The following is a 50198-nucleotide window of genomic DNA, read 5'->3' on the forward strand; positions in this document are numbered from 1 at the left end:
CGGCGCGCTCGACTCTGTGCAACAGAGCCTGACAAAGCTCAGTGATCTGACCCGTGGTATTCTGAACCGTGTGATACATGTAATGGACCACAGGCTTGCTGAAATGACGTCACTGATTCGCGTATTTTTTGGTTTGTCCGAGGCCAGAATGCTGTCGCCATTCGGGCACGAAGGATTGTTCGGATTTCGCGTGGCTTCACGAAAATGTCACGAAGACCGAGCTGATCCTCAGAAAATTGCCAGCGATAGGTCGTCGGAGATATTTCTGCTTGTGGTTGCCTAAAATTTCATCAAGGCTTTATCCCAGAGCCAAAAGATGTCACGGTTCAACGCAGTGAAAGACAACTTTCGCAACTTCTTTACCGACAGAAACCAAGAAAGCTGCGACGCAGTGTTCCTTGCGAATTGGCAAAACCAAAATCGAAATGGACGAAGTCCCAGCGGGCGTCGGTCTAATCCGGCTGCTGCGTGCGACCCCGATCAAGTGGGGCCGCGCGGCGACGAAAATATGGGAGAGAAATCATGAACAGATACATTCGGAACTCAGTGGCGGGGCTTTTGTCGTCGACCATGATCACAGGTGCCGCGTTTGCCGCTGGCACGCATCCTGAAACCGGCGAAGCGCTGGCGGACGATCAAACCTTTACCTACCGCATTCTGGACGAGCACAGCTCGGTTGATCCGCAGGTTGTCGAAGACGTTTCCGGTGCTGAAATTGTACGCGACTTGTTTGAAGGGCTGATGAACCAGGATGAGGATGGCAATCTGGTTCCGGGCGTTGCCACAGGTTACACCGTCGATGACAGCAAGAAAGTCTATACCTTCACACTGCGCGGCGATGCTAAATGGTCGAATGGCGACCCGGTAACCGCCGGAGATTTCGTTTTCGCATGGAAACGCGCGGTTGATCCGGCACTGTCCTCTCCTTACGCGTGGTTCATGGAACTGATGTCGATCGAAAACGCATCAGCGATCATCGCAGGCGAAAAACCGATTGATGATCTGGGCGTTAAAGCCATCGATGACACGACCCTGGAAGTCACGCTGAGCGCGCCGCTGCCGTATTTCCCGCAGATGACAACGCATTCGACAACCTTCCCGGCACCTCAGAAGGTGATCGCGGAATTTGGCGATGAATGGACCAAACCCGGAAACATCGTGTCCAATGGCGCGTATGTTCTGACCGAGCACCTGCCGCAGGAACGTTCCGTCCGTGAGCGCAACGAGATGTACTGGGACAATGACAACACCATCATCGACAAGGTTGTGGCACTGGTCATCAATGATGAAAACGTAGCCCTGACCCGCTATCTGGCCGGTGAACTGGACCGGACCGAAGTTCCCGCCGGTCAATTCCCGCGTCTGCAGGAAGAGCATCCGGGCGAGGCTATCAGCTTCCCGCGCCTGTGCAACTACTACTACACGTTTAACGTGTCGGACAGCGGCCCTGAAGAATTCAAGGATCCCAAAGTTCGTCAGGCCCTGTCGCTAGCCGTTGACCGGGACATCATCACCAAGAATATCAAGGCCGGTGGCGAGCCGCCCGCGTATACATTCGTGCCAGAAGCAACCGCAGGTTTTACTGTCCCGGTCGTTGAAATGGCATCGATGAGCCAGGCCGAGCGCGATGAGCTGGCCAAGGAACTGCTGGCCGAGGCCGGCTTCGGCGCGGATAACCCTCTGACCTTCTCGATGGTCTACAACACTTCGGAAGCCCACAAGAAAGTTGCCGTCGCGCTGAGCCAGATGTGGAAGCAAAAACTGGGCGCCAATGTTGAACTGGCCAACATGGAATGGAAAGTCTTCCTGGAAGAGCGGGGCAACCAGAACTTTGATCTGGCCCGCGGCGCGTGGTGTGGCGACTATAACGAAGCCTCGACCTTCCTTGACCTGTTGCAGTCGGATTCGGGCTACAACGACGGCAAGTATAACAATGCCCGTGTGGACGAGTTGCTGGCCGAAGCCAAAACTTCGGACGATCCGGCTCCGCTGTACACCGAGGTCGAGCGTATTATCGCTCAGGAAACCCCCGTTATCCCGATCTATCACTATGCTGGTGTCTACATGATGGATAGCGATGTCGGAAACTGGCCAGTCAAAAACGTAGAGCAAAACTGGTACTCCAAGAACCTCTACAAAATCGCCGAGTAATCATCTTCTGACCATGACCTGCCCCGAAGTTTTCTTCGGGGCAGCGCCATCTATTGGGGGCATTGAATGCTTGCCTATGTCATTCGGCGGGTCCTGACCGCCATACCGACGATTCTGCTGCTGATCGTCGCCTGTTTCTTCTTGATGCACTATGCGCCCGGTGGGCCCTTTACCTCAGAACGGACATTGCCGCCGCAGGTTCTGGCCAATATCGAGGCGCGGTACGGTCTGGACCAGCCGTTGTGGAAGCAACTCTGGGATTATCTGTACAATATCGTTGTGCATTTCGACTTTGGCCCGTCTTTCAAGTTCAAGGACCGCGATGTGAACGACATCATCGCGCAGGGCTTTCCGATCTCGCTGACCTATGGGTCGCTGTCCTTTCTGGTCGCTACTGTGGTGGGCATCGGACTGGGGATTGCCGCCGCAATCCGGCACAACAGCTGGATCGACTACTTTGCGGTTGGGCTGGGGATTGCAGCGCAGGCGCTGCCCAACTTTATCATGGGTCCGATCCTGATCCTGACCTTCACCCTGTGGCTGGGATGGTTGCCCGGCGGCGGGTGGAATGGTGGTCAGTGGCCCTATCTGATCATGCCGGTTATCGCCCTTGCGACATCTTACATGGGATCGATTGCACGGATCACCCGGTCTTCAATGCTGGAGGTTCTGAATTCGAACTTCATCAGAACCGCCCGTGCCAAGGGCCTGCCGACAAGAACCGTGATCTGGCGTCATGCGATGAAGCCGACCTTGCTGCCGGTCGTATCTTATCTGGGACCGGTGTTTGTCTATGTGCTGACCGGATCCGTCTTTGTTGACATCTATTTCTCGACCGGTGGTCTGGGGCAGGCTTATGTCGGCTCGGCCTTATCACGCGACTATGCCGTGCTGCTTGGGGTAACGATCCTCTATGGCGTTCTGACCGTTCTGGTAAACCTGCTGACCGATCTGGCCTATGCCTGGTTCGATCCGAAGATCCGCTATTGAGGGGCTGGATATGCTAGGAAAATCACAAAAAGCCGCGCATCTGGCCGAAGAAATCACCGATTATACAGCCGTTCAGGGACGTTCTCTCTGGCAGGATGCGCGTATGCGCTTTGTACGAAACAAAGCGGCAATGGCCAGTGTGTTCATTCTGCTGCTTATCGTGTTGTTCACGATCATAGGCCCGTATTTTGCCGTCTGGAGCAATGAAGAGATCGACTGGAATGTCATGGGCGATGTCCGGGGTATGGGAATGCCGTCGATGGAAACGGGTCACTATTTCGGTGTCGATGATCTTGGGCGCGATTTGTACAGCCGCGTCATTCAGGCAACCACGACGTCCTTGCTTGTTGGGTTGATCGGGGCGGCGACCGCTCTGATCGTTGGAACGTGTTATGGCATTACTGCCGGGTACTTTGGCGGGCGGACGGATGGCGCGATGATGCGTTTCGTCGACATCCTTCTGGCTATCCCGACAACTCTGATCATCATCCTTCTGCTGGTTGTTGCCGGGCGATCCTTCTTCACGCTTTTCATCGCACTGGGCGCGGTTGGATGGCTGACCATGTCACGCATTGTGCGCGGGCAGACGCTTGCCCTGAAGAACCGCGAATTCATCGAGGCTGCTCGCGCCGCAGGCGTCAGTGAATTCACGATCATGTACCGCCATATTTTGCCCAATCTGTTGGGTGTCGTGATCGTCTATGCCTCGCTTCTGGTTCCCGAGATGATCCTGACCGAAAGCTTCATCTCATTCCTGGGTCTGGGGATTTCCGAACCCTACACGTCACTGGGAAGACTGATCGCAGAAGGGGCGGGAACCATGGGCTATGGAACGCTGTGGCAATTGATGTTCCCGCTGACATTCTATGTCGCCATTATCATCACGATGTTCTTCATCGGCGATGGTTTGCGTGACGCTTTGGACCCGAAGGACCGCTGATATGAGTCTGTTTTCAGTAAAGAACCTGAGCGTCCGGTTTGACACCCCCGATGGTGTCGTTGAGGCGGTCAAAGACATCAGTTTTGATATCAATCCGGGCGAATGCCTTGGTATTGTCGGCGAAAGTGGATCTGGCAAAAGCCAGACCTTCATGGCGGCAATGGGTTTGCTGCCCCCCGCCGGACATGCCAGCGGGTCAGCCAAGCTGAACGGTCAGGAGATTTTGAACCTGCCGGTGAACAAGCTGAACCAGATCCGCGGCGACGATGTCGGCATGATCTTTCAGGATCCTCTGACTGCATTAACGCCGCATCTGAAGATTGGGCAACAGATGCGTGAAGTGCTGCAGGTCCACGAGGGCCTGAAGGGGTCAGCCGCGCGCGCGCGCTGTCTGGAGTGGTTGGACAGGGTGCGCATTCCCGAAGCGGGCCGCCGTCTGGACCAGTTCCCGCACGAATTATCCGGTGGAATGCGACAGCGTGTGATGATTGCGATGTCGATGCTGTGCAGTCCCAAACTGCTTATTGCGGACGAGCCGACGACGGCGCTGGATGTCACTGTTCAGGCAGACATCCTTGATCTGATGGTTCATCTGCAGAAGGATGAGGGAACCGCGATTGCACTGATCACGCATGACATGGGCGTTGTTGCGCGCATGTGCGACCGGGTTCAGGTCATGCGCATGGGTCAATTCGTCGAAGCCGGCGAAACACGCGCGCTGTTCCGAAATCCGCAACACGAATACACGCGGGCCCTGCTGGAGGCGATGCCCCGGATTGATGCCGGTGACGCGCCGCGCGCTTTGGAAAAGGCCGAAGAACCCCTTCTCAAGGTCGATGACGTCAAGGTTCATTTCCCCATTCATGTCTCTGGCGGGTTGTTCGGGCGCAAGGTTCCGCTGAAAGCTGTCGATGGTGTCAGCTTTGATATTCGCAAGGGCGAAACTCTGGGTGTCGTGGGCGAATCCGGTTGCGGAAAATCGACACTGGCGCGCGCGGTTTTGCAACTGATCGAACCCAGCGCGGGGGGGGTCAGCTGGTTGGGCCATCCGATCGTCGGCTTGAAGCGATCCGAGCTGAACAAGTACCGCAAGGACCTGCAGATCGTGTTCCAAGACCCGTTGGCCAGTCTTGATCCACGCATGACGATTTCAGCGTCGATTGCTGAGCCGCTGAAAACCTACCGCCCCGATCTGACGGACCGGGAACGCAAGCAGATGGTCGCCGCGATGATGGAACGGGTTGGTCTGCAGGCCAACATGATCAACCGTTACCCGCACGAGCTGTCCGGAGGGCAGAACCAGCGCGTCGGCATTGCGCGGGCGATGATCAACAAGCCCAGGCTGATTATCTGCGACGAGGCCGTTTCAGCGCTCGACGTTTCCATTCAGGCGCAGATTGTCGAGCTGCTAAAGGAACTTCAGCAGGAATTTGGCCTGTCGATGATTTTCATCAGCCATGACTTGTCCGTGGTGCGCGCGGTATCGAACCGGATCATGGTTCTGTATCTCGGGCGAATTGTGGAAATGGGTGATGGTGAGGTGATCTGCTCGGAACCGATCCATCCCTATACCAAATCACTGATCTCGGCCGTGCCGATACCGGACCCGGATGTAGAGCGGACGCGGCAGCGCCTCAAACTGCCGGGTGAGCTGCCATCGCCGCTGGATCCCAAAGCCGCGTTGCGTTTCTTGCCCAGTCGGCTGGTCAACGGTCACAGTGATTATGTTCCAAAGCTGCAAGAAGTCGCACCAGACCATTTTGTAGCGGAACATGACACGCTGGATTCCATCATGGCCAATGGCTGATCGAAAGGTCTGTTGCAGGTTTTCGGGGCTTGATGAATGCCCCGAAAACCTGCGCAGGGCCTGTTCGAAGAAACCGCAGCTTATAGCGGGGCTTAACGTTCTGGAATGAAAGACAATCCTGATACAAGCTGTCGCAGGCCAAGGGCCGCTCCGGCAAAGATCGCCGCAAAGGTTATGGGCGCGCTATAGGCCAGCAGAGAAAAAGCGGAGATGCCTTGTCCGACACTGCATCCAACCGCAATTATTGCTCCGGGCCCCATTATTGCCGCCCCCAGCATCTGCCGCTTAAGCTCACGTGGATCTTCGCAGGCTTCCCAGCGGAAATGACCTTTTGACCATGACCCGAGGAAAGCACCAATCAAAACCCCTGAAACCGAACCGACCGCAAACGAGAGCGTGTTGCCTGAGGCGGTCATGAGATAGAACACGGTATCACCCAAAGGCGCGGCAAACGTGTGTGTTTGCAAGGTCTCACCTTCAAACCCGTGTGTGGCCACCCAATTGGTGCCAAGCCAGCCTGAAACGACTGCCAATCCGACCGCCGCACCCCATAAAACCTGCGCAGGTGATTTGCGAAATCGATCATTTGTCAGGGCAAATACTACTATGGCAGAGCCGACAAGCGTTCCTGTAACCCATGCCGGTATCGACGTCAGCCGTTCGGCTAGGAAGCTGACGCTTTGTGGGTTACCGAGATCTATGGCTTCGGGAAAAAGCCAGATCCTGACATAGGCCAGAGGACCGGACATGACCACATATGCGGAAAGGCCCACGATCAGGACAATGACGAATGACCGAAGATCGCCGCCGCCAAGGCGTGCAAGCGCTCCATAGCCGCAGTTTCCGCTGATGGCCATGCCATATCCAAACATCAATCCGCCAATGACCGATCCGATCGGATTCCATGTCTGCGCAATATAGGTCGTGCCGAGCGGGTCAATCCCACCCAACGCCATCCCCAAATGGCTGCCGACAATCGCAACACCAATCGCAACGGCCCACATACGTAGGCGCCGGTCGTCATTTGCATAAAGATAATCTTCTATTGCACCCAAGGTGCAGAACCGCCCGATGCGCGCAGCAAGACCAAGTACAATGCCGCCGACCAGACCGATCAGCGCAACTGTATTTGCGTCTCCCAGAAGTTCGAACATGGCCAGTCTCCTCCCAAAGCTGGCGGTGTTTCTTTCGGGCTTCTACTTGTCCCGACAGAAAAGATTGTAGACGACTTCCAGGATCTGAGTCGACCGGTCGTCAGCCAATCTGTAATAGATCGTTTTGCCTTCGCGCCGTGTCTTGACCAGCCCCTCAAAGCGCAAGCGGGACAATTGTTGGGAAACGGCAGCCTGCCTGGCCGACAGCATTTCCTCCATCTGCGTGACGGATTTTTCTCCAGATGACAAATAGCACAGAATCATCAGCCGCCCCTCATGGCTGATCGCCTTGAGGAAATTGGACGCCGTCTGGGCGTTATCCATCATCCTGTCCAAGTCCTCGTTGCACATGTCCTTGGTGAACACAGGCAGTTTCGACGGTTTGTCCAACACGATCATCTCGCTTTCGTGGCTTCACGTATTCAAAACAGTATATGTAAATCCCGAGGATTTAACCAGAGCTCTCGATCTTAACTCCGGCGTCGCGTAGCAAAACACCCAATAGCCCCCAGAAAAAGTCTTCGCCAGGATAACCTTCGATCCGGCCGATTTCTTGACCGTCCTCCAGCAATACAAAGGTCGGCGTATAGAAAAGGGGCCGATCCAGGGTAATCCCTTCGGGCGTGGTTGCGTGGATATCCGTTCGTTGCAATGGGGCAGCTTTACCTTCGGCTGTCAGCGGGTAGATCCCGGATATTTCGGCGTCCCAGCGGGCGCACCACATGCACCCGTCTTCTTCGGCCATCAGCAATACCATTTCGGCCCGCGACGCAGCAGGCCAGGCCAGCAGTGTGACTACGAATAATGTCTGCAACACGTGACGCATCAAAAGCTCCGATTGACCTGGGTGACACATCTTTACTATTTTGAATGTGTGAATAGTAACCTGTCTGGACGGATTTGACCATGCTCGACATCACGGTTGCAGGGGCTCTGATCGCGGGACTTTTGTCTTTCCTGTCCCCCTGCATTCTGCCCATTGTCCCGTTCTACCTCAGCTATCTGGCGGGCGTCGGGATGGAGCAGATTTCGTCCGGTTCGACGATCTCCCCGGATGTTCGCCGCCGGGCGACCCTGTCAGCGATAGCTTTTGCCGCCGGGATCATCACGGTCTTCATGGCGCTTGGGGCCACGGCGTCGATCTTCGGTCAGCTGGTTCGTGCGTATTTCGACATTCTGCGATGGATCGCTGCGCTCATCATCATCGCGATGGGACTGCATTTTCTGGGTCTTTTCCGTATCGGCTTCCTGTATCGGCAGTTTCGCGCAGACATCGGTGAGACGACAAATGTAAGCGTGATCGGGGCATATGTTCTGGGGCTGGCTTTTGCCTTTGGCTGGACGCCTTGCGTCGGACCGGTTTTGGCTGCGATCCTGTTCACAGCGGCCGGAACCGAGACCGCCTGGCGCGGTGCCACGCTTTTGTTCGTCTATGGGGTTGGCATGACAGCGCCGTTTGTTCTTGCTGCCTTTCTGGTTCGGCCCTTCATGCAATGGATGGCACGTTTCCGGAAACATCTGGGAATGATTGAAAAGGCGATGGGTGTCTTGCTGATTCTTTTTGGCATCCTGATCGCGACCAATTCCATAAATCTAATCGCACAATGGATGCTGGATCACATGCCTTGGCTGGCGGCCATTGGCTAATTCGGGAGAACACCATGAAACGGATAGTATTGTTCTTGATTGCAGGGCTGTTTGCTGGGGCGGTTTCCGCAGCTGAACTGGGGGATGACGGCCTGCATAAAACGCCGTGGATGCGAGACACGTTCAAAGACCTTCGTGAAGACCTTGAAGAGGCGAGGGGGGAAGGCAAGCGGCTGGTTCTGTTCATTGAACAACAGGGCTGCATCTACTGCAAAAAGATGCATGAAGAGGTTTTCCCGCAACCCGACCTGTCTGCGTATATCGAAGAAAACTTCTTTGTCGTTCAGCTGGACTTACACGGAAGTACGATGGCCACCGATTTTGACGGAGAAGAAGCCGAGCAAAGATCACTGATGCGCAAATGGGGGATTCTGTTCACCCCTACATTGGTTTTCTTACCGGAGGACGTGTCAGAGGATGCCACAGCAATCGAAGCGGCCGTTGCGGTCATGCCCGGGGCGTTCTCGAAGGGAACGACCCTCGATCTTTTTACCTGGGTCAATGAAAAACGGTACGAGCTTGATAACGGGGAAGATTTTCAACGGTATCACGCGCGCCGCATTCAAGAGAGAAACAATGTTTCGCAAGATTGACGTGTTGCAATATAAATAAAAAAATTCATTAAGATGAATTTAATGTTGCGATGAACCCTGCCCGTCGACTACGGTACACAGAGGCTTTGGGTCGCAAAGCGCCATCGGCGCGGTAGCAAATGGGAGGGATCATGAAGCTGAGACACTTGACTTTGGCTTGTATCATAACAGGCAGTGCCGCCATCGCGGCAGAAACAGGACCAAAAGAGGTACAGTTCGACGATTATGGCGCGGTGGAGGCTTCATTGACCGGCGTCGCTGGCGATGCGGCAAACGGTGCGGTCATCGTGGGCGAGAAATCCAAGGGCAACTGTGTGGCCTGTCATCAGGTCACGGCTTTGGCGGATATTCCGTTCCATGGCGAAGTCGGTCCGCTGCTGGATGGGGCCGGGGACCGGTGGTCCGAGGCGGAGCTTCGAGGACTGGTCGCAAATGCCAAGATGACGTTTGACGGAACGGTCATGCCGGCTTTCTACAAGGATGACGGCTATATCCGCCCGGGCGACGCCTATACGGGCAAAGCCCCGTCAGGGCCTTTGACGTCAATCCTGACTGCACAGGAAATCGAGGACGTCGTCGCGTTCCTCGCAACCCTTAAAGAACAATAATCACGCTTTCAGGCGTGAATTCGTGAGGATCCAAAGGAGATTGAAAATGGAATTTTCTCGTCGCGAGACTCTGGCTCTTGGTCTGGGCGCTGCGGTCCTGACCCTGATGCCGTTCCGCGCAAATGCGGCTGCGGAAGACGCGATAGCCGCGTTTACTGGCGGTGCAGACATGGCCGACGGCGGTGTGACACTGACGGCGCCGGAAATTGCCGAGAACGGAAACACCGTTCCGATCGAAGTCAGCGCGCCGGGTGCGGCTGCGATCCTGATCGTAGCGGCCGGAAACCCCGAGCCCGGCGTTGCCACGTTCAACTTTGGCCCGCTGGCTGCTGCGCAGGCGGCTTCGACCCGCATTCGTCTTGCAGGAACGCAAGATGTCATTGCTGTGGCCAAAATGGCTGATGGTAGCTTTGCCAAAGCTTCGGCAACCGTAAAAGTGACAATTGGCGGCTGCGGCGGCTGATCGCCACGCGCCCTGAAGAACAGGAGAACAACCAATGGCATCCGGTGTAAAACCCCGCGTCAAGGTTCCAAAAACAGCCGCTGCTGGCGAAGCAATCACGATCAAAACGCTGATCAGCCACAATATGGAAAGTGGCCAGCGTAAGGATAAGGAAGGCAACGTCATTCCGCGTTCGATCATCAATCGGTTCACCTGCGAATTTAACGGAGAACTGGTGATAGACGTGACGATGGAGCCGGCGATTTCGACAAACCCGTATTTTCAGTTCGATGCAACCGTGCCTGAAGCCGGGGAATTCGTTTTCACCTGGTATGACGATGACGGGTCCGTTTACGACACAAAAAAACCGATCGAGATCGCCTGACGGCTCGACCGTAACGGCAGATCAGCGCCGGTGGTAAAAACCTGCGCTGATCACCCAAGGGAGGAACGCAATGAATAAAAAAGCACTCACGGCGATCGCGGCAGTTCTGGCTTTCCCGGTTTCAGTGGCAGCTGGACCTGACGAAGACAAGCTGGTGATCAACGAAGAACTGGAAATGGTTTCGGTGACCGAGGCCCCGGCCCATGTCGAGAACTTCGATACGATCTACTCGGGGTGGCATTTCAGGACCGATGAAACGCAGGCGTTGCAGATCGACGATTTCGACAACCCGGCTATGATCTTTGTCGACCAGGCCGCTGATCTTTATGAGGCTGTCGATGGCGCGGCTGGCAAAAGTTGCTCTTCGTGCCACGATGATGTGGAAAGCTTCAAAGGGCTGCAAGCGTCCATGCCGAAGGTCGATGCGGAAACCGGCAAGCTGGTTGTGATGGAAGATCTGATCAACAAGTGCCGTACGGAACGCATGGAAGCAGATGCGTGGAAATGGTCTGGTGCCGATATGCAGGGCATGGTCGCGCTGATTGCCTTTCAGTCACGAGGGCTGCCCATGAATGTCGCCATTGACGGCGATGCTGCCCCATATTGGGAGCAAGGCAAGGAAATGTACTACACCCGATATGGTCAGCTGGAGTTGAGCTGCGCCAACTGTCACGAAGACAATTGGGGCAACATGATCCGGGCCGACCATCTGAGCCAGGGGATGATCAACGGTTTCCCGACTTATCGTCTGAAGCAGGCCAAGCTGATCTCGCGTCACAACCGCTTCCGCGGCTGTATTCGTGATACACGCGCTGAAACCTTTGCTGAAGGTTCGGACGAATTCCGAGCGCTGGAGCTTTATGTAGCATCGCGCGGCAACGGCCTTTCGGTCGAAACGCCAGCCGTGCGTCAGTAACAAAGAACCCGCGCCGGGATTTCCGGGCGCGGGTTTTTCATTTCTGCCACATTCACACATTTATATGTGAAATAGGAAAGCCAACAGATGATATCGCGACGTGATTTTCTACAGGTCTCCATGGCGGCCTCAGCGCTGTACGGGGCATCCGGTTTCGGGAACTGGGCAAGGCTGGCAGCCCAGCAAAGCCTGACCCAGGACCAGTTGCTGGAATTTGAGACCTTCGGAAATATCAGCCTGATTCATATCACGGATATCCACGCGCAGCTCAAACCGATTTACTTCCGCGAGCCCGAGGTCAACCTGGGCATCGGAGACGCGCGCGGGCAAATGCCGCATGTGACGGGGGCCGCATTTCGCAAGGCTTACGGGATCGAAGATGGCAGCCCGTCCGCCTATGCGCTGACTTACAATGACTTTGCTGCATTGGCGAAGACCTATGGCCGCGTCGGAGGGCTTGACCGGGTCTCGACCGTTATCAACGCCATCCGTGCCGACCGGCCAGATGCGTTGTTGCTGGATGGGGGCGACACCTGGCATGGCTCGTATACCTGCTATCAGACAGCGGGTCAGGACATGGTCAACGTGATGAATGCACTCAAGCCCGATGCGATGACATTCCATTGGGAGTTCACGTTGGGCAGCGAGCGGGTCAACGAGATCGTTGAGGGTTTGCCTTTTGCGGCGCTGGGTCAGAATATCTTTGACGCGGAATGGGATGAACCTGCGGAGCTTTTCAAGCCCTACAAGTTCTTCGAACGCGGCGGGGCCAAGGTTGCCGTCATCGGACAGGCTTTCCCCTATATGCCAATTGCCAACCCCAGTTGGATGTTCCCGGAGTACTCGTTCGGGATCCGGGATGAGAACATGCAGGCCATGGTGGACGAGGTGCGCGACGCAGGTGCCGATGTGGTCGTCGTCCTCAGCCATAACGGCTTTGACGTGGACAAAAAAATGGCGAGCCGTGTTCAAGGGATTGACGTAATCCTGAGCGGTCACACCCATGACGCTTTGCCTGAACCGGTTCTGGTCGAAAAGACGCATATTATCGCGTCCGGCTCGAACGGCAAATTCGTCAGCCGCGTTGATCTGGACGTGCGGGATGGCCAGATGATGGGGCTGAAGCACAAGCTGATCCCGATCTTTTCAGACGTCATCGCACCTGATCCGGCACTCACGGCCCTGATCAACGAACAGCGTGCACCATATGATGCGGCACTAAGCGAAGTGATCGGCAAGACGGACTCGCTGCTTTATCGGCGCGGAAACTTCAATGGCACGTGGGACGATCTGATCTGCGATGCACTGATCAGCGAGCGCGAGGCAGACATTGCCATGTCGCCGGGTGTGCGCTGGGGTCCGTCGATCCTGCCCGGTCAGGAGATCACGCGTGAGGATATCTGGAACGTCACTTCGATGTCCTATCCGAATGCGTATCGTACGGAAATGACGGGTGAATTCATTCACGTGATCCTCGAGGATGTTGGCGACAACCTGTTCAACCCCGATCCCTATTACCAGCAGGGTGGCGACATGGTGCGTGTCGGCGGCCTTGGGTACCGTATCGATGTTACCAAACCGCAAGGGCAGCGGATCAGCGACATGACCCTGCTCAAGACGGGTGAGGCGATTGATCCGGAGAAATCCTATGTTGTGGCCGGTTGGGCCAGCGTCAACGAGGGCACCGAAGGCCCGCCCATCTGGGATGTCGTCGAAAACCACATTCGTAATCAGGGCACCGTCACCGTCGAGCCGAATACATCGGTCGAGGTGATCGGAGCCTGACAGCGCGAACCGAATGTCAAACATTGAATACAAGATTTGCTGATCGAATGACGGAGGCAAACAAAATGAGCGAGAATCCAAGGGCAAAAGCCCCATCGCGTCGCCAGTTTCTAAGCGGTGCTGCCGCGGTTGGCGTAGGTGCGGTCGGTGCCTCAGCGGCGCGCGCCGCAGGCCCTGACCCGCTGATCACTCAGGTTCAGGAATGGGCACAGGCAACGGGCGAAGGTGTAGATGCAACCCCCTACGGCCTGCCAATCCAATTCGAGAGTGATGTCGTACGGCGCAACGTCGAGTGGTTGACCGCAGACACAATCAGTTCGATCAATTTCACGCCGATCCACGCGCTGGACGGCACGATCACCCCGCAGGGATGCGCATTCGAGCGGCACCATTCGGGTGCGATCGAACTGAGCAAGGCGGACTACCGTCTGATGATCAACGGTCTGGTCGAAACTCCGCTGATTTTCACATATGAAGATCTGGAACGTTTCCCGCGCGAGAACCGTATCTATTTCTGCGAATGCGCTGCCAATACGGGTATGGAATGGGCCGGTGCGCAGCTCAACGGCGCGCAGTTCACGCACGGAATGATCCACAACATGGAATATTCCGGTGTTCCGCTGCGCACTCTGCTGGAAGAGGCCGGGGTAAAGCCCGAAGGCAAATGGGTTTACGTAGAAGGCGCCGATGCTTCCTCGAATGGTCGCTCGATCCCACTGGAAAAGGCAATGGATGACGTACTTGTTGCGTTCAAGGCCAATGGTGAGGCTTTGCGCAAGGAGCACGGATATCCCGTTCGTCTTGTCGTTCCCGGCTGGGAAGGCAACATGTGGGTCAAGTGGTTGCGCCGGGTCGAGGTCACCGAGATGGCTATCGAAAGCCGCGAAGAGACATCCAAGTATACGGATACTCTCGAAGACGGAACATCACGCAAGTGGACATGGGTCATGGACGCCAAATCGGTCGTCACATCGCCCAGCCCGCAAGCGCCGATCACGCATGGGCCGGGGCCGTTGGTGATCACCGGGTTGGCCTGGTCCGGGCGGGGCTCGATTACCGGCGTCGACGTGTCGGTGGATGGTGGCAAGAACTGGGTTCCGGCACGTCTGGCGGCCCCCGGGACAGACAAGGCGCTGACCCGGTTTTATCTGGACTATAACTGGGACGGTTCAGAGATGCTGTTACAGGCCCGCGCGAAGGATTCGACCGGTTACGTCCAACCCAGCAAAGCTCAACTGCGGGACGTGCGGGGCGAGAACTCGATCTACCACAACAATTGTATCCAGACCTGGTGGATCAAGGAAAACGGAGAGGCGGAAAATGTCGAAGTATCGTAAGCTATTGGCCGCCTCGGCCCTTGGGTTGAGCGTGGCGGTTCCAGCCCATGCAGACAAGCTAGGACTTGGGCGCCCTGCGTTGCCCGAAGAAATCGCGGCGTGGGACCACGACATTGCACCTGACGGAACCGGATTGCCCGAAGGTTCTGGCGACGTGTTCACCGGCGAAGAGGTCTTTGCCGAACGGTGCGCGATCTGTCATGGCGATTTTGCTGAAGGTGTGGACAACTGGCCGAAACTGGCGGGCGGCGAGGGCACGCTTGCAGATAAAGACCCGCTGAAAACAGTGGGCTCTTACTGGCCGCACCTTTCGACGGTATGGGATTATGTGAACCGTTCGATGCCGTTTGGAGACGCACAAACGCTGGAGCCTGACGAAGTTTACGCGATTGTCGCTTATATACTGTATTCCAACGACATCGTTGATGATGAGTTCACGCTGTCGCACGAAAATTTCCTTGAAGTGGAAATGCCGAATGCCGGGGGTTTCATCGTGGATGACCGCGAAGCGGCCGAGGCGCATTTCTGGACGGATGAGCCATGCATGACGGATTGCAAAGAAGGCGTGGAAATCACCAAGCGCGCCGCCGTTCTGGATGTAACGCCTGACGAAGCCGGGGCTGACAGTCCGGACCAGGCGGCTGTTTCCGAAGAAGCATCCGTCGAAGTCGATGAACCTGCTGAGGACATAGCGGCACTTGATCCTGAGATGATCGAAAATGGCGAAAAAGTTTTCAAGAAGTGCAAGTCCTGCCATCAGGTCGGGGACGGGGCCAAGCATCGCACCGGTCCGGCACTGAACGGTGTCGCCGGTGCCAATGCGGCTGGTGCCGAAGGCTTTAAGTACTCTCAGGCGATGAAAGCTGCTGCCGAGGATGGGTTGGTTTGGACAGATGAAGAAATGGCTGCATTTCTGACCAAACCCAAAGCCTATATGAAGGGGACACGTATGTCCTTTGCCGGCCTCAAGAAACAGGATGATATCGACGCTGTCATTGTTTACCTTAAGTCGTTCGGAAGCTGATCATGTGGCGGCGGTGGGCAACAGGTGTCATGTTTGCTGCGAGTATCCTGGCAACCGCTGCCGCCGCGACTGAGGACCTTGGCGATGCAGCAGCTGGCAAACTTGTGTTTGCCCAATGCGAAGGATGTCATCAGGTCGGCGCGGGCGCTGAAAACAGGATCGGTCCGCACCTGAATGGTATTTTTGGCCGCCGGGCTGCCGGGCTTGAGGAGTTCACCTATTCCAAAAGCCTGATCCGTGCGGGTACCTCGGGTCTGGAATGGCATGCCGACACATTGTCGGCTTACATTGAAAACCCCCGCGCATTCGCATCCGGCACCAGAATGAGCTTTCGCGGGCTCGAGAACCCGGAAGACCGGGCCAATGTAATTGCCTATTTGCGTGTGTTTTCCGACAACCCGCAAGACATCCCCGAAGCCGACCCAACGGCAAAGGGAACGGACCATTCCGTCAACCCCGAAATCCTCGCGATTCAGGGCGATCCCGAATATGGCGAATACCTGAGCAGCGAATGCACGACGTGCCACCAGATAGAGGGTGGCGATGATGGGATTCCTTCGATCGTTTACTGGCCCGACCAGGATTTTGTTGTCGCCATGCACGCCTACAAGGACAAGCAGCGGCCCCATCCCGTTATGCAGATGATCGCGGGCCGCCTGAGCAGTGATGAGATCGCGGCATTGGCCGCTTACTTCAACAACCCACAGTGACAATGCCTAAGGGGAGGAAACGCGATGACACTCGACAGACGGACATTTCTGGGAACCGCAGGGGTACTTGCTGCCGGGCTGTCGGCCCCGATGGTGCTGGCGCAGGGCAAGCCCCGTGTCGTGGTGATCGGGGGCGGGGCAGGCGGCGCAACCGCGGCGCGCTATATCGCCAAAGACAGCAAGGGTGAGATTGATGTCATTCTGATCGAGCCGTCCAAAACATATTACACCTGTTTTTTCTCGAACCTGTATCTGGGCGGGTTTCAAGAGCTTTCGGACATTGCGCACAGCTATGGCACGCTTGCCGCAAAATACGGTATCAACGTGGTTCACGATTGGGCCGTGGGTGTCGACCGCGACGCCAAAACTGTCTCATTGGCGGGTGGCGGATCTATTCCTTATGACAAATTGATCCTGAGCCCGGGTATCGACTTTGTCGACGGCGCGGTCGAGGGGTGGGATGTAACTGCACAGAACAAGATGCCGCATGCGTATAAGGCGGGCTCTCAAACCGAGCTGTTGAAGGCGCAGGTTCTGGCGATGCCCGAAGGCGGAACCTTTGCGATGGTCGCACCACCGAACCCGTTCCGTTGCCCGCCCGGACCTTATGAGCGGGTTTCGATGGTTGCGCATGTTCTGAAGGCGAACAATCCGACAGCGAAAATCATCATTGCTGATCCGAAAGCCAAATTCTCCAAGATGTCTTTGTTCCAGGAGGGGTGGGCCGACCACTACGAAGGCATGATCGACTGGATCGGAGAGGATTTTGGCGGCGGCAATGTCTCGGTCAATCCGGATGCCATGACGGTGACCATCGACGGTGAAGAAACCAAGGTCGACGTCTGCAACGTGATCCCGGCCATGAAAGCCGGGCGTATTGCGGAAATGGCCGGTGTAACCGATGGCAACTGGGCACCGGTGAACGCGGCGGACATGTCATCGAAAGCTGATCCTGACATCTATGTTCTTGGTGATGCCAGCCAGCAAGGTGACATGCCGAAATCCGGTTTTTCGGCCAACAGCCAGGCGAAAGTCTGTGCCAATGCGGTTCGTGGCGCATTGACCGGATCAAAGATCTTCCCGGCCAAGTTCTCGAACACGTGCTGGTCGCTCATTGATACGGATGACGGGGTCAAGGTCGGTGCGACTTATGAGGCGACGCCTGAAAAGATTGCCAAGGTGGATGGCTTTATCAGCCAAACCGGCGAAGATTCCGACCTGAGAAAAGCAACCTACCAAGAGTCGCTGGGTTGGTATGCTGGTATCACATCGGACATGTTCGGCTAAGAAACGCCAAGGCTTTGACCGGTGTCAAAGTCTTGGCGGTGAAATCTGAAGAAATGTGGTTCAGGAGGAGGAACATCATCATGAAACACTTTATCGCATCAGCCGCACTTTCAGTTGTATTGGCAAACCCGGTTATTGCTGAGGAGGTCATTGCCGTTCCCTTTGACGGGAGCTTTGATGATGCAACCTTTGCCGTTGAATCAGCAATTGTTGGGCAGGGGCTGGTTATCGATTATGTGAGCCATGTTGGTGACATGCTGAACCGGACAGGGGCGGATGTCGGCAGCGACAAGCAGATTTTCACAGCCGCTGAAATATTTATCTTCTGTTCTGCAAAGCTCTCGCGCGAGATGATGGAGGCCGACCCGATGAATATCGGCTATTGCCCCTACGGGATCTTCGTGGCCGAGGACGAAGGCGGTGTCAAAGTGGGTTACCGAAGCTATCCTGACGGACCGATGGAGAAAGTCGAAGCCCTGTTGGCCGGTATTGTAGAAGAAGCCGTTGGAAACTGAAATGAACTACCAACAGTATTTTCGTGACCAGCTGAAGCAATTGCAGAACGAAGGAAACTACCGGGTCTTCGCTGAGCTTGAGCGCCATTGCGGCGCCTTTCCAACTGCACACAATCATGCAGAAAACGGACCTGAGAAAGTTACGGTCTGGTGCCCGAACGATTATCTGGGAATGGGTCAGCATCCAAAGGTCCTGGCGGCCATGCACCGGGCGATTGATGGCTGTGGCGCAGGGGCTGGCGGGACCCGGAATATTTCGGGGACCGCGCATGAGCATGTTCTGCTTGAGCGCGAGCTTGCAGATCTGCATGGCAAGGAAGCAGCGCTGCTATTCACGTCCGGGTATGTTTCAAATTGGGCTGCTTTGGGAACTCTGGCCTCTCGAATTCCCAGTATCACGGTTCTGTCCGACGAATTGAACCACGCGTCGATGATCGAGGGTATCCGCCACAGTCGTTGCGCAAAGCGGGTCTGGAAGCATAACGATTTGAAGGACCTTGAACGACATCTCATGAACCTGCCGTCCAACTCGCCAAAACTGATCGCGTTTGAAAGTGTGTACTCGATGGATGGCGATATCGCACCGATTGCCGAAATCTGCGATCTGGCGGATCGGTACGGCGCGATGACCTATCTGGACGAGGTTCATGCAGTAGGGCTGTATGGGCCGCGTGGTGGTGGCATCGCCGAACGCGAAGGGTTGATGGATCGCCTGACGGTCATCGAAGGCACGTTGGGCAAAGCGTTCGGCGTGGTTGGTGGATACATCGCGGCGTCAAAGGAACTTGTCGACTTTGTCCGTTCTTTTGCCAGCGGATTTATCTTTACCACCGCATTGCCCCCGGCCGTCGCCGCTGGTGCCGCAGCGTCCGTACGGCACCTCAAACAAAGCAATGAGGAGAGGTGTCTGCATCAACAACGCGTATGCGAGGTTCGAGGCAGGCTGGACGCTTTGGGCATACCGCACACGCCCAACCCAAGCCACATAATCCCGGTCATGGTCGGCGATCCGGTTAAGTGCCGCTTTATCTCAGATGTCTTGATGCGCGACTACGGGATTTATATCCAGCCGATAAACTATCCCACTGTCCCAAAAGGCACCGAACGTCTACGGATTACGCCTTCACCTGTACATTCGTCAGAAGATGTAACCCTGTTGGTCGAGGCATTGGGTGCGTTGTGGACACAGTGCCAGCTTGCGCGCAAACCGATGGCCGCACAGTGAGAACTTGACGGAAGGCAAAGACGGACACGTAAAGAGGTGAGAGTTTTTGTCTATGGAACGCCTCATCGATCTGCTGGGAGATTCGGGCACATTGGCTGTCGCCGGTTTGCTTGTTGGCATCCTGTTCGGAGTTACCGCTCAGAAATCTCATTTCTGTTTGCGGGCATCTACTGTTGAAGTCGCCGAGGGCGAACTTGGGCCCCGTCTGGCCGTCTGGCTGATCGCATTCACGTCGGCGTTGATGCTGGTACAGGGGTTCGTCTCGATTGAATGGCTGGATTTGTCCGGGGCGCGTTCAATTGCGTCAACAGGCAGCCTGAGTGGGGCGGTGATCGGCGGTCTGATGTTTGGCGCCGGAATGATTTTGGCGCGCGGATGCGCGTCGCGCCTGTTGGTGCTGGCCTCATGCGGCAACCTGCGGGCAATGGTGACAGGGTTGGTTCTGACGTTGGTCGCGCAAGCGGCTTACACGGGTGTGCTCAGCCCCGCGCGCGAGGCGCTGTCCGGTATTTGGACGATCGCAGGTGGCAATGCGCGCGACCTTTCGGCACTACTTGGGTTTTCGCCCATCGCGTACACAGTCTTTGCCGCAGGGACCTTTGTTCTGGCCGTCGTGTTTGCAGTGCGCCAGCAGGTGACAGTGACAAAGATTGTCACGGCCGCCGGAGTTGGTGTCGCCGTGGCGCTTGGCTGGTTGATGACATTTGCGATTGCACAAGCCTCCTTCGAAGTCGTGCCGGTGTCTTCGGTCACGTTCACCGGCCCGGCAACGGATACATTGATGGCGCTGGTGGCCGAACGGAACATTGCGCTGTCCTTTGGCATTGGTCTGGTTCCGGGCGTTGCAATTGGCGCCGCTGTTTCTGCCGTTCTGTCCGGCGAGTGGAAGATCGAACAGTTCGGCCCGGATACTCCGATGGAGCGTTACCTTGTCGGGGCCGTCTTGATGGGCTTTGGTGCAATGTTGGCAGGTGGCTGCGCCGTTGGTGCCGGATTGTCCGGGGGATCGGCCTTGTCGCTGACTGCGTGGCTTGCCGTCTTCTCGATGTGGGTCGGGGCCGTCGCCACCCATCGGATGATGATGCGAATGCCCGTTCTTCGGCGGTCCTGACTTATTCGAATTCCATCTGTTCGTAGACCCGACCCGCGTTTTTCGTGGCCAGTTCTTCGAACGTGTCCAAATGGGCATAAGGGCTTTGGTCGACGTAATAGGCCTCGGCCAGATCCCCGCCAGCATCCATATGTTCCTGGATCTTTGCGCGCAGGTAGATCAGATAGTCGCGTGTAAACCGGCGCACCTGATCCATGTTCGTAGGATGACCGTGCCCGGGGATCACATATCTGGCTTCCAGTGCCTCGAATTCGTTGTCCCAGGTCTCAAGCCAATCTGCGGTGTAGGTGTCCTGAAAGATCGGCAGCATACGTTCGTGAAATGCCATGTCACCGGCGATGACAAGGCTTTGATTGGGCAACCAGATCGAAATGTCGCCGGGGCTGTGCGCAGGTCCAAGATGTTTGGCCTCGATGCGAAAATCGCCGAGTTCGACAACGTATTCATCGTCAAACGTTTCTGTCGGACCGGCCAAAAACGTTCCTTTTGCCTTGTCCTTGTTATATGCCTGCATCCCTTCAAGGATTTGAGGCCCATATTCTTCGAATTCAGCCGCAGCATCTGAATGAGCGACGATGGGCACCCCAAGTTCCGACCAGTAGGCGTTCCCCAGCATAGCGTGCCCCTGACCGTTTTCGTTGAAGACAAGCATCACGGGCTGATCCGTGAGCGCTTGAATCTCCTTATGAAGCGCTTCGGCAAGCACATAGGCCGCGCCACCGTTGATGACAACAACGCCCTCTCCGGTTACGATAAAGCTGAGGTTATTGTTGTGGCCCGAATTCTCATAAGTCGGGGGTGCGGTTGCACCGATGGCGGAAAAGACGCCGGGAATAAATTCGACAGGTTTCGAGTAAAGAACGCTCTGCGGGTACTGGTCTGCAATATCCTCACTGGCCCAGGTTTGCGTGGCCAGGGTACAGGCAATCAACAAAGCGCGCATCATGCAGGCTCTCCAATAAATCGATAGGTCGAACCAGCCTTTTCGACACGGCCAATTCCGCCATTTGGCAAATGGAAACCAATAATCTTCATTTGGGCATGAGAAATCTGATCCAGCAGCGATTTCCGGGTACTTGCCGCGCCGTCAGGGTCCTGATCTGTACCGCTCAGCCAGTCTGGACGCTCGAACGCGACGTGTGGATTGCCGAGCGCATCGCCCACGACCATCACCGCATCACCGCCTTTGCGAATTTCGAAGGCCATGTGTCCGGGCGTGTGCCCGAAACTAGCGCGTGCTGCGATACCGGGAAGGATTTCCTGCCCGTCATCAAAGAACGCAACCATGTCTTCGATGGCTTCCATGCGCCGCTTTGCGCCCACCGCGAATGCCGTGCGGTCGGCTCCTATCGTGTCAACGGTTGCAGGGTTCCACCAATAGTCCCATTCCTTGCGGCCAAGATGATATCTGGCATTGGGAAAGAGGGGATCTCCGAAGTCGTCCAGCACACCCCAGATGTGATCCGGATGAGCATGGGTGAAGATCACCTGCGTGACCTCATCCGGAGACAACCCGACGGCGTCCAGAGTTTCCGGAAGTTTGCCAGCGGTTTGCATGAAGTCTGGCCCGGCCCCGACGTCGAACAGTATGGTATTCTGGTCATCGCGGTAGAGCACGATGTTGCACTCGGGCTCGTAACTGGTCAGATTTGCCTGATAGCGGTTCAGAAGTTCTGTCAGCTCTGCCTCGGGCATTGCCCCAAAGACCATTTCGGGCGGCAATGACAGATACCCATCTGCCAAAGTTGATATCCTTGCCGATTGGCCAAGTGTCATTTCCGCAACCGCAAAGCTGGGTCGCAGGCAGAGCGCCGCCAGACATGCGCCTTGGGACAGGAAGTTCCGCCGGGAGAAATTTGGGTCTTTGCTCATACAAAATCAATAAGATGAATGTTTATATTTGTAAATGATGAATGGCACGGGCGGCACATTCTCTCTGGGGCTTTTCACCACTTGCGTTGGAACGTTCGCAGCAAGGTGTCGCATATCTGGCCCTTCCCAAAGTACCTTTGACACGTCTTGGCGAAACAGGTTCAGTAAGGACTATCTGGAGCGGCGGTGAAAACCTGAGCATCGCGGCGCAGGACGTCTTGTTGCAGGTGCAGGGCACCCGCCACGACTTGCCGGAGATTTCAACGCCAAATGACCCACCAATTCACTTTAGTTGTGACGTCACCCAGCCAGTGCATGCGGCAGGTGTTCAACCAGTGCCCGTTGCACGACCGCAAATCTTGGCGTGTGTGCGATTTCCTCTAGCGTTGCGACCCAAAGTGGAACCTCGATTCGGGGATCAATGTCGTTCAACCTATGAAGCCGGGGATCAGCGTCGCCTATAAACGCAGGTAAAAAAGCTCTCCCCACACCGGATGCAACCATCTGCTGAAGCACCAGAAAACTGTCTGCTCCGTTTGTCATGTCATCGGCACGAACATGTTCAGCCAACCATTTGGCCGGGAGTGAACGGCTGAGGGCCCCATCAAGCCGCATCCATCTTTGGTTATGGGTACCGTCACTATAAACCCCGAAGCGCAACGTTCCTGCGCGCTCTCCGGTCAACCCTTCACCTAGTTGAACCGAAGGGCGGACAACGATATCCGCAGTTAACCTGGTCAGATCATGGTGGCTGTTACCGCTGAGGATCGTCAGTTCGAGGCTGGGATAGAGGGCGGAAATTGAGTTTAGTATCTGTGGCAGGATAAACTGGCAAAGGCTGTCCGTGGACGCGATACGCACATGACCCGTAGGCGAACGATTTGCGCCCACAACGGCGCGTTCGACCGAAAGCACGGCCTCTTCAACGCTTTCCATTGCGGACAGAATTTTTCTGGCTTCGGGAAGAACCGTATACCCTGACGGGTCTTTCCGAAAAACAACACAGCCATATCGGTGTTCGAAGGCGGCAACTCTGCGCAGGACGGTTGCATGTGCAACGCCCAGGGCTGTCGCCGCCGCATTCAACGAGCCGTGTTTGCTGACGGCTAGGGCATATCGAATATCGTCCCAATTGTCGTTGTTCATAAATGAACAAGTGAGGCCGAATAACAAACAATTACAAGAAAAATCGTTCAAGCTATCATATGGCACATTAAACAGGGAGCCACACCATGATGAAGAAGTCTTCGATCTTTGCGGCAGGTCTTTTGTCCTTGGCCGTAGTTGGAACTGCAATTGCTCAGGATAGCGAAAACCCGGCTGTAAAAGCGCGGACTTCGATTATGCAGCTTTACGCTTTCAACCTTGGAACGCTGGGCGCCATGGCCAAGGGAGAGGCAGAATATGATGCCGAAGCGGCTACACGGGCCGCAAATAATATTGTTGTCGTGTCGCAGATCGACCAGTCTGCGATGTGGCCAGCCGGATCGGATAATGTGTCAGACCCGTCTACCCGTGCCTTGCCTGCAATTTGGGAAAACTTCGCAGATGTTGGGGCCAAAGGGCAGGCACTGGCCGACGCCGCTGTTGCGATGCAGGCTGCGGCAGGTCAGGATGTTGAAGCCCTGAAAGGGGCGATGGGTCAGCTTGGCGGAACCTGCTCTGCCTGTCACAAAGCTTACAGAGCACCGGAAAATTAAAGGAGAATTGATCAGTGCGGCGCATTCTACTTTTCGCCGTTCTGGTCATGCTTATGGTCGGGTTGGCCGGTTTGCTGTTGACCCGGCCGCAAAGGGTTGATCCAGCCCGGTTGGCCGGTCTGACCCCCGACGTGACCAGAGGGGCGTCTGTCTTCTATTCAGCAGGATGCGCCTCATGCCACTCGGCCCCGGATGCCAGCGAGGAAGGAAAGCTTATTCTTTCCGGCGGGCGGCGGTTCGAAACGGATTTTGGTACGTTTGTAGCTCCAAACATCTCCAGTGATCCGGACGCCGGAATTGGAACATGGTCCGCGCTGGATCTGGCCAATGCCCTTAAACACGGAACAGGCCCCAAGGGACAGCATTATTACCCGGCCTTCCCCTATACGTCTTATGCCAAGATGACGGTCGAGGATGTTGCGGCGCTTCATGCGTTTTTGAACACCCTGCCTGCGTCTGACGCGGCAAATATCCCGCATGACATTGGGTTCCCTTTCAATATCCGGCGCGGGCTGGGGTTGTGGAAACTTCTGTTTTCAGACTCGGGCTGGGTGGTTGAAGGTGATCTGACCGACCAGCAAATCCGAGGCCGGTATTTGGTGGAAGCTTTGGGGCACTGCGCAGAATGCCATACACCACGAAACGGACTGGGAGGGTTGAAGCGGGGTCTATGGCTGACCGGAGCGCCAAATCCGAATGGAAAGGGGCGCATCCCCGGTTTGACCACCGCCCAGCTTGACTGGTCCGAGGCTGACATCGCTGAATATCTGAAATCCGGTTTCACACCGGATTATGACAGCGCTGGTGGCGAAATGGTCGAAGTCATCGAGAACACCTCGAAACTAAGCGATGAAGACCGATTGGCCATTGCTGCTTACCTGAAATCCGTTCCCGTTCAGTGAATTGACTAATGGTTGCAGAAACTCAGGATTTTGTCAGCGCAGGTCTTATGACGCTGGTTCAAACCAGCACGTCTACGTTGCTCAGATCTCTGGCAATGCGGATCAGCGGGCATTGTTTTCCTATGGTTAAGCGCCCCGCGTCGGATAATCCCATTACTTCGGCGGGTATACGCGTCGCGGATGCCAATGCGACTTCCAGCGGCACTTCGGCTTGCGTGGTCAGAACACGCAGCGCTGTGGTCAAATCTAGATCAGCCCCTGCCAAAGTACCATCGGCCAGTGTCAAACGCCCGTCTTTGCGGGAAATGCGGCGGCCTTCCAGTTCGAACATGCGCTGGTCCGTGCCAGCCGGCGCCATCGCATCGCTGACCAGAAATATCCGGCCTGGGCCCCGCTTGGCGGCCCAGGCTGTGCGCATGGCTTCAGGGTGAACGTGAATACCGTCGGCGATTAGCCCGGCGTTTAATCGACCCGCGGCCAGAACCGCCCCGACAAGCCCGGGAGATCGATTGCCCAGTTGACTCATGGCGTTGAACAGATGCGTGACGCAGGACGCACCGGCCTCGGCATAAGACAGGCAGGTATCATAATCCGCATCACTGTGGCCCAGCGAAACAACGGCACCTGCTGAGACCAGCGCTTTCACCTGCGCAATTGACACGTTTTCTGGCGCAACCGTCAGCATCAATGCGGGTAGCGCTTGTGCTGCCGCGACAAGCGTTGTCAGGTCCTCGTCATCCATGGGGCGGATCAGGGCTGCATCATGGGCACCTTTCCGAGCCACCGAAAGATGTGGTCCCTCAAGATGCAGGCCAGCGATCCCCGCAATACCCGCAGCTACCGCCGCCTTGGCCGCTTCGATGGCGGCGCGGGTCTTGGCTGCGGTATCCGTGATCAGGGTGGGAAGGATCGAGGTTGCCCCAAGCGTCCGGTGCGCCTTGGCGATGCGTGCCAGTGTATCGACAGACGGGGCGGCGTTGAACATCACTCCGCCACCGCCATTCACTTGCAGGTCAACATAGCCGGGGGCCAGAATATCGCCTTGCAGATCGACAAGCTTGCCAGCGCTTGTCTTCACGTCAACGCCAATATCGGTGATGCGGCCAGCCTCCAGCCGCAGCGCGGCACCGTCATGCAAACTGGTGCCGTCATAAACAAGCCCGCCGTGGTAGATGGTCGCCTGGCCGCTCATACCGTTTCCGTCACTTTCCGCAGGTGACGTGGCGCATCCGGGTTGATCCCGCGCTGTACTGCGACCTGCTCGACCATTGAATAAAAGGACACGATAGCTGCCACCGGGTCCGTCAGCCAATGATCCGTGCGGACATGAGGCAGCACCTCGGCCTTTGTGACCATTGGGCTGGTGGCAAATACCTGTGCCCCTTTGGCCGCGAGCGTGTCGGCAACCTCGGCCAACAGCGGCTCTGCGGGATCATTGGCGGCAAAGGCAATAACCGGAAATCCGCCTTCCACGATCGAGACAGGGCCATGCAGCACCTCGGCCGAGGAATAACTTTCGGCATGGATCTGGCAGGTTTCCTTGAATTTTAGCGCGGCCTCGTTCGAGATCGCTACGCTTGGTCCGCGACCAAGCGTATAAAGCGAGCTTTGGGTGACGGCAGCCGCCGCTTTGCCCCAGTCACACCGTGTGGCGGCATCAAGGTGCTTTGGCAGGCCACGCAGCGCAGCCAGAAGATCTTTGTCGCCTTTCAGTTCCGCCAGTAGCCAAAGCCCGGCAACCAGCGAGGTCACGAATGTCTTTGTCGCCGCTACACTAAGCTCGGGGCCTGCGTGCAGCGGCAAAGCCGCCTCAGCCGCCAGTGCAAGGGGGGAAGATGGGTCATTTGTGATTGCTACGGTGCTGGCCCCGGCCTTTCGGGCATTTTTCGTAAGCTGCACGATATCCGGGCTTTTTCCTGATTGTGAAACAGAAAGGCAAAGCGCCCCGGCCACATGCAGGTCAGCGCCATACACTGACGCGACCGATGGGCCGACGGATGCCATAGGCAAGCCAAGAAGCAATTCGCTTGCGTATTTCAGAAAAGTACAGGCGTGGTCGGAAGAGCCGCGCGCCGCCGAAATCATGAACTTCAGCCCGCCGTTCCGGGCGACGTCCGCGGCTGTGCTCAGGGCATCTCCGCCATTGCTGAGCAATCGCTCGACGGCAACAGGGATCTCTTCGATTTCCTGACGCATCAGGGTCGTTTTCGGGGTCATCGGGGCAGCCTTTCCATCAGAATCGCAGATCATGGAGTAAGTCGCAGCTCAGCCACAAAGTCATAGGCATCGCCGCGATAGTTGGATTTTGTGAACTCGGCGACGCGCCCGCCTTCCAGATGGGAAATCCGCTGGATGCTTAACCCCGCCGCGCCTTCGGCGACACCAAGCAGAGCTGCATCTTCAGCCTCTAGATTAACGGCGGAAATCTTCTGGATGGCGCGAACAGGTCGGCAGCCGTTTTCTTCCAGAAGATCATAGAGTGAGTCGCGCACGGCAAGCGGGTTTGGCAGAATGTCCAATGGCAAAGAGGCACGTTCGACTGCCATGGGACGCCCGCCAGCCTCTCGCAGGCGGCAAATGCGCGCCACCTGTCCGTCAGCGGGCAGCTCGAGCACCGCCGTTTCCTCGGGTGATGGTAGAAAAACGCCCCGTTCCAACCACTTGGAGGTTGATTCCATACCGCGCAGGCGCATGTCCTCACTGAAAGACGTCAGATGCGAAAGCGATTGTTCCAATTTCGGCGCGGCGTTCCGTACGAAAGACCCGGAACCCTGCCGCTGTACGATTGCGCCCTGTTTCACCAGTTCCTGAATGGCCTTGCGCACGGTGACCCTGGACAGGCCGGTGATCTCGGCGATCTCGCGCTCGGGCGGTAATGAGGAATTCGGGGGAAGGACTCCAGCGTCGATGCCTTCTTCCAGCCGCTGGCGCAGCCGGACATAGCGCGGCCCGCCACCGTTCTCGAGCCAGTCGTCAGAAGCCAGAAAAGATGCTGCGTTCATGCCGAATGCTCCACTTGGAAAGCCCGGGCCAACGCGATGGCCCCGTCGATAGGCGCACCTTTGGGCTCTGTTACTGCGCCACGCGCACGATCCGGCAGATACGCCTCATAGTGAGGGCCAATACCCCCGGTCAGGCATAATGGCATGGCCGGGGTCCAGCCCATTGCTTCCAGTGCTTGCAAAAGATGCGCAGCACCTTCGTGCATAAGCGAAACCGCCCGCTCATCCCCTGACCTCGCCGCCGCTGTCACCTGTCGCGCAATTTGGCCGAATTCATGAGGTTGGGCCGCAGCCGCGAAAGCGACAATGCCGCTTGTACTGCCAAATGCGTTCAGCAAGGCCTCGGTCAGGTTGGAAATTGAGACCAGCCCGTCCCATGCATCCAGCGTAACGGAAAGCGCTCTGCGCCCAATCCACTGAGCAGAAGCCTCATCCCCCAGCACAGAGCCCCAGCCACCGGCAAAGCGTCGGCCGGCTTGCGATTGCAGGGCCAGAAACGAACCCGTCCCGCAATGGGCGATTGCACCATCGGTTGCCTGATGCGCACCCGCCAGCGCAGGGTGACGATCATCCTCGACCAGTATCCTGTCCAACGGCAAATCCGCGGCTACTCGCTGGGCGATCTGTTCGCCGGTAACACCGGCCAGTCCAAAATACGCCGGTACCGGTCTCAGGGTGTCGGGCTGAACATTGAGCTTGGTTGCAAGCATCTTCAGGCCGTCTTTCAGCCGCACAATCGCGCCGTCATAATCGCTGGCGACGTTGGCGGGGCCAACCTCGACCACCAGCCGCTGCTCCCCATCGTCATAGGCGATCCGACAGGTTGTTCCGCCGCCGTCTGCTGCGATGATTGGATTGTTTTTCGACCTAAGCATGATGATACCTATATAATGCCTATGCTGAAATGTAAATGCCAAAGTAAATCCAATAAGGGCAGAAAGATCGAAAATACATTGAAAAATAAGGCCAATAGCGGCTGAAAAAAAATTAGTGGACAAATGGTATTGTATAGGTATGCTTTCTGGCAACGAGGAGAAACACGTGCTGCCACACATCACAGAACAACTCCACCCGGACGCATACGATTTGGGCAACCGACCGCTGGAAGAGGCGGCGCTGACCCTGTCCAGGGGTCAGCAGGAAGCGGCCGGTGCCCCACAGGGCGCCCTGCGTGCGATTTGCGACGGTGCCGACGCCATGGCCCGCAGTCTGGCATCAGGTGGTTCATTGTATTACGCGGCGGCGGGGTCTTCGGGGCTGATGGCTGCGGCTGATGCAATGGAACTGGGCGGTACTTTCGGCATTGATGAAAACCAAGTCCATATCCTGATGGCCGGAGGGTTGCCGCAATCCGCGCATATGCCCGGTGGAACCGAGGACGATACCGATGGGCTGATCGACGGGCTGGCCGTGCTTACGTGCAACGATACGGTCATTGCTGTCTCTGCCAGTGGCACCACCCCCTATACACTTGAGGCCGCGCGACTTGCGCGTGCCGCGGGTGCCAGCACGATCGGGATAGCCAACAACCCGGGCAGCCCGCTGTTGGCGCAATGCGATCACGCGATTCTGCTTGCCACCCCGCCTGAACTGATTTCAGGCTCAACCCGAATGGGCGCCGGTACAGCCCAGAAAATCGCGCTGAACATGCTGTCCAGCCTTATGGCAATCAAGTTGGGTCATGTTCACGAGGGCATGATGGTCAACCTGCGAGCAGACAACGCAAAGCTGCGGGCGCGTGCGACCGGCATCGTCGCCCGGATCGCCGGAGTTGATGCAGGCACCGCCCAAAACGCCTTGGCTGAAGCGCAAGGAGACACCAAATCCGCCATTCTCATCGCCGCTCGCGGCGTTTCACTGGCGGCAGCCAATGCGCGCCTGAAAGAAGCGGGCGGAGTTCTGAGCGCGGCACTGACACCTGATAAATAACTGCAAACCAAATGGGAGAGTACAATGAAACGTAATAGCCTGAAACTGGCCTTGCTTGGTGGGACGCTGTTAGCCTCTGCCGCCTATGCCGAGGACGTCACCCTGACTATCGAAAGCTGGCGTAACGATGACCTGACACTGTGGCAGGACCAGATCATCCCGGCCTTTGAAGCAAAGCATCCTGGCATCAAAGTCCAGTTCACGCCGTCTGCCCCGGCAGAATACAACGCGGTTTTGAACTCGAAACTTGATGCGGGGTCTGCCGGTGACCTGATTACCTGCCGCCCCTTCGATGCTTCGCTGGCGCTTTATGAGGCCGGTCACCTGACCGATCTGTCCTCGGTCGAGGCGATGAACAACTTCTCGGACGTTGCAAAGTCTGCCTGGCAGACGGATGACGGTTCGGCCAGCTTCTGCGTGCCGATGGCATCGGTTATTCACGGCTTCATCTACAACAAGGACGCTTTTGCCGAGTTGGGCCTCGAAGTGCCGACCACAGAAGACGAGTTCTTTGCCGCTTTGGACAAGATCAAGGAAGACGGCACTTACATCCCAATGGCAATGGGTACCAACGACCAGTGGGAAGCTGCCACGATGGGCTACAACAACATCGGGCCGAACTACTGGAAGGGTGAAGAAGGTCGTCAGGCGTTGATCGCAGGCGAACAGAAGCTGACCGATGAAGCCTGGACAGCCCCTTATGCGACGCTGGCCCGTTGGGGTGCGTATCTGGGTGATGGGTACGAAGCACAGACCTATCCCGACAGCCAGAACATCTTCACTTTGGGCCGCGCAGCCATCTATCCTGCGGGATCATGGGAGATTTCCGGCTTCAACGCACAAGCCGATTTCGAAATGGGCGCTTTCAAGCCGCCGGTTCAGAACGCAGGTGACACCTGCTATATCTCGGACCACACGGATATTGGCATCGGCATGAACGCGGCCACAAAGAATCCTGAAGCCGCTGAAACATTCCTGACCTGGGTCGCAAGCCCCGAGTTTGCTGAAATCTTCGGCAACGCTCTGCCCGGCTTCTTCCCGCTGTCGAGCACTCCGGTCGAGTTGCAGGACCCGCTGGCCAAGGAAATCGTCGGTTGGCGTGAAGAATGTGAATCGACCATCCGCTCGACTTATCAAATCCTGTCCCGCGGCACACCAAACCTCGAGAACGAGACCTGGGGCGCATCCGTTGCCGCGATCAAAGGTGCCAAGTCGCCTGAAGAGCTGGGTGCAGAACTACAGGCGGGCCTCGCCTCGTGGTACGCACCACATCAGTAAGCTGAACCATACCCGGGCAGCATGAGTTGCCCGGGTACGCCCGGCATTCCATTGAAAGCGCTCCCCATGACCCGCCCCCGCATCCGCTGGCATATCGTCGTGTTTCTGGCACCAGCCGTGCTTGTCTACACAGCGGTGATGATCTTTCCCCTGTTCAACACGCTCCGTCTGGCCCTTTACTCTGAGGTCGACCAGAGCCGCGTTTTTGTTGGACTGCAGAACTTTCAAACGCTGTTTTTCGATCCGATCTGGTCGGAACAGTTCTGGAATGCGCTGGGCAACAATTTCTGGTTCTTTCTGATCCATATGCTGGTGCAGAACCCCATCGGCATCGCGCTGGCCGCGCTTCTCAGTCATCCGCGCCTGCGATTTGCGGTGCTCTATCGGTCGGCGATCTTCATTCCGACAATCCTCAGTTTTGTGATTGTCGGGTTTGCATGGAAACTGATCTTGTCGCCCATCTGGGGCATCGCGCCTTCGATGCTGGACGCGGTTGGGTTGAAATCCCTCTTTGCCCCGTGGTTGGGGAAGGAGGAATATGCCCTGACCACACTGGCGTTGATTTCGGTCTGGCAGTTCGTTGGCATCCCGATGATGTTGATCTACGCGGCCTTGCTGTCGATTCCCGAGGAAATCCTGGAAGCCGGGGAAGTGGATGGCATCACCGGTACAAGTGCCTTTTGGAAAATCAAGCTGCCGCTGATCCTGCCCTCGATCGGGATCATCTCAATTCTGACATTTGTCGGCAATTTCAACGCCTTCGATCTGATCTATGCTGCACAGGGCGCTCTGGCGGGGCCTGACTTCTCGACCGATATTCTTGGCACCTTCATGTATCGCACATTCTTTGGCTTCCAGCTGCAATTGGGTGATCCGCATATGGGTTCGGCCATCGCTGGTGCGATGTTTGCAATCATCCTGCTGGGTGTCTGTGTCTACCTTTTCGGCATCCAGACCCGGATGCGCCGGTACCAGCTGTAAGGAGCAGATGACATGAACAAGGCCCGCTCCAACCCGCTAAACACCTTCGCGATGCATGGTGCACTGATCTTCTATACGCTGATCGCACTGTTTCCGGTTTTCGTGATCCTGATCAACAGCTTCAAGACCCGCAAGGCGATCTTTCGCGAACCGCTGGCGCTGCCCGATGCCGACAGTTTTTCGATGATCGGGTATCAGACAGTGATGAAACAGGGGGATTTCTTCCTTTATTTCCAAAACTCTCTGATTGTGACCGTTGCATCCCTGACTTTGGTCCTGCTGTTTGGCGCAATGGCGGCTTATGCGCTGAGTGAGTACCGGTTCAAGGGCAACATGCTTATGGGTCTGTACCTGGCGCTTGGAATCATGATCCCGATCCGCATCGGCACTGTGGCCATCCTGGAAATGATGGTGGCGACCGGGCTGGTGAACACCCTGTGGGCGCTGATCCTTGTCTATACGGCGCAGGGCCTGCCCTTGGCGGTGTTCATCCTCAGCGAGTTCATGAAACAGGTGAGTGACGACCTCAAGAATGCGGGCCGCATTGACGGGCTAAGCGAATACACAATCTTCTTTCGGCTTGTGTTGCCGCTGGTGCGTCCGGCAATGGCAACGGTTGCCGTGTTCAACATGATCCCGATCTGGAACGATCTATGGTTCCCGCTGATCCTCGCCCCTGCGGAAGAGACCAAGACACTGACGCTGGGCAGCCAGGTCTTCATCGGTCAGTTTGTGACAGACTGGAATGCGGTCTTGTCAGCCCTTTCAATGGCGATCCTGCCGGTGCTGATCCTCTATGTGATCTTCTCGCGACAGCTTATCCGCGGCATCACGTCAGGAGCGGTGAAATGACCCGCGTCCTGATCGCAGGCCTTGGAAATATGGGGCTGAGCCATGCGCTGGCACATCACCACCACCCGGACGCACAGATTGTCGGGCTGGTGAACCGATCCGGCCGCGTGGATCACCCTGATCTGACGCGCTATTCGGTGTATTCAAGTTTTGAAGCCGCTCTGACCGAAACCAAACCGGATCTGGTTGTGGTTGCGACCTATTCGGACAGTCACGCGGATTACGCCTGCGCCGCGATGGAGGCGGGTGCGCATGTGTTTGTCGAAAAACCGCTCGCCACCAACGTTGCCGATGCGCGGCGTGTGGTCGAAACAGCGGCGCGTCTGAACCGTAAGCTGGTCGTGGGCTACATCCTGCGCCACCACCCATCCTGGATGCGTCTGATCGCCGAGGCTCGCACTCTGGGTGGCCCCTATGTGTTCCGTCTGAACCTGAATCAACAATCCTCGGGCCCTGAGTGGGAGACGCACAAGGCCCTGATGCAGACCACGTCGCCCATCGTGGATTGCGGTGTGCATTATGTCGATGTGATGTGCCAGATCACCGATGCAAACCCCCTTCGCGTTCATGGCATGGGTCTGCGCCTGTCGGATGAAATCGCGCCTGACATGTACAATTACGGCCAGTTTCAGGTCGTGTTCGACGACGGTTCGGTCGGGTGGTACGAGGCTGGTTGGGGTCCGATGATGTCCGAAACCGCGTTTTTCGTGAAGGACATCGTGTCACCCAACGGGTCTGTTTCGATCACCGACGGAAACAAGGGCGCGTCAGCGGACATCGATGGTCACACCAAGGTTGGTGGCCTTCTGGTTCACACGCCGCAGGGCGACAGGATTATCGACATGCCTGATGAGCCCGGCCATCAGGAACTGTGCGATGCTGAACAAGCCTATATGCTGCGCGCCATCGCCGAGGATATCGACCTGACCCGCCATATGTCCGACGCCGTACAATCCCTTGCCATCTGCCTGGCCGCTGATCAAAGCATCCGCACTGGCCAACCCGTTTCTCTTGAGGAGACCCGCCAATGACCGCCCTTTCACTGAAAAACATTCACAAATCCTTTGGCAATGTAGAGGTCCTGAAGGACATCAATCTTGAGGTTGAGGACGGCGAGTTTGTGGTTTTTGTCGGCCCCTCCGGATGCGGCAAGTCCACTCTTCTGCGCGTTATTGCAGGGCTTGAAGATGCCACATCGGGTGAGATCAGAATTGCTGGCGAGCAGGTCAATCTGACCCCGCCCTCGAAACGTGGCATCGCCATGGTGTTCCAGAGCTACGCGCTTTATCCGCACCTGAATGTACGCGGCAACCTAACCCTTGCCCTGAAACAGGAACGCCAGCCGAAAGCCGTGATCGACGAGCGGGTCGCGGAGGCGAGCCGGATGCTGGGGTTGGAGCCCTATCTTGACCGCTACCCATCCGAACTGTCGGGGGGGCAGCGCCAGCGTGTTGCCATCGGTCGCGCCATCGTGCGCCAACCCAAGCTGTTCCTGTTCGACGAACCGCTCTCCAATCTTGATGCTGCTTTGCGCATGAACACCCGGATCGAGATCGCAAATCTGCACAGGCAACTCTCGGCCTCGATGATTTATGTCACGCACGATCAGACAGAAGCGATGACATTGGCCGACAAGATAGTGGTGCTGCGCGACGGACGGGTGGAACAGGTCGGCAGCCCGATGGAGCTGTACAACAACCCAGCAAACCGCTTTGTCGCGGGCTTTCTTGGTTCACCGTCCATGAATTTTCTGCCTGCGGACAACCTGACCCCGGGCGATGCGCGCGAACTGGGGCTGCGCCCGGAGGACATCCGCCTGGAAAGCGGCGGACCGATCGCCGGCACCGTTTCGCATGTTGAGCAGTTGGGCGGTGATACCAATGTCATTCTGCAAACCAGCAATGTGCCAATCACGGTCCGATTGTTTGGCCAGCACGCAATTGCCCCAGGTGACGATGTACAATTCGGATTTGATCCCAACCGTGCATATTACTTCGGGAATGACGGACAGAGATTACAGTAACGATAATTTTCAGCCCGTCTTGCATCAGTTTGTTCCGGTGTGAGCGTGACCCAAAGAGGGCAAGCGCCGGAAAACGTGACTGGTTAACCAAGATTGTGGCGTGTGAACATAAATTGCCCGGATGGTAGGTTCGACCGGAAGTCAGCGGCACGACCGGGCAGCGCCCTGTAGAACTGACGCAAGCCGGGCTCGATGTCTTCAGCCAGATTTTCGCACTGTAGGCACAAGGTCTTGACCAAGCTGTTTGGATGTCGATTTGTGATCGCCAAAATCAGCTCCGCATGTGCAGCCCTGAGATCCTGGAATGCCGCTGTTTGCAACAGGGCCTGATCGCCCACCAAAACAAAGACGGGTTCCGGGTTGGCTTTGCCTTTCAGATCAACATGCCCGGCCTCTAACATGGCCAGATCCCCCTGCGTGATTTCATGGACACCGTTTGAAACGACGATGTCATAGTCGACCGTTCGGCAGCATTGTTCGATCCGCGCTGAGACATTCACGACGTCGCCGATGACCGTATAGTTGAACCGTTTCTGCGAGCCGATATTGCCGACGCAGGCCTGCCCGGTGGCAAGCCCCGTTGCCAGCGCGATAGGGGGGCGGTTTCGCATGATGTCGGATGCATTGAACTCTGTCAAAGCGCGCCGCATTTTCAGTGCAGCAAGTGCTGCCCGGCACGGGTGGTCAGCGACAGGCAAAGGCGCATTCCAGAACGCCATAACGGCGTCGCCGATAAACTTGTCGATGGTTCCCCGTTCCGCCAGTATCTGGTCACCGATACTGGAAAAAAGCGCATTCAGCAGCGAGACCAGTTCGGTGGCAGATGCGGATTCAGACAGAGGTGTAAAACCCCGGATGTCGGAAAACATCACTGTGATATCCTGCGTCTCGCCTCCCAATTGTAGCTGATGCCCAGTGGCTTCCATCTCATCAAGGATTTCCGGGGCGACGTAATGAGAAAAGACTTTCCGGATTTTGCGCTTTTCCCGTTCGCTGGACAGGAAAAGATACCCTGCCAGCAGCCCGAAATTGGCCATGCCACCGATAAGCGGAAATGTGGCGTCGAACAAAACCGACTGGTTTTGAAAGACCAGCCAACTCAATATCAGAACGGCGGCAGCGGCGACACCGCCTGCAATGAAAGATGCAACCGCACCAAAACTGGACATGACGGCAATCACGACAAGCCCGAGAAAGGCGAAGGCAAGCATTTCCTGCGCTGCGGTCACGTCCGAACGGCTTAGCATTTCGTTGGTCAGGACCTGTTCCAGCACCTGAGCATGAATTGAAACGCCGGGAACGCTCTCTCCAAGCGCTGTCTGATGCATATCGAATAAACCGGCGGCCGACGTTCCGATCAGGATGATCCGCCCCTCAACTTCCGCCCGAACATCCGCATCATCCGAGCTTTTGAGGATATCGCTGGCCGAGATGTACAGTTCGGGCGCATCCCGCCGGTATCTCAGCCAAATCTCGCCGTTTTCTGTCGTTGGTATACGGTATCCCCCGACCTCAACCGCCAACATGATGCCTGTTTCGTCCTGCGCACCTTCGGCTACGATATTGGTTTCACCCAAGGCAACTCTCAGGGCTTCAATTGACAGACCCGGCAACAGCCCGTCCGGCCCGCGCCAAAGAACCGGCACACGGCGCATGATACCGGTTCCGCCGATGGGCGAGACGTTGACCCCACCAATACCCGCAGCGGTCCGGTCCAAAGGGGGCGCGATTGGCGTCCAATGAGGAACTGAAATTAGACCCGCGGCGGGATTTTCCCCGAACTCAATGATACCTGCTTTTGCAGTGATGGGGTTTCCTTCCGCCGACAATCGTGCGGCAGTCCCAAGAACGACTGGCCAATAGGCGATTTCCATCCCAAGCAAGACATCGTTATCGAGCTTCTGAGCGTGGCGTTCCACTGTGAGAACCCCTGCCAAAGACGGATCGTTCAAAAGCCGTGAGGGGGAAAACCGGTCAGGCTCAGCGAACAACATATCAAATGCGATGGCCGCAGCGCCATATTCACCCAGATTTTGAACCATCTGCGCCACCAGTGTTCGGGGCCAGGGCCATTGCCCCCAATTGGCCAGAGAGGCCTCGTCAATATCTACAACTCGTACAGGGAGTTCAGGATTGAACTCACGCGGGGATGACCTTTGCAGAACGTCGAAATAGATCAGACGGGTCATTCGCACCGGATAGGGATCCATGACCCGGATGAAACAACCCACAAGGATCAGACACAATCCGACAAGGCGGAACGCCCATTTCCCCGTCCTGGTTTTGCGCTTCTCGTCGCTCACGTCGTTCTCCGGACAAGTGAGACCATTTCCGCTTTTTCGACAACGCTACCGGAACAGCTCACTATTTGATTCTTGCTGCTCAGGACCTTCCTGACCTGGTTCCTCTCGATCAGGTTCTTCCGGTTCCGGATCAGGCTCTTCCGGTTCCGGTTCGGGTTCTTCTGGCTCCGGTTCCGGTTCTGGTTCTGGTTCTTCCAGCTCCGGTTCTGGTTCTACTTCTGGCTCTGGGTTTGACGGAGGTGCTGGCGGCGCTGCGACGCTGACTGGGCGCGGCTGGGGCGCAGTTCTGCGAAAATCGGCCCTGTCGACTTTGGCCTGCTGCACGGGCGCGCCTTCGCCAGAACATCCCTCAACCCGTACCTGCAAAGGAGGCAGAAGGCCTTCCTGCGACTGAATAAATGGGAATCCCTCTTTCAGTGCTTGATCGTACTGTGCCTGATCAGCGGGCCGCCCGACTGTTCCGCCTCCACCGGTGGCATACATGCTGCACACGCGGCCTGTGGACCTGCAAGACCCTTGTGCACTGCACATTTGAACAGTTCCGTGCAGGACAAGCATTGCGCTTTGGGTTTGTGATACGACCCACATATCGAAGGTTGTGCCACGAACTGCCATTGTCGCTGTCGGGGTCTTGATCGAATAGGCTCTTTTTCTGCTTTTGCCTGAAATGAATCGAAAGCTGCCGCCCAAGGCCTGCACGGCAAAGCTTTTGGCCTTTCGGTTGCCGCGCAGCATGGTCACATCCAAAACCATATGCGCATTGGGGCCTACGGCAATTTTGGTTTCATCCACAAATACGATCTGCACCAAACCGCTGTGGTCTGTAGAAATCGTATCGCCCGACACCACATCCATTCCTGAAATGACAGGCTGTGCGTTTCCGGCGCGAATGATCTGAGCGCCTTGTTTGGCGCTGATAACTGTTCCGATGTTGGCAAGGGCCTGCGCCGGCATGAGCGCGACAACAAATACAACCAACACAATCTTTAACCAAGCCAAACCAGAGCCCCTTCCCCCAACGGGTCTAAGTAAGCGCGAAGCGCGCCAAGCTCGATTTTTGCCCCCAGAAATGTGTTATTCTTATTCAAATACTCTAAAATGCTAGCAATATTTATGCATTATGGTGTGTATTTGTAGCAAGTTGTTTTTTGGCCCACGTTTTCTAGCTTGGGCACACACGGGTATGCGGGCGATTGTCTCCGACATGGTCAGAACGTGTGAACAACAGGCTTACACCTATGGATCTGAGAGCCGTAAGTCGAGCAAACTGGTAGGCGCTTAGCAAGTTAACTGAACAGGCCGAAGCACAGCCTTCGGTAAATTCGAGCATAGGACACGTGGCTCATCGCTATCCTTGCGATGAGCCTTGACGCTCTTGCAGCGTGTTGTTGAAGGATCAGAGGAATTGTTCGGGCAACAATGCGTCCGGCATGTTCTGGTAACACACGGGTCTCAAGAACCGCCGGATCGACAATGTGCCGACAGAAGTAGCACCGAAATTGGTCGAAGCGGGGTAGGGGCCGCCATGCACCATGCTGTCGCAGACGTCGACGCCCGTGGGAAAGCCATTGGCCAGTACACGCCCGGCCTTGCGCTCGAGGATCGGCATCAGGGAACGCGCGGTGTCCATGTCCGCATCATCCATATGCAGGGTACAGGTCAGCTGACCTTGCAGACTGTGTGCGACGGCCCGCATTTCGTCAGGCGTTTCAGCGGTCACTATTACGCCCAGCGGGCCAAAAACCTCTTCACCAAGGGTTTCGTTTGCCAGCAAGTTCACAGCATTGGTGCGATACAGGTAAGGGGACGCGGTGCGTTGATCACACATCGAGCTCAGAACCTCCTGCACATCTGCTATATTGGCGATCCTTGCCTGACCGGCTCGATAAGCGTCGGCGATGCCGTCGGTCAGCATGGTTTGCGCGGGTGTCTCTGACAGGGCGGTTCGCGCGGTCTCAGCGAAGCGGTCCGCTGCTGCACCCGCCAGCATTACGGCGACCCCGGGGTTGGTACAGAACTGGCCTGCGCCCATGGTCAGCGACCCAGCCCAGTTCTGAGCAATGTTGTCGCCCCGGTTCGTCAGCGCAGCATCGAGAATGAACATCGGGTTGACCGAGCCAAGTTCACCGAAAAACGGGATTGGTTCAGGACGCGCGGCACACAGATCGAACAGTGCCCGACCACCAGCCAATGAGCCAGTGAACCCGACAGCCCTGATCAGCGGGTGTTGCACCAAAGCGGAACCTACTGTCCGGTCACCCCCCTGAATCAGACTGAAAACACCGGGATGAATTTTGCAGCGTTCGATGGCAGAATGTATGGCCTCGGCTATGATCTCACCGGTGCCCGGATGGGCGCTGTGCCCTTTTACGACAACGGGGCACCCAGCAGCCAAGGCGGCCGCGGTGTCACCGCCTGCGGTTGAAAAGGCCAAAGGGAAATTCGAAGCACCGAATACGGCGACAGGGCCAATAGGGCGCTGGATCATTTTCAGATCCGGGCGCGGCAGCGGCGAGCGGTCTGGCAACGGGCCGTCGTGGCGCCGATCCAGATACTCACCACTCAGAATATGAGTGGCAAACAAGCGAAGTTGGCCCGATGTGCGACCCCGCTCTCCTTGCAGACGGGCCTCGGGCAGGCCGGTTTCCTGCGTGCCGATTTCAGTAATTGCCTCGGCGCGGGCTTCGATCTCATCCGCGATGGTATTCAGAAATGCCGCTCGGTCTTCCCGGGTCGAAAAACCATAGCTCCAGAACGCTTCTTCGGCAGCTTTTGCAGCCGCATCAACATCCTGAAAGCGCCCCACCGAAAAACGGTGCGACGGTCCAAAAGCGGGCTGTGACTGAAAAAACGTGTCACCTGAAAGCCAATTTCCAGCGATGAGGTGCTTGCCATGGGGGGAGCAGGTCATGAAGGTTCCATATTTCCGATTCTATGTTAATGGATAATGTATCCAATTATGAGGGGCAATCAAGCGCCCTGTTAGGTCTCCTCCATGGCGCGTTTTGCTACGATCATTTCCAGCAACTGTTCCTTTGTTCGTCGGATGTGCCGCATCAGCATGTCACAGGCTTCGTCAACGTTCCCTGTTTGCGCCAGTTTCAACAGTTCTCGATGCTCTTTTTTCGCCGGTTCCCGCTGTTTCATCACGCTCAGATGCATTCGGACATAGCGGTCAGATTGCAGATTGACGCGATCCAGCAATTCATTTGTCAGTTTCCTCTGTGACGCCGCGTAGAGGGCGGAGTGATATTGATAGTTCAGGATCCCCCACTTCCCGACGTCATTCTCGTCATAAGACGCTTCCATCTGTGTCAATATCTCGTTGCATCGTGCGAAGTCGGCAGATGTCATCTGCGGAATGGCTCTGCGGAAAAGATCGACTTCAATAAGCATTCGAAGGTCGAATATTTCTCCGATTTCGTTCAGCGAGTGTTTGGTGACTGATCCGCCCCGATTATTGGCCCATTGAATCAGACCTTCAGCGTTCAGACGCTTTAGGGCTTCGCGGATGGGCATCCGCGATACGTCGTATTCCTCAGCCAGAGCTTCCTGGCGAATAGCTTCACCTTCGGCAAGTTCACCGTTCAGAATACGTTCACGAAGATCGTTCGCGATGACATCTGGTAGGCTTTGCTTGGTTATCGCGCGCTTTCCTGCCATATCTTTCCTGCCACTTGTTTGGGTACAGCTACCGGTTACCGGCGTTATTCCAAGTTAAGCCGCGACTCGGCCACCCAGAAAGCTGATTAAGGACACTCCGTTTGATAATGCATCCAATATCCATGTTGATTCAACCCTGCTGAGACAACACGGTAAGACCAAGAGCGAATGGAACCTTCTGTAACTGCCTGTCCCTGAGAGTGGGCACGGCCAATGCACTGTTTAGTCAGACACCCCAGGTGTCCGACAAGCGATACCCGCCAGGCCAGGGGTCATCCGGGTCAAGCATGTGTTGGTGAATGCCGGTGATCCAGCCGCGCCCACTGATTTCGGGGACAATCGCGGCACGGCCCGCCACTTCGGTGGTATCGACAATCCGACCGGTGAACCGTGATCCGATGATCGAGACTGCCTCGAATGTCTGACCCGGCGACATCAACCCTTTTGCAGCCATCAGCGCCATGCGTGCGGAAACCGCTGTACCCGTAGGCGACCGATCAACCTTGCCGGGCTGGATCGCCACGGCAGATTTTCCGGTCAATCCGGTTTTGGTCTGGCTCAGCGGGCCGCAGAAAGCACAGAATGAGATATGGTCCCAATCCGGGTTTTCAGGATGCGAAAACCCAAGCTGTTCATTGGCTGCATTGGTAATCTTCACCCCCAATCGGGCAATGTCACGGGCCTCATGTTCGACAATTTCGAATCCCAATGCCTTTGCATCGACCACGACAAAACTGTCACCCCCATAAGCAGTATCAACCATGATCGTATCCAATCCGGGCACCTCAAGCGGGACGGACAGTTTGTCGGCAAAGCTGGGCAGGTTCTGCACGAAAATGCGTTGCGCTTTGCCACCGCTGCATTCTGCCCGGACATGAACCAGCCCGCCCGGGGCCTCAAGCACCATATGAGTTTCGGGTTCCTGCATCGGAATGATCCCGCCATCCAGCAATACGGTTGAAACACAGATTGAGTTCGAACCTGACATCGGCGGTGTGTCTTCGGGTTCCATAATGATAAAGGCCGCGTCGGCCTTGGGGTGTTTCGGGGGCACCAGAAGATTGACATGACGGAAAACACCGCCCCGAGGTTCGTTCAGAACGAAGTTGCGCAGCGTCTGGTCGCCCGCGACAAAGCTGCGCTGTTCCCACAAGGTGTCGCCTGGTGGCGGGGCAACGCCCCCAACGATAACATCCCCGACTTCACCTTCTGCGTGGGCTGAAATGACATGAACGGTTTTGCTGCTCCGCATCGGATCTCTCAATATTGTGCGACAGGCTCGCCCAGAGCGTCGAAAATCGGTGTAACACCCAGACCCGGACGGGCGGGTGCGGTCATCCGGCCGTTGACACGCTTTGGCGCACCCTCGGCAATGTCCACGGTGCCGTAAGAGTTGAAATCCGTGGCAGAGAATGTGAACTCGGACGGCGTTGAACGGGCCAGATGTGCAATGGCTGCGGTGGTGATGTCACCACCCCAGGTGTCTTCGATCGTCATGGGGATGCCGTGCGCCACGCACAGGTCCCGCATAAGATGGGCTTTGGTCAACCCTCCGACTTTCGAGATCTTCAGGTTGATCACATCCATCGCGTCTTCGGCAATGCCGCGGACCAGCGTGTTGGGAGTGTCGATCACCTCGTCCATCACGAAAGGCAACGCGGTGCGGCGGCGGATCGACACGCATTCCTCATAGGTCAGGCAAGGCTGTTCCACATAGACATCCAGACCCGAAATCGCGCCCACCACGCGTGCGGCCTCGTGCCGGGTCCAGCCGGTATTGGCGTCTGCTACAAGCAGGTCCGTCTTTTTCAGAACGGCGCGGGTGGCGTGGATACGGTCGATGTCGTCATTGGCCTCGCCACCCACCTTGAGCTGAAACTTGGTGTAGCCTTCGGCAGCATAGCCTTCGATCTTTTTGGCCATGATCTCGGGAGCTTCCTGACTGATCGCGCGATAAAGCACCACATCATCCTGCGCAGCGCCCCCCAGCAATGTGTAAAGCGGCTGGTCCGTGGCCTTGCCCAGCAGATCCCAGCAGGCAATATCCACCGGAGCCTTAGCATAGGGATGACCCCGCAAGGCCGCATCCATCGTACGGTTGATCTGACCGATATTCAGTGGGTCCTGCCCGATCAAATGCGGGGCCAGCTCTGCCAGCCCGGCCCGGACGCCGAGCGCAAAAGACGGCAGATAGGCCGAGCCAAGCGGGCAGCATTCGGCATAGCCCTTCAACCCTTCATCTGTGATGATTTCCAGAACGGTGCTGTCAAACACTTCGACAAAATTGCCGTTGGACCAGCTATAGCGGCCTTCTTTCAGCGGCAGATCCACCTGATATACGTTCAGCCCGGTGATTTTCATAAGGTGTTCTCCAGATTAGAAGCGTGTGGATGAGAAAGGTGACATATCGAGCACCGGCTTGGCGTCAGTGACCAGATCGGCCACCAGTTCGGCCGTGCCTGCGGATTGGGTCAGCCCCAGATGACCATGGCCAAAGGCATAAAGTACGTGTGGTGCGCGCGAAGATCGGTCAATCACTGGCAGGCTGTCAGGCAGTGATGGGCGAAAGCCCATCCATTGCGTGCCGCCTTCCAGGTTCAGGTCTGGCATGAAGCGCCCGGCCTTGGCCAGCAACGTGTCAGCGCGCCGGTAATTTGGGGCCAGCTTCAATCCACCCAGTTCGACTGCACCGCCGATGCGCACGCCGCCGTTGATCCGGGTTACCACAAACCCATGCCCCCCAAAGGTCAGATGAGTGCGCAGGTCAAAAGCGCCTTCGGGCAGGGTCGTGTTATAACCCCGCTCGGTCTCAAGCGGGATATGATCCCCCAGGGTCTTGGCCAGCTGGTGTGACCAGGCTCCGGCGGCAACAATCACCTGACCTGCCGAAATGTCGCCGTTGTCCGTGTCAAGGCGCACGCCGTCATCGGTTGGTTTCAGTGCCGTGATCCCTGCGATCTTTACCTGCCCACCGCGCGCGATGAACTGTGCCGCCAGATGCTCGGTCCAGCGGGCAGGGTCGACGGTATTCATCCATGTCGAGGTAAAACCCGCATGGGTAAATCGCCGGTTCAGCCCGGGCTGAATTTCGGCAATAGCATCCGGGCTGTCCAGAAGATCAAACGAGATGCCATGGTCCTTGCGCAGGTTCCAGGTGGGCAGGCTGGCACGGAATTCGCCCTCACTCTCGAACAACTGCAACTGGCCTTCGCGCTGCATCAGCGCCTCGCCGTCTACAAGCTCAATCTGACGCTCCAGCGCCGCACGGCTGTGGTTCATCAGCGCGGCTTGTGCGGATAGTGAGGCTGCATAACGATCGCGCCAACTGGCCCGCCAGAACCGGAGCATCCACGGTGCAATACTCAGCGCATAAGCGGGCGGGATCGACAAAGGCCCCAACGGATCAAGCAGCCATTTTGGCGCTTTGCGCATGATCCCAGGCGTTGCAAGCGGCACGATATCTGTAAAGGCAAAGGCCCCGGCATTGCCCTTTGACGCCTCGGCTGCAACGCCTTCACGGTCCAGCACAAGCACCTGCCTTCCCCGCTTTTGCAACTCTAGCGCAGCGCTGATGCCAATGATGCCAGCACCGATCACAACTATGTCCGTCTTGGTGTCATGCTGCATGGTTACAGGTTCTCAAATAGTGGTACGGGGTCGGGGACCGGACAGCGTCTGTCCCCGGCCTTGACTTCAAAGCGCGATGCCATCACGGAACGGATCATTCGGCGCGAAAACCAACCTGCCTTCCGACATGATATGCGCCTGCCCGGTCAGGGTGGGAATGACACCCCCGTTCGGGCCGGGTTGGTAGCTCAGCACGTAGGGGCTGCCGATCACGCTTTCCTGCACAATCTCTTCCCCTGCTTCCAGCACCCCGTTTGCCGCCAGACAGGCGAGGCGCGCCGAACTGCCGGTACCGCAGGGCGACCGGTCATATTGATTGTCCGGGCACAGTACAAAGTTGCGGCTGTGAACATCCTTGTTGGGGGATTGATCCTGAAGGATCACATGGTCGACCAGTTCTCCGTTTTCGCCATGCACGCCCTGTGCGATGCAGGCTTCGCGTATGGTGATGGTCAGATCGGTCATCGCCCGAATGTTTCCCGGGTTCACCGGGATTGGGCTGGGATCAACAATGAAGAACCAATTTCCGCCAAAGGCAAGATCGCCGGTTATCGACCCATAGCCGCCAACCTCAATCTGCACTGCTGCCCGCACGCGACGGCTCTCGACATTTGTGACGCGTACGGTATTGGCGTCCAGTAAATCCACCGAGACGACACCGACCGGAGTTTCAACCCGATGCGTGCCCGGCCGGATTCTGCCCATATGTGCCAGAGTGACGCCCAGACCGATGGTGCCATGCCCGCACATGCCAAGAACTGCATCCGCATCAAAATAGATCACGCCGGTCTCACACCCTGGATCTTCGGGCGCGACCAGAAGCGCCCCCACCATTCCGGGCTGGCCCCGCGGCTCCAGCAAGATGGATTTGTAGAACGCCTCATGCTCGGTAGCCAAGCGTCGTGCACGCTCGGCCAGCGGGCCGGACCCCAGATCGGGGCCGCCGTCGAGGATCACCCGCGTAGGCATTCCCCCGGTGTGACTGTCAATCACATGCATTCAGCAATGACTCCGCCCTGGCCGGACCAATCAGTAAACCAAGTGCGGAACAGGTCGTATTGCTGTTCGCAATAGTTGCGCTGGGCATCCGTCAACTCGTCGGTTTCGTTGAAGTGCAAACGGTATTCCTCTTCGCCGTTCAGGACCAGCAGGTGTTTGTAATACAGCACCAGATCGGTGCCCTCGTCAAAGCTGGCCAGCACACCAAAGGCTTCTTCAAGCTCGCGCGCGCGCAGGCGCGCTTCGGCATGACCGGCCGCCGCTTTCTGGCACAGGGCAGCCAGCAGCAGTGCTTCTTTCGGCAGGGCAGTGCCAATCCCTGTGATCGAACCGGTGGCACCGCAATTGACGAAGCCATGGTAGACCTCGGTGTCCACACCAACCATCAGTGTAACCTGATCATCTTTCGAGGTAATGTGTTCCGCCGCATAGCGCAGATCGCTTTTGCCACCGAATTCCTTGAACCCAACCAGGTTGGGATGATCTGCCCGCAATTCCAGGAACAGATCGGCGCGCGTCGCAAAGCCGTAAACCGGGCTGTTATAGATGATTGCCGGAATATCAGGTGCAGCCGACAGGATCGCTTTGAAATGATTACGCTGCGCCGCGATGGACGATCCACGCGACAATACACGCGGGATCACCATAAGCCCTGCCGCTCCAACCTTTTGCGCATGCGCGGCAAGCGCCACGGCGGATTTCGAATTTATCGCACCTGTGCCGACGACAACGGGCAGTCCGGCCGTGATCAGACGTTCGACACCTTCCATCCGTTCGGCATCCGACAAGAGAGGCCAGTCGCCCATCGAGCCGCAATAGACCACGGCAGACATACCCGCTGCGATCATTTCCTTGCCCTTTTTCACCAGCGCGTCGAAATCCGGTGTCCGGTCCGGTTTGCAGGGGGTCATCAGGGCTGGCATGGTGCCGGTGAAGATATTCTGGGACATGAAGGTAACCTTCCTAATTGTTTTGGGGCGGGGGCTTTTATCGCACATTCGCCAGGAATTTGCGGGTGTGTTCAGATTGGGCTTCGTTAAAAATCTGGGCGGGCGGGCCGATCTCTTCCATCACGCCCTGATGAAAAAAAGCAACCCGGTCTGATACATCACGAGCGAAACCCATCTCATGCGTGACGCAAATCATCGTCATCCCTTCTTCAGCCAAAAGCCGCATCGTGTCGAGAACTTCGCCCACCAGTTCAGGGTCCAGCGCAGAGGTGGCTTCGTCAAACAGCATGTATTCCGGCTCCATCGCCAGCGCGCGGGCAATGGCAAGACGCTGCTGCTGACCACCCGATAAGGCCGAGGGGAAGACGTTCAGCTTTTCGCCCAACCCTACATGGGTCAACTGCTTTGCGGCAATGTCACGCGCCTCGTCCCTCGACTTGCCTTTGACAATCTTCGGGGCCAACGCAACGTTTTCCAGTGCTGTCAGATGCGGAAAGCTGTTCCATTGCTGGAACACCATCCCCAGCTTTGTGCGCAGCTTGTTGATGTCGGTGCCTTTAGCATGAACATCAATGCCATCAACCCGAACCGATCCCTGCTGGATCGGTTCCAGCCCATTGATGCAATAGAGAAGGGTCGATTTGCCGGAGCCTGACGCACCGATCACCGACAGGACCTCTCCTTTCTGCACATCCAGATCGATGCCTTTCAGCACATGCAGCGATCCGAAATATTTGTGCAGGTCGCGAATTTCGATCATTGGGCCCACCTTTTTTCTAGCGACGCGGAATACCGCGAAATCGGATAGCTGAGCGCGAAATAGAACGCGCCAGCGATTGTCAGGATCAGGAATGGTTCCTGCGTGCGGGTGATCAGGATCTGGCTGGCTTTCAGCAGCTCAACATAGCCCAGAACCGAGACCAGCGCGCTGTCTTTCATTACACCCAGCGCGACCCCGACCCATGCAGGGAACACCGCGCGCCCACCAATCGGGAAGACGACATATCGCAGATCCTGCCAATAGGTCATGCCCAGGCTGCGCGCGGCGCGGCGCATCGGATCACCAACGGCTTCAATCCCGCCGCGCGCCACATTCGCAACCAGTGCTGCCGTGTAGATGGACAGGATCACCACGCCCGAGGCAAACGGGTCCAGATTGAGCCCGACAATAGGTGCAAAGTTGTAAAACAGCACCAGCTGGATGATCAGAGGGACCGACCGGAAAATATCCAGAACCGGAGCCAACGTCAGGGTCGCTGCCAGTTTGCCCTCGTACAGAAGCCAACCGCACACCACGCCAAAAACCGTTCCAATGGAAATCGAAAGCACTGAAATCCAGAGCGTTCGCAGCGCGGCTTCGCCCAGAAACCACAGATCGTTGATGTTGAAGCCGCTGAAAAAGCTGACAGTGGGTTGCATCTGTGCCTCCTTCAGTAGCGGAAAAGCCGGGACGCCAGCAGGCGCGAGGCAAGCAGGATGATTTTGACAATCACGTAGTAGATGACCGCGGTGACGGCGAAATATTCAAAGATTCGGAAAGTGCGCGAGGCAAAGAACTGGGTCTCGCCCGACAATTCCCGGAAGCCGACCAGCATACCCAGTGACGACATTAGAACAGCCCAGACCATCTGGTTCGTGATCGGATGATAGACAATGCGAAACACCTGCGGAATCACGACGCGTGTGTAAGCCTGCCACGCGGTCATGCCCAGCGATCGGGACGCGCGTAGCTGTGTCTCGGGGACGGCCTGAAAGCCGCCACGGAAGTTTTCAGCCAGATAACCGGCGCAATTGAATGTCAGCCCGGCCAGCACGATGAAGTACGGCGATAGATGCAGGCCAAAGGCACCAAGCCCGAAGCCGAAAAAGAACAGCTGGAACAGCGCCGGAGTATTGCGCGCCAGTTCGACCCAGGCTGAGGCGAACCAGTAAAGCGGACCTTTCAGGTGCAGCCGCGTCAGCGCCAGACAAAGTCCGATGATAATGCCAAGGACCATTGCCAGCACGGCAACCTGTATCGTCAGCAGCGATGCCTCAAGCAGGTCCGGCAGGCTTTTCATCACCGGCCGCCAATGGAAGTTATAGTCGAACACGGGTGTTCCTCACGCAATCTACCGGTCCTTTCGCCCGGCCATAGCCGGACGAAAGCATGGAGTAGGAAAGGGTCAGTACATTACGCCGGGAATGCGCAGCTCAGGCGCTTCGCCGCCGACATATTTACCCCAATGCTCCTGATAGCGGCCCGATCGCACCTGGTGGGTCACGAACAGGTTCAGGAAGTTCAGCCAGGTGACATCTTCGCGCTTGCCTACAACCGAAGTGTAGTCGGTGGTCCATGGCATGCGAGGGCCGGCAACAACAGTGTCATATTGCTGGGTAATCGGCAGCACGGCAGTGTTTGTGGTAATGCCGATATCGGCCTTGCCCTGAGCCACCGCCAGGAAAACCTCATTCTCGGACTGGTAGCCCTGGTAATTGCCTTCTTCGCCCCATTCGGCGGCGATCTTCAGCCATTCCTGCTCGGGCACGGTGCCGATCGCGGCGGCCACGCGCTTGCCACGGATATCCTCGAAGGTCTCAATGCCGCTTTCGGCATTCACGACACCCTGCGCATAATAGATGGCGTAAGGAATGGTAAAGCCCACCGTCCGCGCCCGTTCAAGGCTGTCCGAGGTTGCTCCGAACACAACGTCTGCGCGTCCGGTGACGATCACTGGCAGGCGTTCGGCCCAGGTCAACGGCAGGATTTCGGCCTCAACTTCAAGTGCGGCGGCCAGATCATTGCAGTATTCGACGTCAAAGCCTGCCGGTTCGTTATTCGCGTCGCGATACCCAATTGGCGGAAAATCCAACACAACTCCGCAGCGCAATGTCCCGCGATCTACGACATCGTCCAGCGTGTCCGCCATCGCAGGAGCTGTGGTGATAGTGGTGAGGGCCGCCAGTGCGGCGAGTTTCTTGAGCATGTGATCCTCCCTGAATCAATCGATACGCGCAGCTATAGAGGATATTGTATCCAACATCCAGTATTTTGTTGAGCAGGAAAAGCCAGCTTTCAAAAGGTGTCGTGGCTCTTGGATGTGATTGAAATGACTGACTTGGCCCGCGTGGAAGGCCCTCGTTCGTTGGCGGCCAAATGGATTTGACACCATGTTCTACTGGAGTTGGAGGTTTTTGGCTGAACGTGGCCCGTCGTCAAACGTGAAGGTGCATTGTGCTCGGAGGCTGGGGAGATTTCAGCTTGAGACGGAATACCTTTTGTGATGGGAGTGTGCGGTCGCCCAGGCAACTCCAGCCTGTGTCTTTCAAAGAAAAGCGGCAATGCTGACCCGCGCAGCCAAATGCGCGTTCGGTCAGACTTTGACGGCTTGTAGTTCTTCGAGCAGGTCGAGGAGTTGGTTGAGTTTTTCTCGTCCCATTTGTTTTTCGATGCTTTGGTAGATCTGGAGAGAGGTTCCGAGGTTTTCGGCGAGGATGTTTCGTCCTTCGT

At 56.7% G+C, this 50198-nt stretch carries 50 protein-coding genes (1 of these 50 cut by a window edge); 27 read left to right on the top strand and 23 right to left on the bottom strand.

What is annotated here, in order from left to right; genetic code table 11:
* The 5 genes from ACR0J7_RS10705 to ACR0J7_RS10725 all read left to right on the top strand — a co-directional run.
* Positions 1 to 283, top strand: the 3' portion of a protein-coding gene (locus ACR0J7_RS10705; RefSeq protein ID WP_480483453.1) for a hypothetical protein. Its footprint begins 20 nt before the window's first position; the window shows 283 of its 303 coding nt (coding positions 21-303); the start codon falls outside the window, past its left edge; it ends in the stop codon at positions 281 to 283.
* Positions 284 to 522: 239 nt separating this feature from the next.
* Positions 523 to 2151 carry a peptide ABC transporter substrate-binding protein gene (locus ACR0J7_RS10710; RefSeq protein WP_267366177.1) on the top strand — a complete coding sequence of 543 codons (1629 nt, stop codon included), beginning with the start codon at positions 523 to 525 and terminating at the stop codon, positions 2149 to 2151.
* 66 nt (positions 2152 to 2217) lie between these two features.
* Complete coding sequence (gene oppB, locus ACR0J7_RS10715; protein ID WP_209507493.1) at positions 2218 to 3141, top strand: oligopeptide ABC transporter permease OppB; 924 nt, start codon at positions 2218 to 2220, stop codon at positions 3139 to 3141.
* Between the two features lie 10 nt (positions 3142 to 3151).
* Entirely contained in the window at positions 3152 to 4081 is a 930-nt protein-coding gene (locus tag ACR0J7_RS10720) for an ABC transporter permease subunit (protein WP_209507494.1), read from the top strand.
* A 1-nt stretch (position 4082) separates the two neighbouring features.
* A complete protein-coding gene (locus ACR0J7_RS10725; protein WP_480914206.1) occupies positions 4083 to 5888 on the top strand; it encodes an ABC transporter ATP-binding protein in 1806 nt (601 codons plus the stop codon).
* Between the two features lie 92 nt (positions 5889 to 5980).
* On the opposite strand, the gene ACR0J7_RS10730 is transcribed toward ACR0J7_RS10725, so the two are convergent.
* From ACR0J7_RS10730 to ACR0J7_RS10740, 3 genes are read right to left on the bottom strand one after another with little or no spacing between them, the layout of a single operon-like run.
* On the bottom strand, positions 5981 to 7042 hold the full coding sequence (locus ACR0J7_RS10730; RefSeq protein WP_480914209.1) for a YeeE/YedE family protein: 1062 nt from the start codon (positions 7040 to 7042) through the stop codon (positions 5981 to 5983).
* A 42-nt stretch (positions 7043 to 7084) separates the two neighbouring features.
* Positions 7085 to 7441, bottom strand: a complete 357-nt coding sequence (locus ACR0J7_RS10735; RefSeq protein ID WP_480483447.1) for a metalloregulator ArsR/SmtB family transcription factor — start codon at positions 7439 to 7441, stop codon at positions 7085 to 7087.
* 52 nt (positions 7442 to 7493) lie between these two features.
* Positions 7494 to 7868, bottom strand: a complete 375-nt coding sequence (locus tag ACR0J7_RS10740) for a thioredoxin domain-containing protein (RefSeq protein ID WP_209507498.1) — start codon at positions 7866 to 7868, stop codon at positions 7494 to 7496.
* A gap of 80 nt (positions 7869 to 7948) precedes the next feature.
* On the opposite strand from ACR0J7_RS10740, the gene ACR0J7_RS10745 reads away from it, so the two are divergent.
* The 14 genes from ACR0J7_RS10745 to ACR0J7_RS10810 all read left to right on the top strand — a co-directional run bounded on the left by ACR0J7_RS10745 (position 7949) and on the right by ACR0J7_RS10810 (position 20627).
* Positions 7949 to 8689 carry a cytochrome c biogenesis CcdA family protein gene (locus tag ACR0J7_RS10745; RefSeq protein WP_480914212.1) on the top strand — a complete coding sequence of 247 codons (741 nt, stop codon included), beginning with the start codon at positions 7949 to 7951 and terminating at the stop codon, positions 8687 to 8689.
* A 14-nt stretch (positions 8690 to 8703) separates the two neighbouring features.
* On the top strand, positions 8704 to 9282 hold the full coding sequence (locus tag ACR0J7_RS10750) for a thioredoxin family protein (protein WP_480914214.1): 579 nt from the start codon (positions 8704 to 8706) through the stop codon (positions 9280 to 9282).
* Between the two features lie 131 nt (positions 9283 to 9413).
* Complete coding sequence (gene soxX, locus ACR0J7_RS10755) at positions 9414 to 9890, top strand: sulfur oxidation c-type cytochrome SoxX (protein WP_267366181.1); 477 nt, start codon at positions 9414 to 9416, stop codon at positions 9888 to 9890.
* A gap of 46 nt (positions 9891 to 9936) precedes the next feature.
* The gene (gene soxY / locus ACR0J7_RS10760) at positions 9937 to 10353 is read left to right on the top strand and encodes a thiosulfate oxidation carrier protein SoxY (RefSeq protein ID WP_209507502.1); all 417 of its coding nucleotides are present in this window, start codon (positions 9937 to 9939) and stop codon (positions 10351 to 10353) included.
* A 34-nt stretch (positions 10354 to 10387) separates the two neighbouring features.
* Entirely contained in the window at positions 10388 to 10717 is a 330-nt protein-coding gene (soxZ, locus tag ACR0J7_RS10765; RefSeq protein ID WP_209507503.1) for a thiosulfate oxidation carrier complex protein SoxZ, read from the top strand.
* Positions 10718 to 10787: 70 nt separating this feature from the next.
* Positions 10788 to 11633 (top strand): sulfur oxidation c-type cytochrome SoxA, encoded by an 846-nt coding sequence (gene soxA, locus ACR0J7_RS10770; RefSeq protein WP_209507504.1) that lies wholly within the window; start codon positions 10788 to 10790, stop codon positions 11631 to 11633.
* Positions 11634 to 11720: 87 nt separating this feature from the next.
* A complete protein-coding gene (gene soxB / locus ACR0J7_RS10775; protein WP_209597519.1) occupies positions 11721 to 13418 on the top strand; it encodes a thiosulfohydrolase SoxB in 1698 nt (565 codons plus the stop codon).
* Positions 13419 to 13483: 65 nt separating this feature from the next.
* The gene (soxC, locus tag ACR0J7_RS10780) at positions 13484 to 14755 is read left to right on the top strand and encodes a sulfite dehydrogenase (protein WP_480539217.1); all 1272 of its coding nucleotides are present in this window, start codon (positions 13484 to 13486) and stop codon (positions 14753 to 14755) included.
* On the top strand, positions 14739 to 15779 hold the full coding sequence (locus ACR0J7_RS10785; RefSeq protein ID WP_480914218.1) for a c-type cytochrome: 1041 nt from the start codon (positions 14739 to 14741) through the stop codon (positions 15777 to 15779). The genes soxC and ACR0J7_RS10785 overlap by 17 nt, the downstream gene beginning before the upstream one ends.
* Positions 15780 to 15808: 29 nt before the next feature.
* Positions 15809 to 16489, top strand: coding sequence for a c-type cytochrome (locus ACR0J7_RS10790; RefSeq protein WP_480483433.1), 681 nt, complete (start codon positions 15809 to 15811; stop codon positions 16487 to 16489).
* Positions 16490 to 16513: 24 nt separating this feature from the next.
* The gene (locus ACR0J7_RS10795) at positions 16514 to 17776 is read left to right on the top strand and encodes an FCSD flavin-binding domain-containing protein (protein ID WP_480488031.1); all 1263 of its coding nucleotides are present in this window, start codon (positions 16514 to 16516) and stop codon (positions 17774 to 17776) included.
* An 80-nt stretch (positions 17777 to 17856) separates the two neighbouring features.
* Complete coding sequence (locus ACR0J7_RS10800) at positions 17857 to 18291, top strand: DUF302 domain-containing protein (protein ID WP_480488033.1); 435 nt, start codon at positions 17857 to 17859, stop codon at positions 18289 to 18291.
* Between the two features lies 1 nt (position 18292).
* The gene (gene hemA / locus ACR0J7_RS10805; protein ID WP_480914221.1) at positions 18293 to 19516 is read left to right on the top strand and encodes a 5-aminolevulinate synthase; all 1224 of its coding nucleotides are present in this window, start codon (positions 18293 to 18295) and stop codon (positions 19514 to 19516) included.
* 52 nt (positions 19517 to 19568) lie between these two features.
* A complete protein-coding gene (locus ACR0J7_RS10810; protein ID WP_480914224.1) occupies positions 19569 to 20627 on the top strand; it encodes a YeeE/YedE family protein in 1059 nt (352 codons plus the stop codon).
* A 1-nt stretch (position 20628) separates the two neighbouring features.
* Here the strand turns inward: ACR0J7_RS10810 and ACR0J7_RS10815 are convergent, their stop codons facing one another.
* From ACR0J7_RS10815 to ACR0J7_RS10825, 3 genes are all read right to left on the bottom strand, one after another.
* Positions 20629 to 21573: an MBL fold metallo-hydrolase gene (locus tag ACR0J7_RS10815; RefSeq protein WP_480899694.1), complete on the bottom strand. Its 945-nt coding sequence runs from the start codon at positions 21571 to 21573 to the stop codon at positions 20629 to 20631.
* Complete coding sequence (locus ACR0J7_RS10820; protein WP_480914227.1) at positions 21570 to 22499, bottom strand: MBL fold metallo-hydrolase; 930 nt, start codon at positions 22497 to 22499, stop codon at positions 21570 to 21572. The genes ACR0J7_RS10815 and ACR0J7_RS10820 overlap by 4 nt, the downstream gene beginning before the upstream one ends.
* A 300-nt stretch (positions 22500 to 22799) precedes the next feature.
* The gene (locus tag ACR0J7_RS10825; protein WP_480899690.1) at positions 22800 to 23645 is read right to left on the bottom strand and encodes a LysR family transcriptional regulator; all 846 of its coding nucleotides are present in this window, start codon (positions 23643 to 23645) and stop codon (positions 22800 to 22802) included.
* 86 nt (positions 23646 to 23731) lie between these two features.
* Between ACR0J7_RS10825 and ACR0J7_RS10830 the strand changes: the two genes are divergently transcribed.
* Positions 23732 to 24199 (top strand): c-type cytochrome, encoded by a 468-nt coding sequence (locus ACR0J7_RS10830; protein WP_209597499.1) that lies wholly within the window; start codon positions 23732 to 23734, stop codon positions 24197 to 24199.
* A gap of 14 nt (positions 24200 to 24213) precedes the next feature.
* Positions 24214 to 25101, top strand: a complete 888-nt coding sequence (locus ACR0J7_RS10835) for a c-type cytochrome (protein WP_480914231.1) — start codon at positions 24214 to 24216, stop codon at positions 25099 to 25101.
* 58 nt (positions 25102 to 25159) lie between these two features.
* Here ACR0J7_RS10835 and nagA read toward each other — a convergent pair whose 3' ends face one another.
* Genes nagA through ACR0J7_RS10855 form a run of 4 tightly spaced genes read right to left on the bottom strand, consistent with a single transcriptional unit; the run spans position 25160 to position 28978 of the window.
* Positions 25160 to 26293 carry an N-acetylglucosamine-6-phosphate deacetylase gene (gene nagA / locus ACR0J7_RS10840; protein WP_480483413.1) on the bottom strand — a complete coding sequence of 378 codons (1134 nt, stop codon included), beginning with the start codon at positions 26291 to 26293 and terminating at the stop codon, positions 25160 to 25162.
* On the bottom strand, positions 26290 to 27318 hold the full coding sequence (locus ACR0J7_RS10845) for an SIS domain-containing protein (protein WP_480483411.1): 1029 nt from the start codon (positions 27316 to 27318) through the stop codon (positions 26290 to 26292). Before ACR0J7_RS10845 ends, nagA begins: the two co-directional genes overlap by 4 nt.
* Positions 27319 to 27347: 29 nt before the next feature.
* A complete protein-coding gene (locus ACR0J7_RS10850) occupies positions 27348 to 28103 on the bottom strand; it encodes a GntR family transcriptional regulator (RefSeq protein ID WP_480914234.1) in 756 nt (251 codons plus the stop codon).
* A complete protein-coding gene (locus ACR0J7_RS10855) occupies positions 28100 to 28978 on the bottom strand; it encodes a glucosamine kinase nucleotide-binding domain-containing protein (protein ID WP_480914236.1) in 879 nt (292 codons plus the stop codon). Before ACR0J7_RS10855 ends, ACR0J7_RS10850 begins: the two co-directional genes overlap by 4 nt.
* Before the next feature lie 166 nt (positions 28979 to 29144).
* Between ACR0J7_RS10855 and ACR0J7_RS10860 the strand changes: the two genes are divergently transcribed.
* The 6 genes from ACR0J7_RS10860 to ACR0J7_RS10885 all read left to right on the top strand — a co-directional run bounded on the left by ACR0J7_RS10860 (position 29145) and on the right by ACR0J7_RS10885 (position 35166).
* Complete coding sequence (locus tag ACR0J7_RS10860) at positions 29145 to 30032, top strand: N-acetylmuramic acid 6-phosphate etherase (protein ID WP_480832942.1); 888 nt, start codon at positions 29145 to 29147, stop codon at positions 30030 to 30032.
* A 24-nt stretch (positions 30033 to 30056) separates the two neighbouring features.
* Entirely contained in the window at positions 30057 to 31310 is a 1254-nt protein-coding gene (locus ACR0J7_RS10865; protein WP_267366202.1) for an ABC transporter substrate-binding protein, read from the top strand.
* 66 nt (positions 31311 to 31376) lie between these two features.
* Positions 31377 to 32291 (top strand): carbohydrate ABC transporter permease, encoded by a 915-nt coding sequence (locus ACR0J7_RS10870; RefSeq protein WP_267366203.1) that lies wholly within the window; start codon positions 31377 to 31379, stop codon positions 32289 to 32291.
* A gap of 12 nt (positions 32292 to 32303) precedes the next feature.
* Positions 32304 to 33143 carry a carbohydrate ABC transporter permease gene (locus ACR0J7_RS10875; protein ID WP_267366204.1) on the top strand — a complete coding sequence of 280 codons (840 nt, stop codon included), beginning with the start codon at positions 32304 to 32306 and terminating at the stop codon, positions 33141 to 33143.
* On the top strand, positions 33140 to 34174 hold the full coding sequence (locus ACR0J7_RS10880) for a Gfo/Idh/MocA family protein (protein ID WP_480899680.1): 1035 nt from the start codon (positions 33140 to 33142) through the stop codon (positions 34172 to 34174). The genes ACR0J7_RS10875 and ACR0J7_RS10880 overlap by 4 nt, the downstream gene beginning before the upstream one ends.
* Positions 34171 to 35166 (top strand): ABC transporter ATP-binding protein, encoded by a 996-nt coding sequence (locus ACR0J7_RS10885; protein ID WP_480483400.1) that lies wholly within the window; start codon positions 34171 to 34173, stop codon positions 35164 to 35166. Before ACR0J7_RS10880 ends, ACR0J7_RS10885 begins: the two co-directional genes overlap by 4 nt.
* A gap of 83 nt (positions 35167 to 35249) precedes the next feature.
* On the opposite strand, the gene ACR0J7_RS10890 is transcribed toward ACR0J7_RS10885, so the two are convergent.
* The 13 genes from ACR0J7_RS10890 to ACR0J7_RS10950 form a co-directional block, all read right to left on the bottom strand.
* Positions 35250 to 37469 (bottom strand): CHASE2 domain-containing protein, encoded by a 2220-nt coding sequence (locus tag ACR0J7_RS10890; RefSeq protein WP_480914239.1) that lies wholly within the window; start codon positions 37467 to 37469, stop codon positions 35250 to 35252.
* A gap of 45 nt (positions 37470 to 37514) precedes the next feature.
* On the bottom strand, positions 37515 to 38468 hold the full coding sequence (locus tag ACR0J7_RS10895; RefSeq protein WP_480914242.1) for a FecR family protein: 954 nt from the start codon (positions 38466 to 38468) through the stop codon (positions 37515 to 37517).
* 397 nt (positions 38469 to 38865) lie between these two features.
* A complete protein-coding gene (locus ACR0J7_RS10900) occupies positions 38866 to 40380 on the bottom strand; it encodes an aldehyde dehydrogenase (NADP(+)) (protein WP_480914245.1) in 1515 nt (504 codons plus the stop codon).
* A gap of 71 nt (positions 40381 to 40451) precedes the next feature.
* A complete protein-coding gene (locus tag ACR0J7_RS10905) occupies positions 40452 to 41132 on the bottom strand; it encodes a GntR family transcriptional regulator (RefSeq protein ID WP_480914247.1) in 681 nt (226 codons plus the stop codon).
* Positions 41133 to 41358: 226 nt separating this feature from the next.
* Positions 41359 to 42384 carry a trans-3-hydroxy-L-proline dehydratase gene (locus ACR0J7_RS10910; RefSeq protein ID WP_480914250.1) on the bottom strand — a complete coding sequence of 342 codons (1026 nt, stop codon included), beginning with the start codon at positions 42382 to 42384 and terminating at the stop codon, positions 41359 to 41361.
* An 8-nt stretch (positions 42385 to 42392) separates the two neighbouring features.
* Positions 42393 to 43493 (bottom strand): cis-3-hydroxy-L-proline dehydratase, encoded by a 1101-nt coding sequence (locus tag ACR0J7_RS10915; RefSeq protein ID WP_480483388.1) that lies wholly within the window; start codon positions 43491 to 43493, stop codon positions 42393 to 42395.
* A 15-nt stretch (positions 43494 to 43508) separates the two neighbouring features.
* Positions 43509 to 44759: an NAD(P)/FAD-dependent oxidoreductase gene (locus ACR0J7_RS10920; protein WP_480914253.1), complete on the bottom strand. Its 1251-nt coding sequence runs from the start codon at positions 44757 to 44759 to the stop codon at positions 43509 to 43511.
* Between the two features lie 66 nt (positions 44760 to 44825).
* A complete protein-coding gene (locus ACR0J7_RS10925) occupies positions 44826 to 45758 on the bottom strand; it encodes a 4-hydroxyproline epimerase (RefSeq protein WP_480588204.1) in 933 nt (310 codons plus the stop codon).
* Positions 45749 to 46708: a dihydrodipicolinate synthase family protein gene (locus ACR0J7_RS10930; RefSeq protein WP_480588206.1), complete on the bottom strand. Its 960-nt coding sequence runs from the start codon at positions 46706 to 46708 to the stop codon at positions 45749 to 45751. The genes ACR0J7_RS10925 and ACR0J7_RS10930 overlap by 10 nt, the downstream gene beginning before the upstream one ends.
* Positions 46709 to 46745: 37 nt before the next feature.
* Positions 46746 to 47468 carry an amino acid ABC transporter ATP-binding protein gene (locus ACR0J7_RS10935; RefSeq protein ID WP_267366726.1) on the bottom strand — a complete coding sequence of 241 codons (723 nt, stop codon included), beginning with the start codon at positions 47466 to 47468 and terminating at the stop codon, positions 46746 to 46748.
* Positions 47465 to 48127: an amino acid ABC transporter permease gene (locus ACR0J7_RS10940; protein WP_480483377.1), complete on the bottom strand. Its 663-nt coding sequence runs from the start codon at positions 48125 to 48127 to the stop codon at positions 47465 to 47467. Before ACR0J7_RS10940 ends, ACR0J7_RS10935 begins: the two co-directional genes overlap by 4 nt.
* An 11-nt stretch (positions 48128 to 48138) precedes the next feature.
* Positions 48139 to 48801 carry an amino acid ABC transporter permease gene (locus ACR0J7_RS10945; RefSeq protein ID WP_209507537.1) on the bottom strand — a complete coding sequence of 221 codons (663 nt, stop codon included), beginning with the start codon at positions 48799 to 48801 and terminating at the stop codon, positions 48139 to 48141.
* A gap of 72 nt (positions 48802 to 48873) precedes the next feature.
* Complete coding sequence (locus ACR0J7_RS10950) at positions 48874 to 49674, bottom strand: transporter substrate-binding domain-containing protein (protein ID WP_480483375.1); 801 nt, start codon at positions 49672 to 49674, stop codon at positions 48874 to 48876.
* Positions 49675 to 50198 lie beyond the last annotated feature (524 nt).

The organism is Ruegeria sp. O4, from assembly GCF_056535125.1.

Coding starts and splice junctions, on each gene's coding strand:
- ACR0J7_RS10710 (WP_267366177.1), top strand. CDS start 523: ATGAACAGATACATTCGGAACTCAGTGGCGGGGCTTTTGTCGTCGACC.
- oppB (WP_209507493.1), top strand. CDS start 2,218: ATGCTTGCCTATGTCATTCGGCGGGTCCTGACCGCCATACCGACGATT.
- ACR0J7_RS10720 (WP_209507494.1), top strand. CDS start 3,152: ATGCTAGGAAAATCACAAAAAGCCGCGCATCTGGCCGAAGAAATCACC.
- ACR0J7_RS10725 (WP_480914206.1), top strand. CDS start 4,083: ATGAGTCTGTTTTCAGTAAAGAACCTGAGCGTCCGGTTTGACACCCCC.
- ACR0J7_RS10730 (WP_480914209.1), bottom strand. CDS start 7,042: ATGTTCGAACTTCTGGGAGACGCAAATACAGTTGCGCTGATCGGTCTG.
- ACR0J7_RS10735 (WP_480483447.1), bottom strand. CDS start 7,441: ATGATCGTGTTGGACAAACCGTCGAAACTGCCTGTGTTCACCAAGGAC.
- ACR0J7_RS10740 (WP_209507498.1), bottom strand. CDS start 7,868: ATGCGTCACGTGTTGCAGACATTATTCGTAGTCACACTGCTGGCCTGG.
- ACR0J7_RS10745 (WP_480914212.1), top strand. CDS start 7,949: ATGCTCGACATCACGGTTGCAGGGGCTCTGATCGCGGGACTTTTGTCT.
- ACR0J7_RS10750 (WP_480914214.1), top strand. CDS start 8,704: ATGAAACGGATAGTATTGTTCTTGATTGCAGGGCTGTTTGCTGGGGCG.
- soxX (WP_267366181.1), top strand. CDS start 9,414: ATGAAGCTGAGACACTTGACTTTGGCTTGTATCATAACAGGCAGTGCC.
- soxY (WP_209507502.1), top strand. CDS start 9,937: ATGGAATTTTCTCGTCGCGAGACTCTGGCTCTTGGTCTGGGCGCTGCG.
- soxZ (WP_209507503.1), top strand. CDS start 10,388: ATGGCATCCGGTGTAAAACCCCGCGTCAAGGTTCCAAAAACAGCCGCT.
- soxA (WP_209507504.1), top strand. CDS start 10,788: ATGAATAAAAAAGCACTCACGGCGATCGCGGCAGTTCTGGCTTTCCCG.
- soxB (WP_209597519.1), top strand. CDS start 11,721: ATGATATCGCGACGTGATTTTCTACAGGTCTCCATGGCGGCCTCAGCG.
- soxC (WP_480539217.1), top strand. CDS start 13,484: ATGAGCGAGAATCCAAGGGCAAAAGCCCCATCGCGTCGCCAGTTTCTA.
- ACR0J7_RS10785 (WP_480914218.1), top strand. CDS start 14,739: ATGTCGAAGTATCGTAAGCTATTGGCCGCCTCGGCCCTTGGGTTGAGC.
- ACR0J7_RS10790 (WP_480483433.1), top strand. CDS start 15,809: ATGTTTGCTGCGAGTATCCTGGCAACCGCTGCCGCCGCGACTGAGGAC.
- ACR0J7_RS10795 (WP_480488031.1), top strand. CDS start 16,514: ATGACACTCGACAGACGGACATTTCTGGGAACCGCAGGGGTACTTGCT.
- ACR0J7_RS10800 (WP_480488033.1), top strand. CDS start 17,857: ATGAAACACTTTATCGCATCAGCCGCACTTTCAGTTGTATTGGCAAAC.
- hemA (WP_480914221.1), top strand. CDS start 18,293: ATGAACTACCAACAGTATTTTCGTGACCAGCTGAAGCAATTGCAGAAC.
- ACR0J7_RS10810 (WP_480914224.1), top strand. CDS start 19,569: ATGGAACGCCTCATCGATCTGCTGGGAGATTCGGGCACATTGGCTGTC.
- ACR0J7_RS10815 (WP_480899694.1), bottom strand. CDS start 21,573: ATGATGCGCGCTTTGTTGATTGCCTGTACCCTGGCCACGCAAACCTGG.
- ACR0J7_RS10820 (WP_480914227.1), bottom strand. CDS start 22,499: ATGAGCAAAGACCCAAATTTCTCCCGGCGGAACTTCCTGTCCCAAGGC.
- ACR0J7_RS10825 (WP_480899690.1), bottom strand. CDS start 23,645: ATGAACAACGACAATTGGGACGATATTCGATATGCCCTAGCCGTCAGC.
- ACR0J7_RS10830 (WP_209597499.1), top strand. CDS start 23,732: ATGATGAAGAAGTCTTCGATCTTTGCGGCAGGTCTTTTGTCCTTGGCC.
- nagA (WP_480483413.1), bottom strand. CDS start 26,293: ATGAGCGGCCAGGCGACCATCTACCACGGCGGGCTTGTTTATGACGGC.
- ACR0J7_RS10845 (WP_480483411.1), bottom strand. CDS start 27,318: ATGACCCCGAAAACGACCCTGATGCGTCAGGAAATCGAAGAGATCCCT.
- ACR0J7_RS10850 (WP_480914234.1), bottom strand. CDS start 28,103: ATGAACGCAGCATCTTTTCTGGCTTCTGACGACTGGCTCGAGAACGGT.
- ACR0J7_RS10855 (WP_480914236.1), bottom strand. CDS start 28,978: ATGCTTAGGTCGAAAAACAATCCAATCATCGCAGCAGACGGCGGCGGA.
- ACR0J7_RS10865 (WP_267366202.1), top strand. CDS start 30,057: ATGAAACGTAATAGCCTGAAACTGGCCTTGCTTGGTGGGACGCTGTTA.
- ACR0J7_RS10870 (WP_267366203.1), top strand. CDS start 31,377: ATGACCCGCCCCCGCATCCGCTGGCATATCGTCGTGTTTCTGGCACCA.
- ACR0J7_RS10875 (WP_267366204.1), top strand. CDS start 32,304: ATGAACAAGGCCCGCTCCAACCCGCTAAACACCTTCGCGATGCATGGT.
- ACR0J7_RS10880 (WP_480899680.1), top strand. CDS start 33,140: ATGACCCGCGTCCTGATCGCAGGCCTTGGAAATATGGGGCTGAGCCAT.
- ACR0J7_RS10885 (WP_480483400.1), top strand. CDS start 34,171: ATGACCGCCCTTTCACTGAAAAACATTCACAAATCCTTTGGCAATGTA.
- ACR0J7_RS10900 (WP_480914245.1), bottom strand. CDS start 40,380: ATGACCTGCTCCCCCCATGGCAAGCACCTCATCGCTGGAAATTGGCTT.
- ACR0J7_RS10905 (WP_480914247.1), bottom strand. CDS start 41,132: ATGGCAGGAAAGCGCGCGATAACCAAGCAAAGCCTACCAGATGTCATC.
- ACR0J7_RS10910 (WP_480914250.1), bottom strand. CDS start 42,384: ATGCGGAGCAGCAAAACCGTTCATGTCATTTCAGCCCACGCAGAAGGT.
- ACR0J7_RS10915 (WP_480483388.1), bottom strand. CDS start 43,493: ATGAAAATCACCGGGCTGAACGTATATCAGGTGGATCTGCCGCTGAAA.
- ACR0J7_RS10920 (WP_480914253.1), bottom strand. CDS start 44,759: ATGCAGCATGACACCAAGACGGACATAGTTGTGATCGGTGCTGGCATC.
- ACR0J7_RS10925 (WP_480588204.1), bottom strand. CDS start 45,758: ATGCATGTGATTGACAGTCACACCGGGGGAATGCCTACGCGGGTGATC.
- ACR0J7_RS10930 (WP_480588206.1), bottom strand. CDS start 46,708: ATGTCCCAGAATATCTTCACCGGCACCATGCCAGCCCTGATGACCCCC.
- ACR0J7_RS10935 (WP_267366726.1), bottom strand. CDS start 47,468: ATGATCGAAATTCGCGACCTGCACAAATATTTCGGATCGCTGCATGTG.
- ACR0J7_RS10940 (WP_480483377.1), bottom strand. CDS start 48,127: ATGCAACCCACTGTCAGCTTTTTCAGCGGCTTCAACATCAACGATCTG.
- ACR0J7_RS10950 (WP_480483375.1), bottom strand. CDS start 49,674: ATGCTCAAGAAACTCGCCGCACTGGCGGCCCTCACCACTATCACCACA.